54 protein-coding genes (2 of these 54 running past the window's edge) are annotated in these 57671 nt (G+C 66.3%); 26 read left to right on the top strand and 28 right to left on the bottom strand.

Going from position 1 to position 57671, the window contains the following annotated elements; genetic code table 11:
• The 11 genes from MU582_00510 to MU582_00560 all read right to left on the bottom strand — a co-directional run.
• Positions 1 to 571: the 5' portion of a ThuA domain-containing protein gene (locus tag MU582_00510; GenBank protein ID UPK75150.1), read on the bottom strand. Its footprint begins 3065 nt before the window's first position; only the first 571 of its 3636 coding nucleotides appear in the window; the start codon lies at positions 569 to 571; its stop codon lies off the left edge, out of view.
• A 220-nt stretch (positions 572 to 791) separates the two neighbouring features.
• Positions 792 to 1751, bottom strand: coding sequence for a sugar phosphate isomerase/epimerase (locus MU582_00515; protein ID UPK75151.1), 960 nt, complete (start codon positions 1749 to 1751; stop codon positions 792 to 794).
• Positions 1752 to 1794: 43 nt separating this feature from the next.
• Positions 1795 to 3174, bottom strand: coding sequence for an alkaline phosphatase family protein (locus MU582_00520; protein UPK75152.1), 1380 nt, complete (start codon positions 3172 to 3174; stop codon positions 1795 to 1797).
• Positions 3171 to 4337, bottom strand: a complete 1167-nt coding sequence (eboE, locus tag MU582_00525; GenBank protein ID UPK75153.1) for a metabolite traffic protein EboE — start codon at positions 4335 to 4337, stop codon at positions 3171 to 3173. Before eboE ends, MU582_00520 begins: the two co-directional genes overlap by 4 nt.
• 6 nt (positions 4338 to 4343) lie before the next feature.
• Positions 4344 to 5219 carry a TatD family hydrolase gene (locus tag MU582_00530; GenBank protein ID UPK75154.1) on the bottom strand — a complete coding sequence of 292 codons (876 nt, stop codon included), beginning with the start codon at positions 5217 to 5219 and terminating at the stop codon, positions 4344 to 4346.
• Positions 5220 to 5224: 5 nt separating this feature from the next.
• The gene (locus tag MU582_00535; GenBank protein ID UPK75155.1) at positions 5225 to 5953 is read right to left on the bottom strand and encodes an EboA domain-containing protein; all 729 of its coding nucleotides are present in this window, start codon (positions 5951 to 5953) and stop codon (positions 5225 to 5227) included.
• Entirely contained in the window at positions 5950 to 6822 is an 873-nt protein-coding gene (locus MU582_00540) for a sugar phosphate isomerase/epimerase (GenBank protein ID UPK75156.1), read from the bottom strand. The genes MU582_00535 and MU582_00540 overlap by 4 nt, the downstream gene beginning before the upstream one ends.
• Entirely contained in the window at positions 6819 to 7703 is an 885-nt protein-coding gene (locus MU582_00545) for a UbiA family prenyltransferase (protein UPK75157.1), read from the bottom strand. The genes MU582_00540 and MU582_00545 overlap by 4 nt, the downstream gene beginning before the upstream one ends.
• Complete coding sequence (locus MU582_00550) at positions 7700 to 8851, bottom strand: inositol-3-phosphate synthase (protein UPK75158.1); 1152 nt, start codon at positions 8849 to 8851, stop codon at positions 7700 to 7702. The genes MU582_00545 and MU582_00550 overlap by 4 nt, the downstream gene beginning before the upstream one ends.
• Before the next feature lie 612 nt (positions 8852 to 9463).
• Complete coding sequence (locus MU582_00555) at positions 9464 to 10420, bottom strand: M20/M25/M40 family metallo-hydrolase (protein ID UPK75159.1); 957 nt, start codon at positions 10418 to 10420, stop codon at positions 9464 to 9466.
• Between the two features lie 91 nt (positions 10421 to 10511).
• On the bottom strand, positions 10512 to 12122 hold the full coding sequence (locus tag MU582_00560; GenBank protein UPK75160.1) for a M4 family metallopeptidase: 1611 nt from the start codon (positions 12120 to 12122) through the stop codon (positions 10512 to 10514).
• A gap of 174 nt (positions 12123 to 12296) precedes the next feature.
• Between MU582_00560 and MU582_00565 the strand changes: the two genes are divergently transcribed.
• Entirely contained in the window at positions 12297 to 14477 is a 2181-nt protein-coding gene (locus MU582_00565) for an MMPL family transporter (protein ID UPK75161.1), read from the top strand.
• Here the strand turns inward: MU582_00565 and MU582_00570 are convergent.
• Together MU582_00570 and MU582_00575 are read right to left on the bottom strand one after the other, a co-directional pair.
• A complete protein-coding gene (locus MU582_00570; GenBank protein ID UPK75162.1) occupies positions 14474 to 15775 on the bottom strand; it encodes a chloride channel protein in 1302 nt (433 codons plus the stop codon). The genes MU582_00565 and MU582_00570 overlap by 4 nt on opposite strands.
• Entirely contained in the window at positions 15772 to 16992 is a 1221-nt protein-coding gene (locus MU582_00575; GenBank protein UPK75163.1) for a cation:proton antiporter, read from the bottom strand. The genes MU582_00570 and MU582_00575 overlap by 4 nt, the downstream gene beginning before the upstream one ends.
• Before the next feature lie 215 nt (positions 16993 to 17207).
• Here MU582_00575 and MU582_00580 point away from each other — a divergent pair, with 215 nt between their 5' ends.
• Together MU582_00580 and MU582_00585 are read left to right on the top strand one after the other, a co-directional pair.
• Entirely contained in the window at positions 17208 to 18023 is an 816-nt protein-coding gene (locus MU582_00580) for a type IV toxin-antitoxin system AbiEi family antitoxin (protein UPK75164.1), read from the top strand.
• A 118-nt stretch (positions 18024 to 18141) separates the two neighbouring features.
• Positions 18142 to 18900 carry a nucleotidyl transferase AbiEii/AbiGii toxin family protein gene (locus tag MU582_00585; GenBank protein ID UPK75165.1) on the top strand — a complete coding sequence of 253 codons (759 nt, stop codon included), beginning with the start codon at positions 18142 to 18144 and terminating at the stop codon, positions 18898 to 18900.
• 35 nt (positions 18901 to 18935) lie between these two features.
• Here the strand turns inward: MU582_00585 and MU582_00590 are convergent, their stop codons facing one another.
• Positions 18936 to 19877 carry a LysR family transcriptional regulator gene (locus MU582_00590; protein ID UPK75166.1) on the bottom strand — a complete coding sequence of 314 codons (942 nt, stop codon included), beginning with the start codon at positions 19875 to 19877 and terminating at the stop codon, positions 18936 to 18938.
• A 120-nt stretch (positions 19878 to 19997) separates the two neighbouring features.
• On the opposite strand from MU582_00590, the gene MU582_00595 reads away from it, so the two are divergent.
• From MU582_00595 to MU582_00605, 3 genes are all read left to right on the top strand, one after another.
• Entirely contained in the window at positions 19998 to 20576 is a 579-nt protein-coding gene (locus MU582_00595) for a TetR family transcriptional regulator (GenBank protein ID UPK75167.1), read from the top strand.
• Positions 20577 to 20645: 69 nt separating this feature from the next.
• Positions 20646 to 21875, top strand: coding sequence for an MFS transporter (locus MU582_00600; GenBank protein ID UPK75168.1), 1230 nt, complete (start codon positions 20646 to 20648; stop codon positions 21873 to 21875).
• Positions 21862 to 22602 carry an SDR family oxidoreductase gene (locus tag MU582_00605; protein UPK75169.1) on the top strand — a complete coding sequence of 247 codons (741 nt, stop codon included), beginning with the start codon at positions 21862 to 21864 and terminating at the stop codon, positions 22600 to 22602. The genes MU582_00600 and MU582_00605 overlap by 14 nt, the downstream gene beginning before the upstream one ends.
• 3 nt (positions 22603 to 22605) lie before the next feature.
• On the opposite strand, the gene MU582_00610 is transcribed toward MU582_00605, so the two are convergent.
• The 7 genes from MU582_00610 to argH form a co-directional block, all read right to left on the bottom strand.
• Positions 22606 to 23976 carry an FAD-binding oxidoreductase gene (locus MU582_00610; GenBank protein ID UPK75170.1) on the bottom strand — a complete coding sequence of 457 codons (1371 nt, stop codon included), beginning with the start codon at positions 23974 to 23976 and terminating at the stop codon, positions 22606 to 22608.
• A 134-nt stretch (positions 23977 to 24110) separates the two neighbouring features.
• Positions 24111 to 24308, bottom strand: coding sequence for a hypothetical protein (locus MU582_00615; protein UPK75171.1), 198 nt, complete (start codon positions 24306 to 24308; stop codon positions 24111 to 24113).
• Between the two features lie 85 nt (positions 24309 to 24393).
• Positions 24394 to 25611, bottom strand: a complete 1218-nt coding sequence (locus MU582_00620) for a M20/M25/M40 family metallo-hydrolase (GenBank protein ID UPK75172.1) — start codon at positions 25609 to 25611, stop codon at positions 24394 to 24396.
• Between the two features lie 3 nt (positions 25612 to 25614).
• Entirely contained in the window at positions 25615 to 26475 is an 861-nt protein-coding gene (locus MU582_00625) for an ABC transporter substrate-binding protein (GenBank protein UPK75173.1), read from the bottom strand.
• A 32-nt stretch (positions 26476 to 26507) separates the two neighbouring features.
• Positions 26508 to 27269 carry an amino acid ABC transporter ATP-binding protein gene (locus tag MU582_00630; GenBank protein ID UPK75174.1) on the bottom strand — a complete coding sequence of 254 codons (762 nt, stop codon included), beginning with the start codon at positions 27267 to 27269 and terminating at the stop codon, positions 26508 to 26510.
• Positions 27266 to 28165 (bottom strand): amino acid ABC transporter permease, encoded by a 900-nt coding sequence (locus MU582_00635; protein UPK75175.1) that lies wholly within the window; start codon positions 28163 to 28165, stop codon positions 27266 to 27268. Before MU582_00635 ends, MU582_00630 begins: the two co-directional genes overlap by 4 nt.
• A complete protein-coding gene (gene argH, locus MU582_00640) occupies positions 28162 to 29583 on the bottom strand; it encodes an argininosuccinate lyase (protein UPK75176.1) in 1422 nt (473 codons plus the stop codon). The genes MU582_00635 and argH overlap by 4 nt, the downstream gene beginning before the upstream one ends.
• Before the next feature lie 153 nt (positions 29584 to 29736).
• Here argH and MU582_00645 point away from each other — a divergent pair, with 153 nt between their 5' ends.
• Genes MU582_00645 through MU582_00655 form a run of 3 tightly spaced genes read left to right on the top strand, consistent with a single transcriptional unit; the run spans position 29737 to position 33003 of the window.
• The gene (locus MU582_00645) at positions 29737 to 30327 is read left to right on the top strand and encodes an XRE family transcriptional regulator (protein UPK75177.1); all 591 of its coding nucleotides are present in this window, start codon (positions 29737 to 29739) and stop codon (positions 30325 to 30327) included.
• Positions 30328 to 30355: 28 nt separating this feature from the next.
• Positions 30356 to 31351, top strand: coding sequence for an agmatinase (speB, locus tag MU582_00650; protein UPK75178.1), 996 nt, complete (start codon positions 30356 to 30358; stop codon positions 31349 to 31351).
• Positions 31351 to 33003, top strand: coding sequence for a thiamine pyrophosphate-binding protein (locus tag MU582_00655; GenBank protein ID UPK75179.1), 1653 nt, complete (start codon positions 31351 to 31353; stop codon positions 33001 to 33003). The genes speB and MU582_00655 overlap by 1 nt, the downstream gene beginning before the upstream one ends.
• A 31-nt stretch (positions 33004 to 33034) precedes the next feature.
• Here MU582_00655 and MU582_00660 read toward each other — a convergent pair whose 3' ends face one another.
• A complete protein-coding gene (locus tag MU582_00660; GenBank protein ID UPK75180.1) occupies positions 33035 to 33799 on the bottom strand; it encodes an IclR family transcriptional regulator in 765 nt (254 codons plus the stop codon).
• A gap of 164 nt (positions 33800 to 33963) precedes the next feature.
• On the opposite strand from MU582_00660, the gene MU582_00665 reads away from it, so the two are divergent.
• Genes MU582_00665 through MU582_00690 form a run of 6 tightly spaced genes read left to right on the top strand, consistent with a single transcriptional unit; the run spans position 33964 to position 42363 of the window.
• Positions 33964 to 34908, top strand: coding sequence for a dihydrodipicolinate synthase family protein (locus tag MU582_00665; protein UPK75181.1), 945 nt, complete (start codon positions 33964 to 33966; stop codon positions 34906 to 34908).
• A gap of 8 nt (positions 34909 to 34916) precedes the next feature.
• Complete coding sequence (locus MU582_00670) at positions 34917 to 36278, top strand: MFS transporter (protein ID UPK75182.1); 1362 nt, start codon at positions 34917 to 34919, stop codon at positions 36276 to 36278.
• Between the two features lie 4 nt (positions 36279 to 36282).
• Positions 36283 to 38343: a hydantoinase/oxoprolinase family protein gene (locus MU582_00675; GenBank protein UPK75183.1), complete on the top strand. Its 2061-nt coding sequence runs from the start codon at positions 36283 to 36285 to the stop codon at positions 38341 to 38343.
• Positions 38333 to 40291: a hydantoinase B/oxoprolinase family protein gene (locus tag MU582_00680; protein ID UPK75184.1), complete on the top strand. Its 1959-nt coding sequence runs from the start codon at positions 38333 to 38335 to the stop codon at positions 40289 to 40291. The genes MU582_00675 and MU582_00680 overlap by 11 nt, the downstream gene beginning before the upstream one ends.
• Positions 40272 to 41390, top strand: a complete 1119-nt coding sequence (locus MU582_00685) for an alpha-hydroxy-acid oxidizing protein (protein ID UPK75185.1) — start codon at positions 40272 to 40274, stop codon at positions 41388 to 41390. The genes MU582_00680 and MU582_00685 overlap by 20 nt, the downstream gene beginning before the upstream one ends.
• A 16-nt stretch (positions 41391 to 41406) precedes the next feature.
• Complete coding sequence (locus MU582_00690; protein UPK75186.1) at positions 41407 to 42363, top strand: zinc-binding dehydrogenase; 957 nt, start codon at positions 41407 to 41409, stop codon at positions 42361 to 42363.
• A gap of 45 nt (positions 42364 to 42408) precedes the next feature.
• Here the strand turns inward: MU582_00690 and MU582_00695 are convergent, their stop codons facing one another.
• The 4 genes from MU582_00695 to MU582_00710 form a co-directional block, all read right to left on the bottom strand.
• Entirely contained in the window at positions 42409 to 42903 is a 495-nt protein-coding gene (locus tag MU582_00695) for a hypothetical protein (protein ID UPK75187.1), read from the bottom strand.
• 116 nt (positions 42904 to 43019) lie between these two features.
• Positions 43020 to 43562 carry an N-acetyltransferase gene (locus MU582_00700; protein UPK75188.1) on the bottom strand — a complete coding sequence of 181 codons (543 nt, stop codon included), beginning with the start codon at positions 43560 to 43562 and terminating at the stop codon, positions 43020 to 43022.
• A 116-nt stretch (positions 43563 to 43678) separates the two neighbouring features.
• Positions 43679 to 44650: a hypothetical protein gene (locus tag MU582_00705; protein ID UPK75189.1), complete on the bottom strand. Its 972-nt coding sequence runs from the start codon at positions 44648 to 44650 to the stop codon at positions 43679 to 43681.
• Between the two features lie 94 nt (positions 44651 to 44744).
• Positions 44745 to 45539 (bottom strand): IclR family transcriptional regulator, encoded by a 795-nt coding sequence (locus tag MU582_00710; protein ID UPK75190.1) that lies wholly within the window; start codon positions 45537 to 45539, stop codon positions 44745 to 44747.
• 119 nt (positions 45540 to 45658) lie between these two features.
• Here MU582_00710 and MU582_00715 point away from each other — a divergent pair, with 119 nt between their 5' ends.
• The 8 genes from MU582_00715 to MU582_00750 are packed head-to-tail and all read left to right on the top strand — an operon-like array spanning position 45659 to position 54307.
• Positions 45659 to 47215, top strand: a complete 1557-nt coding sequence (locus tag MU582_00715; protein ID UPK75191.1) for an ABC transporter substrate-binding protein — start codon at positions 45659 to 45661, stop codon at positions 47213 to 47215.
• A gap of 10 nt (positions 47216 to 47225) precedes the next feature.
• Complete coding sequence (locus tag MU582_00720; GenBank protein ID UPK75192.1) at positions 47226 to 48251, top strand: ABC transporter permease; 1026 nt, start codon at positions 47226 to 47228, stop codon at positions 48249 to 48251.
• Positions 48248 to 49084, top strand: a complete 837-nt coding sequence (locus MU582_00725) for an ABC transporter permease (GenBank protein ID UPK75193.1) — start codon at positions 48248 to 48250, stop codon at positions 49082 to 49084. The genes MU582_00720 and MU582_00725 overlap by 4 nt, the downstream gene beginning before the upstream one ends.
• A complete protein-coding gene (locus MU582_00730; protein UPK75194.1) occupies positions 49081 to 50880 on the top strand; it encodes an ABC transporter ATP-binding protein in 1800 nt (599 codons plus the stop codon). Before MU582_00725 ends, MU582_00730 begins: the two co-directional genes overlap by 4 nt.
• Positions 50881 to 50888: 8 nt before the next feature.
• Entirely contained in the window at positions 50889 to 52013 is a 1125-nt protein-coding gene (locus MU582_00735; protein UPK75195.1) for a beta-lactamase family protein, read from the top strand.
• A gap of 26 nt (positions 52014 to 52039) precedes the next feature.
• Positions 52040 to 52927 (top strand): 3-keto-5-aminohexanoate cleavage protein, encoded by an 888-nt coding sequence (locus MU582_00740; protein ID UPK75196.1) that lies wholly within the window; start codon positions 52040 to 52042, stop codon positions 52925 to 52927.
• Between the two features lies 1 nt (position 52928).
• Complete coding sequence (locus MU582_00745) at positions 52929 to 53879, top strand: 3-hydroxyacyl-CoA dehydrogenase NAD-binding domain-containing protein (GenBank protein UPK75197.1); 951 nt, start codon at positions 52929 to 52931, stop codon at positions 53877 to 53879.
• Positions 53876 to 54307, top strand: a complete 432-nt coding sequence (locus MU582_00750) for a thioesterase family protein (GenBank protein ID UPK75198.1) — start codon at positions 53876 to 53878, stop codon at positions 54305 to 54307. The genes MU582_00745 and MU582_00750 overlap by 4 nt, the downstream gene beginning before the upstream one ends.
• A gap of 113 nt (positions 54308 to 54420) precedes the next feature.
• Here the strand turns inward: MU582_00750 and MU582_00755 are convergent, their stop codons facing one another.
• Complete coding sequence (locus MU582_00755; protein ID UPK75199.1) at positions 54421 to 55047, bottom strand: DUF2867 domain-containing protein; 627 nt, start codon at positions 55045 to 55047, stop codon at positions 54421 to 54423.
• A 136-nt stretch (positions 55048 to 55183) separates the two neighbouring features.
• Here MU582_00755 and MU582_00760 point away from each other — a divergent pair, with 136 nt between their 5' ends.
• The 3 genes from MU582_00760 (at position 55184) to MU582_00770 (ending at position 57585) form a co-directional block, all read left to right on the top strand.
• The gene (locus MU582_00760) at positions 55184 to 55867 is read left to right on the top strand and encodes a DUF1707 domain-containing protein (protein UPK75200.1); all 684 of its coding nucleotides are present in this window, start codon (positions 55184 to 55186) and stop codon (positions 55865 to 55867) included.
• 1 nt (position 55868) lies between these two features.
• Positions 55869 to 56675, top strand: coding sequence for a crotonase/enoyl-CoA hydratase family protein (locus tag MU582_00765; protein UPK75201.1), 807 nt, complete (start codon positions 55869 to 55871; stop codon positions 56673 to 56675).
• An 85-nt stretch (positions 56676 to 56760) separates the two neighbouring features.
• Positions 56761 to 57585, top strand: coding sequence for an endonuclease (locus MU582_00770; GenBank protein ID UPK75202.1), 825 nt, complete (start codon positions 56761 to 56763; stop codon positions 57583 to 57585).
• Positions 57586 to 57665: 80 nt separating this feature from the next.
• On the opposite strand, the gene MU582_00775 is transcribed toward MU582_00770, so the two are convergent.
• On the bottom strand, positions 57666 to 57671 hold the final stretch of the coding sequence (locus tag MU582_00775) for an MFS transporter (protein ID UPK75203.1). 1392 nt of this gene lie beyond the right edge of the window; the window shows 6 of its 1398 coding nt (coding positions 1393–1398); the start codon falls outside the window, past its right edge — the gene reads right to left on this strand; the stop codon is at positions 57666 to 57668.

Genomic DNA, 57671 nt, shown 5'->3' on the forward strand with positions numbered 1-57671 from the left:
GATGCTGCCGATCGAGAACGTCGACGGTCGCCGCCTGCGCCTTGAACGGGCTGTCTGCCTGACGGGCGCCGATCAGGCCGGTGAACCACTGGTTGTTCGGCTTGACCTTGGCGGCGTCATGGATGCCGAGGAACCCGCCGCCGTTCTTGATGTAGGTACGGAGGTTCTTCGTCTGCGCGGCATTGAGCTCCGAGCCCTCGCTCGACAAGAAGACGATCGAGCGGAACCGGCCGGGGTTGGCGAACACACCGGGGTCGATCGACTTCTCGACCTGGAAGCCGTTGTCGGCGCCCAGCTCGCGGATCGTCTTGGTCGCCCGCGCGACCGCATCCTCCTGTCGAGGCGCGGGGCCGTGGAAGACCAGCACCTTCGGCTTCGCAGCGGCCGCAGCGGCCGGAGCCGCCGGAGCGGCCACCTGCTGGACGTTGGCCGAAGGTGGCGGTGCGGCCGCCTCGGTCGGCGCCGTCAGTGCCATCGCAACGGTGGCGGCGGCGGCCGCCGAGGTCACGAGTGCCCGACGTACGCGCGAGAGTGTTGGGAACTGCGGGAAGTTCGTCGGATCGGTACGCACGATGTGTCGCCCTCCGGTCGGCTGGACAGTTTTGCCTCCGCTTCGCATGTAACTTAGATCACTTCAAACTGAAAAGGCAATACTAAGTTCTGTTCATCGTCATACTTCTGCCTACTTTCCGACAGAAACAACCGCCGAGGTACGGACTCGGTCCCGTGGCGGTGTGCGCACGGGAGGGAATCCGTACCTCGGCGGTTGGTACGCCGGGTGCGGCGGTCGGTCAGAAGCGGACGTTGCGCAAGTACTCGTACCCGACCTCAGTGGTCTGGCGGGGAGTCACATTCGGCTCGTCGTTCTCCATGATGTATTCCTCGACGCGGTGGTTGTCGAAGATCCTGGGGAAGTCGAGGTTGCCCGTGCCCAGGTCGCACATCTTGCCGGTCTCGGGGTTGCGGTCCTTGACGTGGTACTGGCGCACCTTCAGCGGTGCCGCGTTGATGTGCTCGTTGACGTAGCCCTCGATATCGTCGCCTGCATCGCCGCTCTCGACGCCGCCGGTCGCGATCCAGTACAGGTCGACCTCGAGGTGTACGAGTACCGGGTCGAGCTCGGCCATGAAGATGTCCCACGGCCGCTGACCGTTCTCCAACGGCAGGAACTCATGCGCGTGGTTGTGGTAGCCGTAGCGCAACCCCGCGCGCCGCGCGGCCGCCGCCTCGCTGTTCATATGCCACGCGAACTGCTTCCACTCGTCGGGGTTGTCGGAGCCGAGATACGGGACGACGACGTACCCCTGCCCCATGATGTTGGCGTTCTCGAGCTTGACCTCCAGCTCGTCGCGCGTTCCGGAAAGGCCGTCGTGGCTCGACGTCGTGTGTACGCCGATCCGCTTGTGGAAGCGACTGAGCTCCTTGGCCGTACGCCCGTAGTAGCCGGCTTGCTCGACCCTGCGGTAGCCGGCATCGGCCACGTAATGCAACGAGCTGTCGTAGTCCTTCTCCAGGTCGGCGCGGATCGAGTAAAGCTGGATGCTGATCTGGTTGCGCGGTATGCGGCGGTGGCCCTTGCCCCATCGCTGCGTCTCCTCGGGTCCGGCCGCAGCAGCCGGGCCGGCCGACATGGATCCGAGGGCACCGACCGCTGCCGTGCCGAGAGCGCCCGCGAGCAGCTTGCGCCTACCCATTCCGGATCGCTCTTTTGCCGCGTCGAGCGCGGCGTTGCCGTCGTAGCCGTAACACATGGTGGTGCCTCCAGAGGTGAGCTGATGATTCAGACGGGTTGTTTCATCGGGCCGGACTCGGTGTACCGGCGAGGTCGAGGAGTAGGTCGCGGACCTCGGTCGCAGCGATCCGCGTACGTGCGGACGCACCGTCGCTGCACAGCAGCATCGGGCCGTTCGCGTCGTCGGTGGGTAGGCGTCCGTGGGTTCCGCGTACCGGAGCGGGATCGAGCGGTACGACCTTCATCTGATACCGCAGGCCCGCCTTCTTTCGTGCCAAGGTGAGTGCGGCTTTCGCCTTCACCGCAGAGTCGTCGGGATCGAAGAACAGCTCGGCCGGGTCGTAGCCGGGCTTGCGGTGGATCTCGACGCTACGGGCGAAGTCGGGCGCGCGGGAGTCGTCGTACCAGTAGTAGTACGTGAACCAAGCGGTCGGCTCTGCGACGAGAACGAGGTCACCGGCGCGCTCATGGTCGATCTCGTACGACGCCTGTTGCGCCCGGTCGAGGACGAGGTCGACGCCGCCGAGCTCCGAGCACAGCTTCTGCACGCGCGGAAGATCCGCCGGATCGTTGACGTAAACATGCGCGACCTGGTGGTCGGACACAGCGAACGCACGCGAGGCCCACGGATCGAGGTACTCCATGCCGTCTTGGGTGTAGACCTCGAGCAGTCCCTCGCGGCGCAGCATCCGGTTGATGTCGACCGGGCGGTCGGCGTTGGTGATCCCGTACTCCGAGAGCACGACGGTCGTCGCCCCGAGCGTCTCGGCGTCGTCGAGCAGGGGCGTGATCGCCCGATCGACGTCACGTGCGGCGGCGCGGGCTTGCGGCGAGTCGGGGCCGTACCGCTGCAGATCGTAGTCGAGGTGCGGGATGTACGTGAGCGTCATATCGGCGCGGGGAAGCAGGCGTCGGGCCGCGCCGACGATCCACTCGCTGGACTGGATAGCGGCCGTCGGACCCCAGTACTGGAACAACGGGAACTCGCCGAGCGCACCGGTCAGCTCGTCGTGCAGCTCCGGCGGCCGCGTGTAGCAGTCGGGTTCCTTCTTCCCGTCCGCGTAGTAGATCGGCCGCGGGGTGATCGTCCAGTCGGTGCTCGCGCCCATCGCGTACCACCAGCACACATTGGCCACTCGATAGTCGGGTCGCTCTCGACGGATCGTCTCCCACACCTTCTCGCCCTGAACGAGTCGGTTGTGCTGTCGCCACAGGAAGATCTCGCCGAGATCGCGGAAGTACCAGCCGTTGCCGACTGCCCCGTGGTCGCGCGGCGGCGTACCGGTCAGGAGCGTCGACTGCACGGAGCAGGTGACGGCGGGGAGCACCGTCGACATCGGTGCCTGCCAACCGTCGTCGGCGATACGACGCAGCCGCGGCATGTGCTCGAGGAGTCGCGGCGTCAGCCCGACCAGGTCGATGACGAGCAGTTTGTCGTTCATGTGAGCTCCTTCAGGCCGAGCGAGATGAGCGCATCTCGTACGTGGTCGAGCTCGGCGGCGAGTCCGCGAGCGAGCGTGTCTTGGTCGGGTGCGCCCTCGGGAAGGACGGACCAGGTGTACGTCTCGACCTCGAGGTGGTCGACCCGTGCGCTCGTACCACCGAGCAGAGCGTCGAGCGAGCGGTACAGCTCATCGCGCGTACTCTGCAGTGGCGCGGCGGGATCAGCGTGCACGGGTACGTGGTAGTGAACCCGCCAGGGCGCGCGAGTCTGCAGCGGTCGCCGTCCGTCGAGGGCATCCGGGAGGTCGTCGCGAGCGGCCAGTCGGCTGCGCGCGGGCGAACGTACCTGATGCAGGAAGCGATCCTCCGAGTACTTCTGCAGCGCTTCCCGGGTCGACTCGTCGGCCGGGTCCTCGACGTGCAGCGCGGCGGCGGGCTGGGTCTTCACAACGGGTAGCCCGGCGTCGTCGAGGCGGGCGAGCGCCTCGACGACCTGCTCGAACCCGACCGCGAGGTGACAGAGGTCGAGGCAGACGCCGATGCGGTTCGTGTCGACCTCGGCGAGTCGTTCGACGGCGTCCTCGATTGTCTCGACCGCACAGCCGGGTTCGGGTTCGAGCCCGATGCGAATCGCGCGACCCGTCTCTGCCTCCAGCTTGTCCAGTGACTCGGCGAGCTCCTGCAAATGGGCCATCGCGGCCGTCTGGCGATCGGCGAGCCACGGCGCATGCCAGCCGAGCGGCAGGGAGGAGATGCTGCCGCGGGCGACGTCGTCGGGCAGTAAGCCGGCGAGCACGGTCGCCGCGGCGACGGTGTAGTCGAGTCGCGCGCGCTCGTTCCAGGCCGGGTGGTAGACGTTCTTCTTGACCACGGCGCCTTGGAAGTCGGCGTACGGGAAGGCGTTGAGCGTGACGATCTCGACGCCTGCCTCGGTGAGCCGGTCACGCAGCCGGGCAACCTCCGACGGCGACGCCGCCAGACGATGGGCCGCCTCAGCAGGAAGCCAGAGTCCGAGGCCGATCCGTGACACGCCGAGCAGTGAGCGCAGCTGCGCGCCGTACTGGGTCGACTGTGCCGCGAGGCCCTCTACGTCCTCGGCGGGCAGGACATTCGTGCCGTACGCGAGGTGGACCGTCGTGCCGTCGCTGTGCCGGAATCGCATGGCCGATCACGCCTCGGGACGCGCGCCGCGCAGGATGGAGTTGCCTTCGTAGGTCGACCCGAGATCTGTTCGTACCTCGTCGTTGTCGTCCGACAGCAGCAGACGTCCGCTCTGGCCGAAGAAGTCGACGGGGTTCTGCCAGAGAACGCGGTCGACGTCGGCGTCGGTGAAGCCCGATTCGAGCATGGCCGCACCCGTCTTCGCCGTCTTGAGCGGGTCGCTGCGCCCCCAGTCGGCGGCGGAGTTCACGAGTACGCGATCGAGACCGCGCTCCTCGAGGATGCGCACCATCCGATGCTCATCCATCTTGGTGTCGGGATAGATCGAGAAGCCCATCCAGCAACCGGTATCGGCAACGAGCCCGACGGTCACCTCGTTCAGATGGTCGACCAGAACTCGTTCGGCCGGCACCCCGGACGCCTCGACCAGTTCGAGCGTGCGCTGCGTACCGGCCTCCTTGTCACGGTGCGGCGTGTGCACGAGAACGGGTAGCTCGAACTCGACGGCGAGCTCGAGCTGTCGGGAGAAGGCCTTCTCTTCCGCGGAGCTCATCGAGTCGAATCCGACCTCGCCGACCGCGACCACGCCGTCCTTCGCGAGGTAGCGCGGCAGCAGGTCCAGGACTTCGGTGCAGCGCGGGTCGTTGGCCTCTTTGGGGTTCAGCGCGATCGTGCAGTGGTGCGCGATGCCGAACTGCGAGGCGCGAAAGCGCTCCCATCCGACGAGCCCGTCGAAGTAGTCGGTGAACGAGCCGACGGTCGTACGCGGCTGACCGAGCCAGAACGCCGGCTCCACCAGGGCACGTACGCCGGCGTCGTACATCGCCTCGTAGTCATTGGTCGTACGCGACGTCATGTGGATGTGCGGATCGAAGATGCGCATCGGGGTCAGTCCTCGCGGGTCGTCGGTCGGTCGGCAAGTAGCCGTTGGGCGGCGTCGCGTCGATCGGCATGCGGTGACGCCAGCTCGGCGTCGAGACCGATCTGCGCGATGCTCTCGGGAAAGCGGTCGAGTACGAGCCAGACATCCGTCGGCACATCGCGGCCGGCGGCCACCCGCTCATGGGCGTACCGCGCAACCATGTCGGCGAGCTCTCGGTCGGCGCGTGCGTCGAGGTCGGCGACGGCTGCCAGCCGGACCCCGACGAAAATGCACTTGAGTACGCCTTGCCGCCAGGTCTCGGTGTCGAGCTGCGCGGCGGGCCGGCCCATCGCGGCCGCGACCAGTCGGGTGTCGTTCGTACGAAGGGCATCTTCGAGTACGTCGCGTGCCGACACGTCATCGAGGAACGCCAGGCCGAGCAGTATCGCGCGCTTCTCGTCGCTGTCGCCGAACCGGTAGAGCGAGGCAACCTCCTGACCGCGTTTGTCGGCGGGCAGTGCTGCCACTGCGGTGCGCAACAGCGCTATGCGCACGGCGTCTTCGACGAACAGAACCTCACCGCGGTCGTCGCGGAGGCCGTGGTCGCCGCGCGTCGTACGCCGGGCCGCGGCGGGGAAGATCCGGTCGATCGTTTCGGGTGAGTCCGCGAGCTTGCTCAACATGTCGTCCAGCGCCGTGGACGCGTCTGCCGGCAACACTGCGCGAAGAGCGTCGGTCGTAGGCGGTGCGGTCACGGATGCTCCTCTCCGGTGCCCGAGACCTTCGCTATTCGTGCGATCGACGCATTCAGCGCGTCCATCGTGTCGCGCGCAGTCGCGGGCGCTGCATGCGAATGCCGCGGTAGTTCGACGGATGCCAGACCCGAGAAGCCGCTGGCGATCAGGGCGCTGAGTACTCCGTCGAGGTCGAGCTCACCGGTGCCCAGCTCGAGGTGCTCGTGTACGTCGCGGACCATGTCGTCGACCTGGACGTTTCCGATCAGCTCACCGGCCTTGGCGATCGTCTCCTCGGGCGTCGCCGGCTCGTTGCAGACGAGGTGGCCGAGGTCGAGCGTCAGCCGCAAGTGGTCGGGCGCGCCGAGCCGGTCTCGGAGTGCGAGTGCGTCGTCGACCGTTGCGACGAACATGCCCGGCTCGGGCTCGAAGCAGCAGGCCACGCCGAGGTCGGCGGCGTCGTCGAGAACCGGCCCGAGCCCGTCGGTCACCCGACGCCACGCCTCTTCGGAGGGCGTACCGGCCGGGAGCGTACCCGACCAGCACGACATCGCCTCTGCACCCAGCTCGTACGCGATTCGGACTGCGCGGCGCAGCAGGTCGACGCGGCGTTCTCGGCCGTCATCGCTCACGAGCGTCGGCTCGTGTTTGTGCCACGGATCGAGTACGTACCTCGATCCCGTCTCGATCACGCAGGCCAGCCCGTAGGCGTCGATGGTGCGCCGCGCATTGGCGACCTGTGCGGCGAGGTCGTCGGCGAACGGATCCAGATGGGGTTGGTCGAGGGTGAGCGCGATGCCCTGGTAGCCGAGACCCGAGATGACGGCACACGCATCGGCGAGCCGGTGGCCCGCGAAGCCGTTCGTCCCGTAACCGAAGCGCAGGCTCATGTGGTGCTCATCCGACGCGACGCGTACCTGACCAGCGGATTGCCGGCGACCACGGCCGCGGCGCTCGCGAGCCGACCACGTCGCGCGAGCCAGGATGCTTGCAGGATTGGGAATCCGGCGATACCTCGTCCGGTCGCGGACCGGACAGTCGACGCGGTTGGGTCGTTTGCTGCCTGCAGCTGGGCGTTGCCGACCACGCATCCGTACGCGACCGACAGAGCAGCGGCGGCGAGCCGGTCACGCATCCGGGCGCGGCGGTCGGTCAGCGCGCGTACGGTCGCCGTCGCGGAGATCGCACCGGTCGCGACGGCGACTGCCCCGGCGCGACGCGGCGTGCTTCCGTGCACCTCGTCGCGACTCAGGGTGGTGACTGCCACCGTATGCGCGGAGATCGACATCGCGGGCTCCCATGCACTCCCGGGCGAAGCACATGCGCCGAGAAGTACGTCGAGCCCGCGGTTCGAGGCCATCACGACGGGACCAGCCGCGCTGTCCTTGGCGAGCGCGTCGTAGGTCCAGACGAGGGCGGCGAGCGGCAGGCTCACCCGGAGCGCCGAACGGCCGCCGATCAGAGCCGACGCTGCGATGCCGGTCGCGCCGAGTGCCCCTGCGGTGGCGATCGCGGTACGCGGGGTGATCCGCCCGGACGGGATGGGTCGCTCCGGTCGCTCGACGGCGTCGAGGTCGCGGTCTGCCCAGTCGTTGAGAGCCATGCCCGCCCAATAGAGGCAGGCGGACGCCACTGGCATCGCCGCGCCGCGTCGAGTACCCGCGTACGCGGCGCCGGTCAGGCTGTCGCCCGGCACGGTGAGCGCTGCGGGCAGCCGAATCAACTCGGCCAGGGCGCGGCTCCGTACTCGCCCTCGATCGCGTGCGTTCACAACGCGGTCCGTTCCCCGCAGTCGGTCGCCCAGGTACGAAGGCTCTCCCACTGCTGTGGGAGTCGGTGTTCGTCCGAGGCGAGTGGGGCTTTGAAGAAGAAGCCGAGCTCGGGTACGGGGCCCGCGTCACCGAGTGCGTTCGCCCGGTCGATCAGGCGGACGAGGTCGAGCACCAGCGGGGCTGCGAGTGCCGAGTCGCATCCCTGCCAGGTGAACTGCAGAGTCATCTGGGCGCCGAGGAAACCGTCGAAGCGGATGTGGTCCCACGCCGTCTTCCAGTCACCCAGATCGGAGACGTAGTCGATGTGCATCGGGCCGTCGACGTGGTGGCCGACGATCGCGTCGAGGCCTTCCTGCTTCGTACCGGTCTTGCTGGCGGCCGCAGTCGGGTCGGCGAGGGTCTCACCGTCGCCGCCGCCGAGCAGGTTGACCGATGTCCAGGACCGGATCGGCAGCGCGCGGGAGGCGAACATCGGCGCCAACACCGACTTCACCAGGGTCTCGCCGGTCTTACCGTCGCGTCCCGCGTATGGCAGGCCGCGGTTCTCGGCGAGCTCGCGCAGGGCGGGTACCTCGATGCCCGGGCTCGGGGTGAAGCCCACGTACGCACAGTCGGCCAGCAGCGCCGCGCATGCGTACATCGAACTCGGTGCGAGCGGTGACCGGCCGGCGTCCCAGGCCGCTTCCAGGGCGGACCAGCTGGCGAGATCATCGTCGGGGTCGCGCGGCGGCTCGGTACTCGAGACATCGACGACGACCGTACGCGCAACTCCGGAGCGTTGCGCGAACTCGGTGATCTCGGCGGTGAGTCGTTCGATGGTCGCGCGCTGATCGGCGCCGTCACGTACGCCCGGGCGGATGCGGGCATCGGTTGAGGTCAGCTCCGAGCCGAGCGCGTCGACAAGTGTCTGCGGCACGACCCGGCCGGCGACGAGCTGCTCGGCGCGTTTGGCGAGCGGCAGCTCACTCACGTCGTGTCCGCCGATGACGAGGTTCTCGTAGCCGACGAGCCCGCGGTCGTCGACGAGTGTCGTCACACAGCCGGTCGGCTCGACCAGTCGACCGGCGAGCGCATACGCTCCGATTGCCGCGGTCGTGGCGAGCGACCCGCGCGCACCGATGAACCAGATACCGACCTGCTCGTCCATGTGGCACCCACCGATCGCGAGGTTGCGTTTGTTCCGTCGGATACGCGGGCAAGGTAACCCACGCCACAGTCGAGTTTCAACGGGTCGCAACGAACTTTTGTTGGTTGATCGCAAAAAGTGGTTGCGAACCGCACCGCTCTGGTGAGGTTCGCGGGGTCGTCGGTACGCCGACCACCCGCCGCTACACAGCGGCTCGCTGTCGGATTCGCCGATTCCTTCGGTGCGACTACCCACCACAACGGTTCTGTGCGCTGTCGGCGTGTGCGCTCCTGTGGTCCGACGACCCGTCTGCCCGACGGGGCTTCGTTGTCGGCTTCCCCGGCCCTTCGGCGGGCAAAAGACGCGGCGAAGCCGGAGCCGCAGCTACCTGGCTCGGGCCTACTGCCGGCTAACCCGATTCGGTTGGCTTTGCTGGTCGATGGATGGTGCTTTACCAAGTAGACATGGTGAAACTCCACTTTGCACGGCGCGTACGCCGTGCAAAGTGGAAGTTTGCCGTGCCTGCTGGTACGCGAGCGGCCGCCGAGTCTGGTGGGACGCGAAACGAAGGTTACCCCGAACCCATATCAAGGTGGCGCGCAGAGCGCCCGCGCCAGCTGCCTGCGATCGGCGCTACGCGGCGTCGTCGAGTGCTTCTGGTGCGGTCAGCGACCAGAGGGTGTACGACATGGCGTCAGTCATGTTGTCGAGCATCGTCGAGTCGATGTTCTCGGTCGTGTCACAGGCCGAGTGGTAGCAGCCGTCGTACGCCTCACCGGCCGTACCGCCCCACTGCTGCGCCTCTTCCTCGGTTTTGGTCTCCTCGGCGCCGCTGAACAGGCCGCCGATCGGTACGCCAGCCTGCTCGAAGGCGGCGTGGTCGCTGCGTCCGCCGACCGTTGACGGCGCGGTCGAGATATCGCGCGTACCGAAGAACTCGTTGAATGTCGTCTCGATTGCGTCGTCGCCGTCGTACACGAAGTAGCCGCCGTTCGGCGATCCGATCATGTCGAAGTTCAGGTACGCGTCGATGCGATCGAGCTCGGCCTGGTCGAGCGACTCGACGTAGTGCGACGAGCCGAGCAGGCCCTGCTCCTCCGCGCCCCACCACGCGAACCGGATGGTCACGCTCGGGTCGGGGTTGGCCTCGGCGAAGGCGAGCGCCGTCGCGAGTTCACCAGCGGAGCCGCTGCCGTTGTCGTTGATGCCCGGTCCCTCGTCTACGCTGTCGAGATGCCCGCCGAGCATCACGACATGCGACGGGTCGGCGCCCTCGAGTTCGGCGGTGAGGTTGTACGACTCGCCGCCGAAGGTGTCGAACGGTTGCTCGTTGACCGTGTAACCCGCTCCTTCCAGCTGTTCGGTGACGTAGTCGACCGACGCCCGGTACCCGTCGGAGCCGGTCGCACGGTTGCCGCCGTTGTCGTCGGCGATCTGCTGCAGTGCGTCGAGATGGCCCTGAACAGCAGCGACGTCGATATCCGGGGCCTCGAGCGCGCTCGGGTCGTCGGGTGCGGCGGCGGACGGTGCGGCTAGGCCGGCCATGGCGACGACCGTCGCCGTGGCGGTGATGGCGGTGCGGAGGTGCATCGTGCTGTCCTCTCGAATGGGATCGGCCGCGACCCGGGAGCAGTTCCCGAGCCGCGGCCGACGTCTGGTTGGTGCTGTTTGGTGCCTGGATTCAGTCGACGGCGACCGCGGTCCACGCGGCCTCGACGCCCTTGACCTCGGCGCTGCCCTCGCCGTACAGGTCGGTGGCGGCGGCAACGGTGTGCTCGCGTGCCTCCGCGTACGTCTCGGTGCTGGTCATGTACTCGCTCAGCGCCTTGAACCAGATCGCTGCGGCGGCCTCGTTACCGATGCCGGCCACCTCCGATCCGTCGCAGGTCGGGCTGTTGCCGTACTCGCTCTCCCCGCTGCCGTTGGCGAGCAGGTAGAAGAAGTGGTTGCCGACGCCCGACGAGTAGTGCGGATCGGAGTTCGGAACCTCTTCGCTCCAGCAGTCGTACGACGCGCCGTCCTTGCTCGGCTCGTCCATGTAGCGCAGCGGAGTGCCGTCGCCGTTGATGTCGATCATCTCGCCGATCTCGAAGTCCGGCGTGTCGTTGGCGTTGTCCGCGTAGAACTCGACCATCGTGCCGAAGATGTCGCTGGTGGCCTCGTTCAGGCCTCCCGCGTCACCCGAGTACTCCAGCCCGGCGGTGTTCTCGGTGACGCCGTGCGACATCTCGTGTCCGGCGACGTCGAGTTCGACGAGCGGAGCGGCGTTGCCTTCACCGTCGCCGTACGTCATCTGGCTGCCGTCCCAGAAGGCGTTGACGTAGTTGTCGCCGTAGTGCACGCGAGACGGTGCACCCGAACCGTCGCCGAAGATGCCGTCGCGGCCGTGCACCTCCTTGAAGTAGTCGAACGTCTTCGCGCCGCCGAACGAGGCATCCACGGCAGCCGATGCGCGGTCTTCGTTCGTACCGTCGCCCCAGGCGTTGTCATCGTCGACGAACGTGTCGCAGGAGACCTCGGTGTTGTTCATGTCGCAGGTCTCTGCGTTGCCGTGGGACGGGTCGATCATCTCGAACCCGCTGCCGCCGGACGTGGTGTCGACCTCGACCTCACCGACGAAGATTCCGTTACCCGTGCCGGCCTCAGCCGCCTGCTGACCCTTGGCGGAAGGCTTCGCCGCATTCGTGCGCTGGTCGATCGCGATCGGAGTCGTGATGGTCTCGTCGGCGCTGCGCACCTTGCCGGTACGCGCGTCGGTGACGACGAGCTGCTTGCTCGGCGTCTGACCGTCCGCCTGAACTCCGTGTACGACCGTCTGCCAGGCCAGCGCCGCCTTGCCGGAGCGGGCATCGACGACCAGCCGCGGCTCGCCGACCTTACGCACGGTGCTCGTGCTCGCTCCCTTGCGAGCCTGCGTACGCGCGGTGGCCTTCGCGACCGACGGTGACGTGTTCACCCGGATCGCGCGATCCTGGGCGACCGATACGTCGTGGGTACGGCCGTTCTTGGAGACCCGTACGACGAAGTCGCCGCCGAGCACGGGGAGACCACGGTAGGTCCGCTCGTACCGGATGGCGGCCCCGTCGTCAGACGCGACCTTGTCCACGGCCCGGTACGCGTCACCGCGGGAGCCGAGTATGTCTGTGGGGTTCTGCTTGACGAAGTGCCGGGCGACCGCGGCGGGGCTGTCGTCGTGCGCATTGCCAACAGCCACTGCCCCGTTCAGGGGTGTCATGGCACCCAGCCCTGCCGCGAGCATTGTCCCGCTCGCGACGGCGATGACCTTCCTCATGAGGATTCCTCTCGGTAGGAGTAGTCGCAGGATTCCCGGATGGCGGCTGGCTCATTCATGCCAACTGGTCATGCCTTCGGTGTCATGGCCCGCAACAGTCGCGATTCCACGTACGGGAGCAGCAGGCGAGACCTACCATCAAGACACCAGATCGGCCCTCACGAGGCTCGCCGAGTGACCGCCGCTTCTGCGGCCGTCGTACGCGCGTCGGCCCGGGAGGTGAGCGAGATGCATGCGTTCTTGCGTCGCATCGGCGCCGTGTGTGCGCGGCGATCGGTCGTCGTCATCGCGATCTGGGTGCTGATCCTGCTCGGCGCGCTGTGGGCCCGCAATGCGTACGGCGGTGACTTCGCCGACGACTTCACCGTCGGTGGCAGCGAGTCGTCGGAGGGCCTCGACGTCTTGGATGCAAAGTATCCGGCCAAGGGTGGGTACGCGGGCACCATCGTGTTCCACGCCGACAGCGGGAAGGTCTCCGCCGATGCGAGCGCGGTCTCGAAGTCGATGACCAACGTCGGAAAGCTCGAGCATGTCATCGCTGCATCGGATCCACTCTCGGACGGCAGCAAGACGGGTGTCTCGAAGGACGGGAGCATCGTCAACGCACCGGTTTCCTTCGACGTTTCTCCGTCCACGCTGGACGACTCGTACCTCGATGACCTCGATGGCGCCGTCGCGCCGGCGAGGTCGGCGGGACTCGACGTCGAGTACGGCGGCGGAACAGGCAAGATCGCGAACACCGTCGATGACAAGAGCTCCGAGCTGATCGGAATCACACTGGCCTTCGTACTGCTGCTGATCATGTTCCGATCGGTGGTGGCCGCAGTGCTGCCGCTGGTCGCCGCGGTCCTCGGGGTCGTGACCGGTCTGTGCGTGATCGCACTGATCGCAGCCACGACAACGCTCCCGACGATGGCGCCGACGGTCGCGACCCTGCTCGGCCTGGGCGTTGCGATCGACTACGCGCTCTTCCTGGTGGCGCGGCATCGCGAGCAGCTTCGTGACGGCATGACCCTGCGTGAGTCGGTCGCAGAATCGACTGCCACCTCGGGCGCGGCGATCGTCGTCGCCGGCGGCACCGTCGTCGTCGCCGTGCTGGGCCTCTACATCGCCGGTGTGTCGTTCGTCGGGGCGCTGGGCCTGTCGGCGGCGGTGGCCGTTGCCGTGGTGTTGATGTCATCGCTGACCTTCGTACCCTCGTTGCTCGGTCTGGCAAGGGGCACGATTCGTTCCAGGCAGGAGCGAATGGGCCGGGACGGCGTCGCCGAGGGGCCCGCTCACGAGCAGTCGGCGTTCGCACGATGGGGCCGGTACGTCAGCGGGCATCCGGTGCCGTGGGCGATCGGCGCGACCCTGTTGCTGCTCCTACTGGCGACTCCGCTGCTCGCGATGCGACTGGGCCAGATCGACGCGGGCACCGACCCGACCTCCGACAGCAGCCGGCGGGCGTACGACCTGATCGATCAAGGCTTCGGACCGGGTGCGAACGGTCCGCTCCTCGTGGTCGTCGAGCTGCCGCAGCAGTCCGCGAGCAAGAACCAGAGTCTGCTCGCCAATCTGCAGACACAGCTGAAGAAGACCGACGACGTTGCCTCGGTGTCCGGACCGTCTACGAACAAGGCTTCCACCGTGGCGACCTTCAACGTCATTCCTGCGTCATCGCCGCAGGCCGCAGCCACCCAGACGCTCGTCACGACACTTCGTTCGGATGTGCTCGACAAGCAGCACGAGAACACGTACGTCGTCGGCACGACGGCCGGCAACCTCGACTTCACCGATGTGGTGCGCGAACGGATGCCGTGGCTGATCGGTGCCGTCGTACTGCTCGGCCTCGTGCTGCTTACCGCAGCGTTCCGCTCGATCGTGATTGGGATGAAGGCGGCCGTCCTCAACCTCCTGTCGATCGGTGCGGCGTACGGCGTGATCGTCGCGGTTTTCCAATGGGGGTGGGGCTCCTCGGTGATCGGCATCGACGAGACGGTGCCGATCCCGGCGTACGTTCCGATGTTCGTCTTCGCGATCGTGTTCGGGTTGTCGATGGACTACGAGGTGTTCCTACTGTCGCGCGTACGTGACGAGTGGCAGGCAACCGGCGACGCCAGGCGTAGCGTTGCGATCGGCCTCGGTGCGACCGGGCGGGTGATCACGACGGCAGCCGCGGTGATGGTCGCGGTGTTCACCAGTTTCGTACTCGCCGACGACCCGTCGGTGAAGATGTTGGCGGTCGGCATGGCGGTCGCGGTGCTCATCGACGCCACCATCGTCCGGATGATGCTCGTACCCGCCATCATGGCCATGCTCGGTGCGCACGCCTGGTGGATGCCCCTGGCTCGACGCAAAGCCGACGCGCCTTAGCCGTCCGCTGCCGGCTCGGTCGCATGCGGACGGTCGATGACCTGTTCCGAGATGAACGCCACGACCACCGCGATCAGCACAATCGGGCTCATCGCCACGGCGTTCGGGCCGAGCAACAGGGTCACGAGCACAGCTGACGACACGGGCATCGGCAGGATCGCGGCCGTCGCGGCCGCCATTCCTGCCGCGAGCGCCGGGACTGCACCGTAGCCGGGGAGCTCTGCGCACAGCGTGCCCGCGGCCGCACCGAGGAACAATGCCGGGAAGATCGGCCCACCACGTAGCGCGCCCAACGAGACGCCGTACGCGATCGCCTTGAACGCGATCAAGGCGATCAACGCGCCTGTCGCCCATGAGCCTGGTTGTGCGGCGAGTTCGGGGAGTTCGTCCTGACCGGACATCACCAGTTCGGCCGGTGAGCGATCCGTGATGAGCGCGTACGCGCTGGCGCAGACGGCGACCGTGAGTGCTGCGCTGACGGCGGCGGTGAAGGGACGAGTCCGTGCGCGGTCGGCGACCCAGTGCCCGATCTGGTGAACCTCTCGTACTGCGACCGCAATGACGATGGCAAACGGAACGGTCCACAGGAGGTCGGCAAGATCGGGTCGCGCCGGGCCGGAGAGGTCGGGTAAACCCAGCGAGACGGTCTGCAGGCCGGTCCATCGCCCAAGGCCGGTGAATACGAGCGAGCCCGTGCCGGCCGCCAACATGCAAGGCGCGATGGCCCGTAGTGCCAATGCACCCTTGCTGCTGACCATCTCCAGCATCAGGACCAATGCGGCGAGGGGACTCCCGAAGATGGCCGCGACGGCAGCGGTCCCGCCCGCCAGCCCGACGACGCCACTTGCGCCGGTCTGCTGACGAAGGCCCATCGCGCGTGCGATGAGCAGCGCACTGCCGGTGCCGAGAGCGATGAGCGGCGCCTCCGGCCCGAGCACCGCACCGAGTGGTAGGCAGGCGAGTGCCGCGAGCAGGATCCCGGGAAGCTCGCGTGGGATCACGGGTTCGGCACCGAGGCCGTCGATCGGCACATGGCCGCCCTTGCCGGGTAGCGACCGGATCGCCGCACCGGCGAGTACGCCGCCGAGTGCCAGCCACGGGATGGGCCACCACCAGTCCGGATCCCCCATTCCGAGGTCGTCGGGGAGCTCGTGCCAGATGAGGTGACCCATCTTGTGCAGCAGAGCGAGGAACGCAAATGCCAACAACGACACGGGTATGCCGACGAGGCAGGAAAGCAGGAGTACCCGTAGCGAGTCTCGTCTGCTGGGTTCGTACGGTTGCGGGTCGGTGCTCATGACGACGCCTCCTCCGGAGGGGTACGGGATGTCGCCGTGTGCACCGGCTGGAGCTGACCGAGCAGGGTGCTGGCGAGGAGCGGACAGATCAGCACCGTTACAGCGCCCGCTGCCACCAGGATCGACGCGCTCTCGTTCGACATCTGGCCTGCGTGCACCGACACCGCCGTCACCGCGACGATGATCGGCAGTCCGGTCGAGGCGTACGACGCGACCGTGAGGCTGTCGCGCATGCCCAGTCGCGGGCGGTCACCCAGGAGTCGAGTCGCCAACAACACCGGCCCGCCGCGTACCAACAGGATCAGGACCACGACCGCAACGAAGGCAAGCGGCTCGTCCGCGATGGCGTCCGGGTCGATCGCCATGCCCGAGGTGACGAAGAAGATCGGGACCAGCAGGCCGAAGGCGATTCCCTCCACCCTGGCCTCGAGGTGCTCGTCACCGTCGGGCAGTGACAGTCTAAGGATCAACCCGGCGGCGAATGCGGCGAGCACGATGTCGAGCTTGAACTCCGAGGCGACCGCAACGAGCGTGGCGAGCAGCAGCATCGTCAGCCGGACGGGGATCTGTCCGGTCGTCTCGGCTCCCGCACGGATCAGCGCGAGAACCCGGGACGTCTCGCGTTTCAGATGCAGCGACGGAAGGGCGAGCAGCACTGCAACACCTGCGAAGGCGGCGAGCACGAGAAGTGACTCCAGCGGTCCGCGTACGCCGAGTAGGACCGCCATCGCGACGATGGGGCCGATCTCCCCGTACGCGCCGTGTCGCAGGACGTGATCGCCGATCGCCCCGCCCAAGAGTCCTCCGTCCTTCAGGATCGGCAACAGCGTGCCGAGCGAGGTGGAGGTGAGCGCGATCGCCACGGCGATCTCACCGTCGAAGATGTCGGTGACGCCGAGCAGGGCGATCAGGCCGAACGCGAGAAGTAGGCAGACGACCCAGGTCAGCAGCGCCTGTCGGCCGGCAACGCCGGTCAGTTCCTTCAGCTCGATCTCGTAGCCGGCAAGGAGGAACAGCATCGCGAGGCCGAAGTCGTGAAACATGTTGGTTGCGCCGTCGGTCGGTGCGAGGTCGAGTCCGAAGGGCCCGATGAGCATGCCCAGCCCGAGCAGAATGACCACTTCTGCAACGAGGCGTCGAGGTACGAGACCGGCGATGATCGGCGCGACCGCAGCAACGAGCGCGATCCAGAACAGCCACACTGGCGAAGCGTCCATGGCGCCCCTCGGTCGGGTCGACGGGCGGGCGTCCGTACGACCAGCGGTTGCCTCAGGCTAACCCAGCGCGGGCGTGTCCGCGTGGCGTTTTCGTCGGCGTTCGCGGGGTGCTGCGGGTGTAACTCGTACGGTCACCGGGACCGTCCTCACCGGGCCCGATTGTCGATCGAGCACCAAGTTGACTAATATGATGACAAGAAAGGCGGTAATCGACAATGGCGAGGACGATTCCGCGGTCGCTTGCGGGCGTTGTCGAGCACCTGGAGCTCGAGGGCGATCCGGTCGTCACGGTCGACTCGTTGCGGGTTGCGATTCACGCGGCGGGCCGCGAAGACCCCTCCGACGCGAAGGTACGGAGGACGGCGTACCGACTGCAGCAGGCAGGGTGGCTCGGCACGCTGAGGAGCAGGAATGCTTGGGAGTTCCTGCCCGGGTCACGTGCGGGCGCCCACAGCGGTGGTGACAGGTTTCTTGAGTTTCGCGCCTACGATGCGAATCATCGAGGGTGGCCTGGAACTCTTGCGATGGAGTCGGCTGCCGGACTGCACGGGCTCGCTCAGCGTTTTCCTGAGCGGGAGGTGCTTGCTTTGCCAAAGGGGATGCGGGCGCCGAAGTCGTTCGCAAGCGAATGGCGGACGATCACGTCGGCCGTTCCCGCGAGTGCGGCGGTGTTTGTGAACGGCCTCAGGACCTGGACCGTCGAAGCGCTTCTGGTCGGTATCGGTGAGCGGCCAACGAACTACCGGGACGTTGCGGGCCTGGCGCAGTGGTTGCCTGAGGCAGTTGCGCGTGCCGATCTAGAGGTGGTTATCGAGTTGCTGTCGGATATGTCGAATGCAACTGTGCAGCGCACCGCGTACCTCTTCGGTGCGGTCGACCTGGATGCTGCGCGCGACCGAGTCCTCGAGGGTTCACACCCGCTGGAGGTGGCGTGGTTCGGTCCCCGAGGAAGGGGCGGGCTATACGATCCGGCAACGGGTGTTCACGACACCACACTGCGTCCGCTCTTGTCGGCGGGGACCGGAGCATGAACCACCGCCTGACGGAGGCTACCTGACTCGGCACTACCAGGGTGCCAAGGGTGGCAGAGATGCGGCTCTCCTCGATATTGCACAGGATTTTGCGCTGTACTACCTCCACGAGCGTGGGTTGTTCGGGCAGGGGCTGGTGTTCAAGGGCGGGACTGCACTGCGGAAGTTTCGCGCTGGCAGTGCTGGCAGGTTTTCGACTGATCTCGACTTCAGCGCCCCGGACGAGAACGTCGCTCTGGATGCCCTGCAGGCACTTGACGACGTTGACGTTGATGGATTCCGGTTCTCTGTGACGACCGTGGGTGACGATGGCCGGCGTGGTGATCTTCGGGTGGTGACGCCGTTCGGTGTGCCGGACATCGGGGCGAAGGCGGAGCTCTCCCGTCATGGGTTGGCACTGCAGGCCGACGTGCTCGAGCCGGTCCCGCAGCCCATCCACACCAGATACGGGTTCGAACTGCCGGCGTTGCCGGTGGTGCGCGCGGAGGAGGCAATCGCGGAGAAGCTCGCGCGTTATCGGCGGGTGTCGCTTGCACGTGATCTGTACGATCTCGCCTGGTTCGCTGACGCGGGTGCGCTGGATGAACCGCTCGTACGCCGGCTGCGGGTGTTGAAGACCTACCGTGACGTGATTGTTGATGGCCGTGGAGGGCGACCGCTCGATCCCGAGGAGATTCTGGCTCCCCGAGCTGCGGCTGATTTCGACCGGGAGGACATCGGTTACCTCACGAAGCCCGTCGATGTGCCGAAGTGGATCAAGAAAGTGCAGTCGCGGTATGTGTTCCTCAGAGATCTGGCACTCGACGAGGTCCGCTGGTGTGCCTGCAACGCGCGTGACCGGTACGAGGTCGATCAGGCACTCGAAGCCATGGGCTGATCGTCGGCTCGGCCGCCCGGCGGAGCCGACGAACGTCAGTCGATACCGTGGCGCTGTTGCCAGGCCGTGTAGACGGGTTGGTTGGCAAGGGCGTCGGACAGTGCGTCGGCAACGAAGCGGGCCAACTTGGTGAGGCTGGTCGCCAATGGGTTGTGGCGCTCGACGATCAGTAGCTGACGTACCTGGATCGGGCAGCCGACGAGCGGCTTGAGAATGGCTCCGGAGCACCGGTTGGTCGGTACGCTCGGCGCGATCGCCTCTCCTGCCCGGATGAGTTCGATGCCGAGCCCGTCGTTCAAGTAGTGCACGATCTTCGGTGTGAAGCCCGCGTCGGCGCAGACCTCAGTCATACAGTCGGTTTCGCGGTCGACGTCGAGCGGCGACAGCAGCCACTGATCGTCGGCCAGCTCGGCGAGCTCGACCTCGGTCTCGCGGGCCAGGCGATGGGTTTCGGGCAGCATCACGAACGCCGGCGTGCAACAGATCTCGGCGGAGGTGATGCGCGAGTCGAGCGGTATCTCGTACCCCTTGAACTCGTGCACGACGGCCAGGTCGAGCCGCTTGGCGGCAACCAGATCGATCAGGCCACCGATGCGGAACTCGCTATTGGTGACGATCTCGGCATTGGGGACCGTCGCCCGCAAGCCGTTCATCAGGCCGAGCATCGCCTGGCCGTACCGCACTCCGATCCGGACCTGCGCGGGCGCGGTCGAGGTCGCCGCGGCGACCTCGGTCTGCAGTGAGTCGAGGACGGAGAGGACCGCGTTGGCTCGTCCGACGACGAGCCGGCCGAGCGTTGTGGGTTCGACGCCGTCGCGGGAGCGTACGAAGAGGTCGCCGCCGAGGCTCTCCTCGATGCGCCGCAGCTGCCGCGTCAGGGCAGGCTGCGTTGAGCCGAGGGCCGTTGCCGCGGACGTGATGCTCCCTGCGTCGGCGATCGACTTCACCAGTCGAAGATGCCTGGACTCGATGTCCACGTGTCGAGGGTAAGCGTTCAGGTGCCGTTTGGCGCCCGCTAACAATTCAGCATGGGCTCGGAGGAGCCGAATGCAGACAGTTCTGGACACAGCGGTACAGAACGTGTCAGGATGGTCCGCATGCCACGCCCACGCGAGTTCGACGAGCAGGCGGCGATCGACTCCGCTGTCGAGTCGTTCTGGACTCATTCGTACGCCGGGACGTCCACGGCGGTGCTGTGCGAGGCGACCGGGCTTTCGCGTAGCAGTCTCTACAACACCTTCACCGGCAAGTCGGAGCTCTACCAGAGCGCGTTGCGTCGTTACGACGAGGTGAAGAGCGCCCAGCGCGGCGCGTACCTCGATGGTGAGGGCACCGGGCGGGAGCGGCTGGAGAGTCTGCTCGAGGCTGTGCTGCGCGAGCAGTGGTCGAGCGATGAGCGGCGAATCTGCCTGGTGGTGAACGCCGCCGTCGAGGTCGGCAACTCCGAAGAGGCGGTGGCCGCGCTGGCGCGGCACAATCTCGAGGCGTTCCGTGACCTGCTCGCACAGCTCATCGGCGAGGGTCAGCGTGACGGCTCGATCACTGCAACTGCGCCGGCGCGTGAACTCGCCGCCGTCGTGCATGCTGCGCTGAACGGCGTGCAGGTCGCCGATCGGGTGGCGGTCGACGACGCCGACGGCCGCGCGACCGTACGAACACTGATGTCGATGCTCTGAGTCTGCCTCGATCCGAGGTGGACTCTGCCCTGCCCACATTTTGTACACAGCAGTCCAAAAAGGAGCCTGATGGGAACGCGAACCCAACGATTGCCGATTGCCGTCCACGCGCTCGCGCTCGGAATCTTCTGCCTCGGTACGTCGGAGTTCATGCTTGCGGGACTGTTACCGCAGGTGGCGAGCGGCCTCGACGTGAGTATCCCGGATGCGGGAATGCTGATCAGCGCGTTCGCGATCGGAATGCTGTTCGGTGCACCGCTGATGACTCTCGCGACGTTGCGGTTGCCGCAGCGCGCCACCTTGCTCGGAGCGGCGGCCGTGTTCGGTCTCGCGCACGTAGCGCCGTTCGCGGTCGACGGGTACGCCTCGCAGCTGGTCGGGCGAGTGGTGGCGGCCGTCGCCTGTGCGACGTACTGGGCCGTCGCCGCCGTCATCACGACCAAGCTGGCGGGGCCGGAGCGTACGGCGCGAGCGTTGGCCGTGCTCGTCGGCGGGCTCACGCTTGCGAACGTCGTCGGTGTGCCCGCAGGTACATGGATCGGAGGGACGCTCGGCTGGGAAGCGGCATTCGTGGCGGTCGCGGTCGCGTCGGTGGCCGTGGTGGTGCTGCTCCGAGCACTGGTGCCCGTACTGCCCGATGCGCGTACGGGGCTGCCGATGCGTGACCTAGTGCGCTCGGAGACGCGTGCGTTCCGCGACCGACGGCTCTGGCTGGCACTTGCGACGACTGCGACCTTCCAGGCTGCGGTGTTCTGCACGTTCTCCTACCTGGCACCGCTGTTGACCGACGTCGCCGGGCTGCCGGAGAAGTACGTTCCGCTCGTCCTGCTGTTGTTCGGCATCGGCACCTTCGTGGGCGTCACCATCGGCGGGCGCTACGCCGACCGAGACATGCTCGCCAATGTGGTGCTCAGCCTGGCTGCGATGGTTCTGGCGCTGCTGTTGTTGGCTGCAGTCGCCGGATCACGCATCGGAGTCGTGGCCGCGGTGTTCGTACTCGGTGCAGCGTCGTTCTCGATCGCCGCGGCGCTGAACGGCCGGGTGTTCGCCTTCGCCGGCGACGCGCCGACGCTCGCGGCGTCCGTCAACGTGTCTGCCTTCAACGTGGGCAACGCGCTGGGACCTTGGCTCGGCGGCGTCGTCATCGGAGCCGGTCTCGGGCTTCGTGCACCCGTCTGGATGGGTGCGCTCTTGGGCGTCGTCGCGCTCTGTTTCGCCGCGGGCTCGTGGCGGATCGAACGCGCGCGGCCGACTACTCCAGCCTTCGTACAAAGAGAGGATCAACATGTCGGAGAGTGAACGACGCGCCATCGTGGTCGGCGCAAGCAGCGGGATGGGGCGCGCAATCGCAGCCGATCTCATCGCCTCCGGGGCATCGGTCGCCCTGGTCGGTCGCAACGGGGACGCTTTGCGAGAAGTGGCAGGCGGCGACCCGCGCCATTTCGTGCTCGTCGGTGACCTACTCGATCAAGCCGCCGTCGATGGGATGTTCAAGCAGGTGTCCGAGGCGTACGGGAGCCTCGACGTCGCAGTCAACACTGCGGGGATCCTTCCACCATTGGCACCGGCCGCGGACATCGAGCGCGTCGACCTCGAGCGGGCGATGCTGACGAACGTCGTCGGCGTACACGCCGCCATGCGCCACGAGATCGCGCTGATGCGATCAGCCGGGGGTGCGATCGTCAATGTGTCATCCAACCTCGGTCCGCACGCGACCCTGGCCGGGTTCGGCGCGTACGGTGCGAGCAAGGCGGCGCTCAGCGCTCTCACCAAGACGGCGGCGCTCGACCACGCCGCGGAGGGCATCCGGATCAACGCGATCAGCCCCGGACCGTCGGACACGCAGATGTCGTACCGGCCCGGGGAGGGCGCATCGGATCGAGATGCGCGGATGAAAGACGCCAACCCGTCGGGGCGGGTGGCGCGTCTCGACGAGATCGTCGCCGCCGTTCGCTACCTGACGTCCGCCGAATCCGCTTACGTTGTCGGTGCCGACCTCGTCATCGACGGCGGCGCGTCGGTGTGATCCTCAGCGCGGCAGCGGCCGGGTCATCCGGAAGGCTCCTTCGGGGTCGCGCTCCTTCTTCAACGTTCGAAGGCGATCCAGCGTCGCGGCGTCGTACGCGCGCTCGGGCTCGCTGCGGCCGAGGAAGTTGTAGAGCGTGCGGTCCGTGGCCGCTTCGCCGAGCGCCTGCGGGACCCCACGGTGCACGGCATCCATGTCGGCAGGCGTGGCGTTCGGCCCGGGGCCGCCGATGGTGAACAGCTGGTACGGCTCGGCGACGGGTCCGGCCACTGCGGGGTCGGCCGGAGCCTCGGAGATGGCCCCGCCGAGGTGACGGATGTTGATGCCGAGGAGGGGCGTACCGCTGTCCGGGCCGGCAACCTCGAGCAGGTCGTCGATCGTTGACGAGTCGAACCTGCGAAGGAGGGTACCGAGGTCGAAGGACGGTGCCGGATCGACCGGGTCGTCTGCGATTACCCCTAGGTCTGCCATCGCTACGGGCTCGATCACGTTCTCGAGCGGACTCCCGGCCGCGACGACACCCGCCAGCAGCGCATTGCATTCGTCGAGCGTGCCGAGGTAGGCGGCGTTCACCGCGACGAACGACTGACCGCGGCGGGCCTCCGGGATGAACGGAAGGTCAGGCAGGTGGAGGAGCGTGACCGAGGCCGATAGCTCGGGTGGTGCAGAAGCCGTCAGCGTGGCGAATGCTTCGAGCACGGGTCGTGAGTCGGCGGACGGAAACAGCAGGCGTACGCCGACGACGCCCGGCGACGGATAGAGGTCGAACTCCATCGACGTGACGATCCCAAACTCGCCGCCATAGCCGCGAAGTGCCCAGAACAGGTCGGGGTCGCTCTTCGCGGTGACCGTGGTGAGGTCACCGGTCGCGGTCACCAGCTCGACGGAGCGAACACCGCTGGATGCGAGGCCGTACTTGCGGCCGAACCACGACAACCCGCCGCCGAGCGTGTAGCCGACAACGGAAATGTGCGGAGCCGAGCCGCCGAGACCGAGTAGTCCGGTGCCGTCGAGACGTTCGAGCACCGCCTTCCACATGGTGCCCCCGCCGACGCGCGCTACCGAGCGGTCGGCATCGATCTCGACGGAGTCGAGGGCGTGCATCCGGAGCAGGATCGCACCGGTGACGCCGTTCTCCGTTGCCGCGTGACCTGTCGATTGGGCAACGACAGGCATCCCGAGGCTGCGGGCGGCGCGTACGGCAGCGAGTACGTCGTCGGTGTCCGCTACTTCGACGACCGCCGCCGGGTGCTGGTCGACGGTGAGGTTCCACGCCTTGCGGGCGTCGTCCCAGGTCGGATCGCCGGGCACATGGACTGCACCGCGTACGGCGGTTTCCAGGGCATGTTTGGTCGGTACGGCATTGCTGGTCATTCTCGGATCCCCCTCAGGCTCGTTACGTGCTGAAGCCGCCCGAGCCGGCAACCGAAACAGTACCTCAGCGAGACAATGCGCCGCCGTAACTTTTAGATCGACGTACCACTACGCGCAGTGCGTTGCGCGGAGGCTCAGTTGCCCACGACGAGCCAGACGAGTACCAGCACGATGATCAAGGCCAGCACAGCACCGACGACGAGAGCTGTACGCGTACGCGGAGTGGCGGGCTCCTCGCTCTCGTGGCGCTCGACGAACGCCTGGAACATCTGCGTGCTTGCGCCCGGGTCGAGCTCGTTCTCGGGACCGGGGCGGGGGTTGTTCTCCGGCATGCAAATCTCCTACACAGTGGCTGGTGCCGCCACCCTATGGCCAGTCGTGTGTCGGTCGACCACTCGGCCGTCCGATGGCTACGGTTCAGCGTGCGCCGCAGAACCTGACGGCCGTGTCTGCGAGCACACGTGCGACGAGTTCCATCTCGGAGAGGTACGCGCAGTCGTCGGCATCGTCTGCGGTCCTCGCCGGGCCGGTCGGGCCGTACAGGACGCTCGGTATGCCGGCGTTCTGTAGGTGCGCGGAGTCGGCGCCGCAGTACGAGTGCGGTAGTACTGCGCCGATTCCGTCCACCGGGCTGCCGGCGAGCTCTCGATGGCTGTGCTCCAGGAGATCGACGATCTGTGCCCGCTCGGGGAGTTCGCTGGGTTCGAACACCACTTCGTTGAGCACGTACGGCGGTCGCGACTCGAAGGAGATCTCGTACTCGAGCTCAGGCCGCTCGCGTCGTACGTCTTCGATCGCGGCGCGCACATCGGCGATGACCGAATCGCTGGTTTGACCCGGCACGTATCGCACATCGACGGTGATCGTGCACGTGTCCGGCGTGTAGTTCGGCCCGCTCAGGTCGTACGCGGGTCCGCGACCGGCGACGATGCCGCCGACGACAAGACGCGGTAGGTCCGGCAGGTCCGGATGTGGCGCGTAGTTGAACTCGATGTCGTTGAGCGCGTTGATGATCGGGATCATTGCCGACAAGGCGTCGACCGCGTTCTCCTTGCGGCTGATGTGCTCTGAGAAGCCGAAGGTCGAGACCGCGAACTCGAGCACTCCGCAGGTCGTCGTCACCAGATTGTGGGCGCCGAACGGCTCCGGAACGATAGCGGCGTCGGCGTGCAGACCGTTGCGGAGGGCGTAGGTCGTACCGACGCCACCCTGTAGTTCGCCCGCGACGCAGGCGAGGACGAGATCTCCCTCGAGAGCGCCGTGTGTCTTTCTGATCGCCTCGGCCGCGATGATCATCGAGGTCAGCCCGGCCTTCATGTTTCGCGCGCCCGCACCGTAGAGCAGGCCGTCTTCGGCAACCGGCTGGAACGGATCTCGGCGCCAACCGGAGCGAAGCGGATCGATGTCGAGGTGGCCGTTGAACATCAACCGGGGTCCCGACCCACGACCGGGAAGCCGTGCGATCACCTGTCGCCGACCCTCGGCGACCTCCTGCAGGTCGACGTCATAGTTGCGACGCTCGAAGTAGTCGGCAAGCCAGCCGGCGAGCTTTGTCTCATCTCCCTTGAAGCTCGGTATCTGCAATACCTCGCTTCCGAGGTCGACGAGTGCGCCCTCGGTGATGTGCTCGAGCACGCGCTACTCCTCTACGGGCTTCAGGTTCACGGTCGGCGTCTCGATGGCCTGACCGTCAAGCCCCCACTTCTCGGTGATCTCGCCGTACGTGCCGTCCTCGATCAAGGTCTCGAGTGCTTCGCGTACATCGGTCTGCCGGGACTCGTCATCAGGTGCGAAGCCGATGCCGTAGTACTCGCTGTTGATCGGTTCGCCGAGCAGCGCGTACGTATCGGGCTCGACCTCCATCTGGTAGTGCACGGTCTCGGTGGTCTGCGCAACGGCGACCGCGCGGCCCTGCTCCAGCTGAAGTCGTGCTGCCGGCGAGCCGTCGGTGTCGAGCACCTTGATGGCGGGCTCGTTCTTGCCCGTGCAGTTCTCCTTGCTCCACTTGTCGATGTAGGTCGAGTAGTTGGAGTTCGCGCTCGCGGCAACGGTCTGTCCGCACAGGTCCGTCAGCTCCTTGATGCCGTGTTCCTTCTGCGCCGTGAGCGACGTGTAGAGCTGCGTGCCCGTCTCCAGGTAATCGACGAACGTCGCCTCGCTCTGGCGTTCGGCGGTGTCGCCCATACCGCCCATCACCATGTTCACTCGTGAGCTCTTCAGCGAGGTCAGGAACTGGTTGTAGTCCATCTGCTCCCAGCTCAACGACACGCCCATCTCGTCGGCGATCGCCTCACCGAGCTCGATGTCGAAACCGGTCAGCTTGTTCGAATCGGTGTCGATGTACTCCATTGGCGGGAACTGGCTGCCGGTCGCCACGACGAGGTCGTCGCCGCCGGAAGAAGCACCGCCGGACTCCTCGCCCGCGCATGCCGCGAGGAGTGCTGCCGGACAGAGTGCGGCGGCTGTCACGGCCAGGGTGCGCACGAAAGATCGATGCATGGTCTTATGCCCTTCGGTCAAACTGGATTGGGTCAGAGGACGGCGGAGAGGAACGCCTTCGTTCGCTCGTTGGTCGGACTCGTCAGTACCTGGTCGGCGGACCCCGTCTCGACCACCTTGCCGCCGTCCATGAACACGACTCGGTCGCAGACTTCGCGGGCGAAGCCGAGCTCATGCGTCACGACGATCATGGTCATGCCGGATTCGGCGAGATCTCGCATCACTGCCAGGACGTCGCCGACGAGCTCGGGGTCGAGGGCCGATGTCGGCTCGTCGAAGAGCATCAGTTTCGGCTGCATGGCAAGGGCTCTCGCGATCGCAACACGCTGCTGTTGCCCGCCCGAGAGTTCGTTCGGGTACGAACCTGACTTGTCGGCAAGGCCGACGCGTACGAGTAGGTCCTGAGCAGTCGTCTCGGCCTCGTGTCGCGACTGGCCGAGCACTTGGACGGGGCCTTCGACGATGTTGTCCAGAACGCTCATATGAGCAAAGAGGTTGAACCGCTGGAACACGATCCCGATTTCGCGTCGCTGGTGTGCGATCTCTCTGTCACTCAGTTCGCGAAGCGTATCGCCGACCCTGCGGTAGCCGACGAGTTCGCCGGACACCCACAGCGCACCGCCGTCGATCTTCTCGAGCTGGTTGACGCACCGCAGCATCGTGCTCTTGCCGGATCCCGAGGGACCAAGGATGCATACGACCTCGCCCTCGTTGACCTCGAGGTCAACGCCGCCGAGTGCTGCCACCTCACCGAAGTGCTTCTCGACCTGAACGGCCTTCACCAGAGTGCTCATGCCGTCGCCTCCCCGGACTGGATGGATGGTCGTCTCCGGCTCGAACGCGTGGGTCCATACCCGCGGGAGAAGCGCTTCTCGATGAAGTGCTGGGCGATGCTGAGGAGTGAGACGACGACGACGTACCAGAACGTCGCCACGAAGAGCAGCTCCATGACCTCACCGCTCACGAAGTAGATGTTCTGCGCGCTGTGCAGCATCTCGGTGTACTGGATCGCGCTCGCCAGCGAGGTCAGCTTGACCATGCTGATGAACTCGTTGCCGACCGGCGGGATGATGACCCGCATCGCTTGCGGCATGGTGATCCGGCGCATGATCAGCAGACGAGTCATCCCGATGCCCTGGGCAGCTTCGATCTGACCCTGGTCGACCGACAGGATCCCCGCGCGGATGACCTCAGAGGTGTACGCCCCTTGGCATAGGCCGAGGCCGAGTACGGTCGCGACCAGCGGGCTCATCACGTCGACGGTCTGTGTCTCGGCGATGCCGGGTATGCCGAGTGTCGGGAACACCAGCGCAAGGTTGTACCAGATGTAGAGCTGGAGCAGCTGCGGAATACCGCGGAAGAGCCATACGTACGCGAGGCTCACCGTGCGGAGGACCGGATTGGGCGAGAGCCGCATGATGGCCGAGATCGCGCCGATGGTGATTCCGACGAACATCGCGAGGAAGGTCATCGCGACGGTGTTGATGAGGCCGTCCAGGATGGTGCGGTCGGTGAGGTAGCTACCGACCGTCGACCAGTTGATCTCGCCGCGAGCGAAGGCGCTCACGATGAACCCGACGAGCAGGACCAGAATGGCCGCAGCGATCCATCGTCCGGTGTGGCGGCGGGGCACTCGGGTGAGTTTCGCCAGCTCTTCTGGCGTCATGCTTGCGGAGTCCGTCGTGCTCACGGGCATCGCGGCCCTCCGTACTCCTGTATCCATGCCTGTTGCTCAGAGGTGCGTTCGGCAAGGCGGTCCAGTTGCTCCTGCACGCGATCCGGTGCGGTGGCGCCGTATCCGGTTCGCGCTGCTAGTGCTGCCTCGACGGTCAGGTGTGCGCGTACCTGGCCGGTGAGTCGGGGATCGACCTTCGCGAGATCGTCGTCGGAGACCTCGTGGAGCTCGACTCCCTGGTCCTCGCACACCTGCACGAGGCGGCCGGTGATCTCGTGTGCTTCGCTGAACGGAACCCCACGGACCGACAGCCAGTCGGCCACCTCGGTTGCGAGGGTGAATCCCTGGGTTGCCTGACGTGCGAGCTGCTCGACGTCGACGACGAGCGTTCGGGTCATACCGGTCATCGCGGGAATGGTCAGCGCGAGAGCGTGGATCGTGTCGAGAACCGCGGCCTTGTCCTCGGCGAGGTCTCGGTTGTACGCGAGCGGCAGCGACTTCAAGGTCGCGAGCAGTCCACTCACGTTGCCGATCAGGCGTCCGGCCTTACCGCGCGTCAACTCGGCGATGTCGGCGTTCTTCTTCTGCGGCATGATCGAGCTGCCGGTTGCGAACGAGTCGTGCAGGGTCACCCAGCCGAACTGCCGTGAGGTCCAGAGACAGACCTCTTCGGATAGCCGCGAGAGGTTGACGCCGATCATCGACGCCGCGAACAAGAACTCGGCGACATGATCACGACTCGCAACGGCGTCGATGGAGTTCTCGCACGGCCCGTCGTAGCCCAGCTCCGCTGCAGTCAGCTCCGGGTTCACCGCAACCGCCGAGCCGGCGAGAGCGGCAGCACCGAGCGGTGACCTTGCCGTTCTGCGGTCCCAATCCTGCAGTCGCTCGATGTCACGCGCAAAGGCCTGGGCATGGGCGAGCAGTTGGTGTGCAAAGACGACCGGCTGCGCGGGCTGCAGGTGGGTGAAGCCTGGTGCGGGCGTACGTACGTGCTGCCGGGCCTGATCGAGAAGTGCCTTCTGCAGCTCGATCAGATTGGCGACGATCGATCGACAACTGTCTCGGAGCTGGAGGCGCAGGTCGTTCGTGGTCTGGTCATTGCGCGACCGTCCTGCGCGCAGCTTGCCACCGAGCTCGCCGAGACGCTCGACGAGTGCGCGTTCGAGAAACGTGTGCACATCCTCGTCGCTCGTCTCCGGGGTCGCTGCACCGGAGGCCACATCGCGTTCCAGCTCGTCGAGGCCCGACAGGAGCCGGTCCAGGTCGTCGGCGTCGAGGACTCCGAACCGATGAAGCTCACGTGCGTGTGAGCGTGAGCCGGCGAGGTCGTAGGGGGCCAACGAGAAATAGTCCTCGGGCGATCGCGACAGTCGAAGGAGTGCAGGATCCGCCGGCGAACGAAATCGCCCTCCCCAGAGTTTCTCGGCCATCGAGCTGCCTCTCGTGCTTTGGTGGTGTCTTCCGAACTTGATGTGCCCACGAGCAAAGCCCACGTACCGAACTCTTGTCAACACTTGTTTCCTAAATGAACTTGGTGTTTCATAGCGACGGTCCGAGACGGCATCCGACAGCGAGGGAGAGGGATGGAAACGCCACCGCAAGAGGGTCAGTCCGGTGATCCCGGAACTGAGATCGGTGGTCGAATCCGGCAAGCCCGGCTCGCTCATCGCCTCACGCTCGCGGACCTCGCCGACGCCAGCGGCCTGACCAAAGGGTTCATCTCGAAGCTGGAGCGCAACCAGGCCAACGTCTCGGTCGCGTCCCTGATCCGGATCTGCGACGCGCTCGACCTCCAGCCGGGCGAGCTGTTCGAGGCGCCGCCGGGTCAGGTCGTACGCCATGACGCCTATCCGCCGATCAACTTCGGCGGCAGCGAGATGACCGAGTACCTGCTCACGCCGCAAAGTGAGCACCGACTGCAGGCGATCCTCAGCGAGATCCGGCCTGGGGGCGGAAGCGGGCCGGAGCAGTACGAACTGCCGGCAGACGTGGAGTTCGTACTGGTCTTGGACGGCGAGCTCGAGGTGGAGCTCGGAGCCGACACCGTTTCCCTTGCCAAGGGCGATGCGATGACGTTCTCGGCGGAGACCAAGCACACCTTCCGAAACCCGAATGCCGACACCGGCGCACGGGTGCTGTGGGTGTTCTCGCCTGCCCTCCCCGTGTCCGAGTGAACTTTGCCGCTGCATTGATGGAGAACACATGACGAGCAATATCGACCACCCGGCCGCCGCGACTGTCGGACCTGTCGACGCGTCCGTCGTGCCGCGATTCGCCGGCATCGCGACGTTCGCCCGGTTGCCCCGGATCGAAGAGGTGCAAGCGTGTGACATCGCCGTCGTCGGCGCGCCGTTCGACTCGGGCGTTTCGTACCGTCCCGGTGCGCGGTTCGGGTCGGCTGCCGTCCGCGAAGCGAGTCGACTGCTTCGTCCGTACCACCCCGACCTCGACACCGAGCCGTTTGCGAACGCGCAGGTCGCCGACGCGGGAGACATCGCGTGCAATCCGTTCGACATCAGCGAGGCGGTCGCATCGGTGGAGGCGGGCGCCGATCGGCTACTCGATGCGGGTGCGCGCTTGGCGGTCATCGGTGGAGACCACACGATCGCACTGCCGATGCTTCGCTGCATGGCGCGGCGGCACGGACCGGTCGCCCTGCTCCACTTCGACGCACACCTTGACACCTGGGACACGTACTTCGGTGCGCCGTACACGCATGGGACGCCCTTCCGTCGCGCCTCCGAGGAGGGTCTATTGGATCCGACGGCACTGTGCCACGTCGGCACCCGCGGGCCCCTCTACGCGCGCAGCGACTTGGACGATGACGCACGGATGGGATTCGGGATCGTCACCTCGAACGACGTGATGAGGCGTGGTGTCGACTCGGTGATCGAGCAGCTCAGATCCCGGATCGGTGATCGCCCGCTCTACATCTCGGTCGACATCGACGTGCTCGACCCGTCGCATGCGCCCGGTACGGGCACGCCCGAGGCCGGCGGCCTCACCAGTCGAGAGCTGCTGTGCATCTTGCGCGGACTTGCCGGTCTGAAGGTCGTGTCGAGCGATGTCGTCGAGGTCTCGCCCGCGTACGACCACGCAGACGTGACTGCGGTCGCTGCATCCCATGTGACCTACGATCTGATCTCCCTGATGAGCATGGCGGGTGGGGATTCCGCGAAGGCCGAGAAGGCGACCTGATGACGTACGGGCAGAGTCGCATTGGCGGCGACCTCCTGGTGGAGTCGCTGGCTGCCGTAGGCACTGGTGTCGCGTTCGGCGTACCCGGGCAACATGCATTGGGTACGTTCGACGCGCTTCGCCGATCGGGCCTGCGATATGTCGGCAACCGTACGGAGCTCTGCGCGGCGTACGCCGCTGACGGGTATGCGAGGCGATCCGGTTTCCCGGGCGTCGTGCTCGTATCGACCGGCCCCGGTGCGCTCGGTACCCTGCCGGCGCTGCAGGAGTCGGCGGCCGCCTCGGTCCCTGTCGTGGTGATCGCGAGCCAGATCCCGCAGGCCGGCCTGGGCAAGCACCAGGGATACCTCCACGAACTCAGCGACCAGCGCGCCGCAGCTCGCGGCATCGTCAAGGACGCACAGTTGGTCCGAAACCACGGGAGCATCGCCGGCGCCGTCGTCCAGGCGTGGGAGGAAGCGTTGACGCCTCCGCATGGTCCGGTCTGGCTGGAGATTCCGCAGGACATCCTGTTGCAGCCCACGGACCTACCGCCCGTCGAGGCCCTGAACTTCGAACCAGGTGACAGATCTGCCCGATCAGAGCTCATCGGTCAAGCTGCGCGGCGCCTGAACGAGGCGCGACAGCCGGCCATCATCGCGGGCGGAGGCGTCGTCCGTGCCGGCGCAGAGGCTGCGCTCCTCGAACTGGCCGAGCGTGTACGAGCTCCGACCGTGACGACGTTCGGAGCGAACGCCGCCTTCCCGCGCAACCATCCCCTTGCCATGCAGTCATGGCTCGAAGACCAGTACACGACCGAGTTCCTGGAGGAAGCCGACGTCCTTGTCGTCGTCGGCAGCGGGCTCGGGGAGCTGACGTCCAACTACCACACACTTCGTCCGCGAGGCGCGATCATTCACATCGATGCGAGCCAGGACAAGCTCGGGGCGAACCATCCGTCGTTGAGCATTCACGCGGACGCCGAGGCAGCACTTGTCGACCTCGCCGCCAACGTGCAGCGAAGGCAGCCCGATGGCGTGGCCGAACGCCGAGTCGCGGACCTCCTCACCCGCATCCGCGCTCGTTTGCACGACCAACATCTCGAGCATGAAGAGGGGCTTCTGACGGCCGTTCGCAATGCGATCGACTCCGTGCAGCTCGCCGACATCCCGAGCTACTGGGACATGACCATGCTTGCGTACTGGGCTTGGTCTTCCTGGGACGGTAAGCGCTCGGGAGCCATGCAATCCGCACAAGGTAGCGGAGGGCTCGGGTACGCGTACCCCGCAGCGGTCGGTGCCGCCGCGGGCGGAGACGGGCCGGTTCTGGCGGTATCCGGTGACGGTGGCGCAGCGTACGGGCTCGCGGAGCTGGCAACCGCTCGCCAGCACGAACTCGATGTCACCTGGCTGATCGTCGACGACGGCGGTTACGGCATCCTGCGCGAGTACATGGTCGACGCGTTCGGCGAAGCGTACGCAACCGAGTTGACCCGACCGGACTTCGTGCAACTCGCCCAGTCGTTCGGCATTCCCGCCGTCGCGAGCAGCCCTTCGACGCTCGAGGCCGACCTCGCAGCCGCCCTTTCCGCAGCCGGTCCGAGCGTGGTCGTACTCGAGACCGAAATCCGCATGTTCGAGCCGACCCACCGCCGAGAGTCATCCGCGTCTTGAAGCGCCTATGAGTCAGGGTCGCGGGTCGAGCTCACCGTCCGACCCGCGACTCCAGGTCGGCGGCGTACTTGCGGATCGTCTCGCCGAGCTCGGCGACGGGATGCGAGCGGGGGTCGGTGGCGATTCCGGTCGTTGAGATCGCGCCGATGATCCGACCGTCTCCGCTTCTCACACCGGCAGCGACGCAGAAGATCCCGGCGAGGTCCTCTTCGTCGTCAACCGCATAGCCGTTGGCGCGTACCTTCTCGAGCTCGGAGAGCAACGTGTCGAGCTCGGTGATCGTATGCGCGGTTCGCCTCGGTAGACCTTCGACCTCCACGATGCTTCGGACCTGGTCCTCGGGGAGGTCAGCGAGGATGACCTTGCCTGCGGCGCTGGAGTGCGGCGCCTCTCTGCCGCCGAGTGGCGTGTCGAAGCGGACGATTCCGGGTCCGTCGACGCGGGCAACGAAGACCGGGTAACCGTGCTCTGCGATGGCGAGTCGGGTCGTCAGGCCCGACTCGCGGGCGAGGGTCGAGAGTACCGGCCGAGCCACCTCGGCGATCGGGACCTGTTTTGAGGCGATGTCGCCGAGCTTGATGAGACCGGTGCCGAGTACGAACCGTGGGCCGGGCACTTCGGCGACGAGGCCGTGTGCCTCGAGGGTGCGTAACAGCGCGTGAGCGGTACTACGTGCGACGCCGAGTTCGGCGGCGATAGCGCTGAGGCTGGCTCCGGCGGCATCGCCGGCGCCGAGGAACTCGAGGGCGAGCGCTGCCCGATCGACACTTTGGACGCGCGACTTTGGTTCGGTCATGCCGAAAAGATATCAGTGATTCCGAACCAACCCTTGACTTCATGATCGGCTGGGGTCAGGATCGTACGCCATAGCGCATAGCCGAATAGCGTTCGGTAATTCCGAACATCACGGAACGCGTGCGTCGTGCCCGTCGGCCCTCATGAGTCAGGAGAACCACCGAAATGGACCGCAATGACGTCGCTTGGCGCGGCTACTTCGCCGCTTCGCCGACGCCCTTCACCCGCGAAGGCGAACTCGACGAGACGACCCTCGCCGCGGTGCTACGCGATCTCGCCGACGACGGTGCGCATGGGGTTCTCGCCAACGGGAGTACGGGTGAGTGGCCGAGTCAGACGAAGGCAGAGCGCCATCGAGTAGCCGAGGTCGCGATCAAGGAGCTGCAGGGGCGAATCCCCGTTCTCATCGGCGTCTCGAGCATCAATGAAGCCGAGACCGTTGAGCTCGCCCAGCATGCAATCGAGTCAGGTGCCGACGGTGTGGTGTATTCGCCTCCGCCTGCCGGTCGGCTCACCCAGCGTGAGGTCGTCGCCTTCTACGAACGAACCGCGTCGCAGATCTCCGGTCCGATCATGGCGTACAACATTCCTTCGGACGTGGTCACGAACATCATGCCCGAAACGGCGAACGAGCTCGCAGCGATCGACAGCCTGGTTGCGTACAAGGAGAGCACGCCCGACGACCTTCAGTTCCACCGCGCGATCGGCGCTGTCGGGGACCGTTTGCGGGTTTTCGGCAATGCGCTCACCCCGGCCGGCCTGGGACTGATGGCCAGCGGTTACGGCGGAGACGGCCACTTCGGTGCAGGAATGCTGCTCGGACCGCGGACGGCCCAAGCCTTCGAACTTCTTTGGGCAGGTGAGGTCGAAGAGGCGCTCACGATCGCCGACGAGTTCGATCGGGTGCGAAGTGCGCTCAACGCCAGTGACGGCAACGGAGTTGCCGGCGGCGCGCAGGCTCAACTACAAGCCATCATGCGGCTGCAGGGTAAGCCGGCCGGCTACCCGCGACTGCCCCGCCTCGCGGTCGAGGACGACCCGAGTGCGATGACCCTGCTCCGCTCCCTGACTTCGTCCCTTGGGCTGGTTCCACAGCCTCCGCAAGACTGAGGTGAGACATGTCATCTACCGATTCCTCCGCAGCGCCTTCACGGGCCCGCGTCGTCGCGACCGCGTCGATCGGGAACCTCGTCGAGTGGTACGACTTCGCGCTCTATGCGTACTCCGCCAGTGCGATCTCGCACGCGTTCTTCCCCGACGACAACAAGACCGTCGCACTGCTGAGCACCCTTGCCGTGTTCGGCGTGAGCTTCCTGCTGCGTCCGCTCGGCGGTCTGGTCCTCGGCCGCTACGGCGACAAGTACGGCCGCAAGAACGTCTTGTCGATCTCCGTGCTCGGCATGGGAGTCTGCACCGTTCTGATGGGTCTCATCCCGACGTACGCGGCGATCGGACTGCTGGCGCCTGCGCTGCTCGTCATCACCCGACTCGGACAGGGCTTCTTCTCCGGCGGCGAGTACACCGGCGCGTCCACCTTCCTCGTGGAGCATGCCCCGGCCGATCGCCGCGGCATGTGGGCGGGCATCTCGGTCGCGACAGGGACCGTACCGTTCGCCTTCGCCGGCTTCATCGTCCTCGCCTTCACAACGATGCCTGATTCGACATACGACGCGATCGGCTGGCGGATCCCGTTCCTGATCGCCGGGCCGCTTGCACTGGTCGGCCTCTACCTCCGGCTGAAGGTGGCCGAGACTCCGCAGTTCCAGAATCTGGAGGAGAGTGGGAAGAAGGAGTCGGCCCCGCTGGGTACGGTCTTCGCCGAGCATCGACGTGCGGTGCTCCTCGTGATGGCGATCGCCGGCTTGAACTCGGTCGCGATGTACACGCTGACCAGCTACATGCCGACGTATCTCAAGGAGAACGTCGGGACGAGCGCCAGTACGGCATCGGCGACGAATGCCGCAGTTGTCGTGCTGGTGTGTGTGCTCATCCCGTTCTATGGGCGGCTGAGCGACTCCATCGGACGCAAGAAGATTCTGCTGACCGGCGCGGTCGGCGTCGCAGTTGTTGCAGTGCCCTCCTTCGTACTGATGTCGTCGGGTGCTCCGGGCGCCGCGTTGTACGGACAGATCTTGTATGTGCTTCCGTTCGGATGCGTCGCCGCGATCCTCTCGACCGTCATGTGCGAGCTCTTCCCGACCGCCGTGCGCTACTCGGGTGCATCGATCGGCTACAACATCGCGTACGCCGTCTTCGGCGGGACAGCGCCATTCGTCGCACAGCTGCTCGTCGACCAGACGGGAACCCTGCTGGCGCCGGGCTTCTACGTCGGTGCTCTCGCGGTCCTCGCGATTCCCGTTGCCGTGCTGCTACCCGAGACATATCGCCGGAGTCTCGGCGACGATTCCCCCGAGTGGCCGTCGGCCGGCGCCGACTCTGCCGCATCGGGATCACCATCCGCAACGACAGCAGGGAGTTAGTCTCGTGGCCTCACTACAGCTCGGGGTGGACATCGGTGGAACCTTCACGGACTTCACCATCGTGGACACCGATACGGGGAAACGGCACCACGCGAAACGCCCGACCACGCAAGGTCGTCCCGCGGACGCAGTCGTCGACGGTCTCGCTGAGATCGTCGCCGAGCTCGGCTATCGGCCGAGCGACGTCGATCGGTTCGTGCATGGGCAGACGATCGCGCTCAACACCGTCCTACAGCGGCGCGGTGAGGAACTCGGCCTCGTCGTCACACACGGTTTCCGCGACGTACTCGAGCTGCGGCGGCTCCACCTCGGCAAGCCGGTGGATCTGTTCGCCGTACGTCCCACACCGCTGATCCCCCGCTCGTGTGTCGTCGAGGTGCCTGAGCGGATGCTGGTCGACGGTCGCGAAGACACGCCGCTCGATGTCGATGAGCTGATCGCGCAGGTCGCCACACTTCGAGCGGACCACGGTCTGAACAACTTCGTCATCGCGTTCCTGCACGCTCACCTCTACCCCGAGCACGAACGCGCCGCCAAGGCCGCTCTACTCGAACGCTGGCCCGATCTGCAGGTCTCGTGCTCGCACGAGGTATGGCCCGAGATCCGCGAGTACGAGCGCACGATCGCGGCGGTCATCAACGCCTACGTGGCGCCCGCAGTCGAGGCGTACCTCTCCGACCTGAAGGGTCGGATGGAGGCGATGGGTATGACGGCCCACTGCCTGATCACCAAGTCGAACGGCGGTGTCACCGGCATCGACGACGCGTCCAACAACGCGATCCAGACCATGCTCTCGGGGCCGGCATCAGGGATCTCGGCCGTACGTGACGTGATGACCGAGCTCGGTCTCGAAACTGGGCTGACGCTCGACATGGGCGGTACGAGCACCGATATCGCAGTGATCCGTAACGGCGAGCCGGTGATGTCTCGTGACGGCGAGGTCGGTGACTTCCCGGTCGTACTACCGGCGATCGAGATCTTCTCGATCGGCGCGGGCGGTGGCTCGATCGCCAGAGTCGACGACACCGGTGTGCTCAAGGTAGGTCCGCAGAGCGCCGGTGCCGAGCCTGGTCCGGCGTGCTACGGCAAGGGTGGCACCCTGCCGACGCTCACAGACGCGTTCCTGGTTTGCGGCTTCATGGGCGCCGTCGGCATCGCCGCCGGAACCATGCAACTCGACGAGTCCGCAGCACGCGATGCGTTGCGACCACTCGCCGAGACGTTGGGTACTGACATCGAGACCATTGCGAAGCAGGTCGTCGAGGTCGCCACCTCCAACCTGTACCGCGGTTCCAGCTCGGTGCTCGCCCGGACCGGCGTCGAGCCGAAGCAGACCGCCCTCATTGCGTTCGGCGGCGCCGGCCCGGTGCAGGCCTGTTCGCTGGCTCAGGAGCTACGAATGCCGCGAGTCATCGTGCCGGCCTCTCCCGGCACGCTGTGTGCAACGGGCGCGATCATGGCCCGCCCGCGCGCCGACTTCATTCGTACGCTCAACGCCGATGTCGACGGCCTCGACCTGGCCACGTACACGGCGGCCGAGGCGGAGTTGAGGAGTCAGGCCGCCGTCTGGCTGGAGCGCAATGGCTTCAGCGACGCCGGCCCGTCGGTCTCCTTGCAGATCACCGGCGACATGCGCTACGCACGGCAGTCGTACGAGATCGAGGTTGCGCTGCCGGCCGAGCTCGGCAGTGCGCCGAGCATCGCGTTGCGCGAGGCGTTCGAGAAGACGTACGCCGAGCGGTACGGCATCACGAGCCCGGAGCAGGGCATCGAACTGGTGTCATTGCGGCTCTTCGCGATCGTCGAGTTGCCGGGTCGTGCCGGCGGCCATATCGCTGCCGCGGCCGGTACGGAGGTTGCGGACCTCGGCTCTCGGACGATCATGCACGGCGAGGCGCCGATCGAGGCACGGGTCGTGCCGCCGGAGCGGATGGCGACCGGTCAACCCGTGGAAGGGCCGGCGATCATCAGCCTGCCCGACAGCACAATCGTCGTTGTACCGGGATACACCGCGGCGATGGACGAGTACGGAAACGTGATTGCGGAGGCGAACAATGTCGACTGAGGTTCCGCTCGAGGTCTTGTACAACCGGTTCCAGGCAATCGTCGAGAACATGTCCCATGTCATCGAGCGAACTGCCTACGCCACCTTCATCAAGGAGACCGCCGACTTCTCCTGCGGCGTGGTCGCTACGACGGGGGAGTACGTCGCGTACCCGTGGAACCTCGGCGCTCCGGGGTACCTCGGCACCAACATGAAGGCACTGCTCGACTACTTCCCCGAGTACGAGCCGGGCGATGTGATCATCTGCAACGATCCGTACCTCATCGGGCAACCGTGTACGCACCTTCCCGATGTGCATGTGGTGCGCCCGATCTTCGTCGACGGGGAGTTGCTCGCCTGGGCGTACGCCTTCATCCACGCCTCCGACTTCGGTGGCGCCGTGCCGGCGAGTGTCTGGCCGACCGCCCGGGAGATCTATCAGGAGGGCGTACGACTGCGGCCGACCAAGCTGTACCGGGTCGGCGAAGTCAACACCGAGGTGCTCAACCTGATTCTCGACAACACCCGCATCCCGGAGACCAACAAGGGTGACCTGGAGGCGATGTGCGCCGGCCTGGAGGTTTGTGAGCGGCAGGTGCTCGAGGCCGTCGAGCGGTTCGGGAAGGACCAGGTGGCCAGCGGTATCGATCGGGTTCTCGACTACGGCGAGGCACGTGCTCGCCGACTCTTCGAGGAGATTCCGGACGGCTCGTACCACTTCGTCGACTACCTGGAGGACGACCTGTACTCCGAGGTGCCGGTGCGGATCGAGGTCGATCTGCAGGTGTCCGGCTCGGAGGTCGTCGTCGATTTCGACGGCACCGATCCGCAGGTGAGCTCGGCGCTCAACATGGCAGGTGTCGCGGGCACGAACTCGCTGCTCTGCCTGGCCCTCGTCGGCTACCTGACCAGCCGAGACGACGATCTGCCCAAATCCAGCAGCATTCTGCGACCGGTCACGTTGAAGACACCGCCGGGTACGCTCGTCGCCGCGAAGCATCCGGCCGCGATCGGAGTGCGGTACGCCACGGCGATCCGGGTCGGAGATGCGGTCTACGGCGCACTCGCGCAAGCCTTGCCCGGCAGGATCCCCGCGTGTTCATCCGGATCGATCTCGCCTGTGGTCGCCGCGGTGGGCCGACCGGAGACGGGTGAGCGCCTCGTCGAGGTGGTGCAACCGATCCTCGGGGGTGGCGGCGGCCGGCCGGACGCCGACGGCTTGGACGCTGCCGAGAGCGCGTACGGCGGGTTCATGCGGAACACCCCCGTTGAGTCGTGCGAGGCGGCACTACCGATCGTCGTGCGCAGGTACGGGCTGGTGCCGGACACCGGTGGCGCCGGCCGCTACCGTGGCGGGCTTGCCATGCGGCTCGACTTTCAGGCGACGCACATCGACACCGAGGTCACTGCCCGCGGACTCGAACGGTTCGACCTGGCCCCGTGGGGAGTCGACGGCGGCGACGCCGGAACCACCGGCCATTGCACGGTCACTCGCGGAGACGAGGTCACCGCGATCGGCAAGTTCGACCTGCTTCGAATGGCCCGTGGCGACACGGTGAGCATCGTTTCTGCGGCCGGAGCCGGCTACGGTGACCCGGTCGATCGTCCGGCCTCCGAGGTTCTCGAGGACGTCGAGCGGGGCTTGCTCACCGCGGAGTACGTCGCCGATGCCTACGGCGTCGTCATCACTGACGGGCAGGTGGACGAGCAGCAGACCGCCTCCACCCGCGCTCGGCTTCGCGTAGCGGGCAATGGCATCGCGTTCGGTAACGGCCGCGCCGAGCTCGAGGCACGCTGGCCGGAGGACGTGCAGGCCGAAGTCCGCGCACTGCTGCTCGACCTGCCGATCGGAGTTCGTGACTGGGCCAAGCACGAGGCGTACCGCGTCTACCAGGAACGCGGTCATGAGATGAACATCCGTGACCTCTGCGCCGAGCTGAGGCACAGCCTTGGCGCAGTACCCGGGTGACGCCGTGCTGCGAGTACCCGCTCGCCCGGAGCCACGTGACTACGTCCGGCCGGATCCGCTGACGCTCGGGGCCCTTCGTACGCAGGCGCATGAGCTGCTCGACCCGCTCACGGTCGGCTATCTCGAGAGCGGTGCCGCAGATCAGGTGACACTGTCGGCGAACGAAGGGGACTTCGGTCGGATCCGGCTGGCGCCGCACGTCCTACGCGACGTCACCGGTGTGACGACGACGACCCAACTCTTCGGCCGGGCGTACGAAAGTCCGGTGTTTGTTGCGCCGACCGGGTCTCACGGGCTGTTCCATCCCGAAGCCGAGCTGGCAACTGCCGCCGGAGCCGATATGGCGGCGTCGGGCATGGTTCTCAGCGCGTACTCGAACACGGGCATCGAGCACGTCGCCGCCCGAACGCGCAGCGGGCTCTGGATGCAGGTCAACCCGCCGCCGTCGCGGTCGTACCTCGAGAACCTGGTCGATCGGGTCGCCGAGTATGCCGAGGCGCTCGTCGTCACCGTCGACACTCCCGTCGTGGGTACGCGGGAGTCGCAACTGTGGGACGGGATCACGCTGCCCGATGGTCTCGGCTTCCCGATGTTGGACGGCCTCCACCTCGAAACCGAGTCCGGAGGCGGCATCTACCGTAGTGGGCTCGATGCCGCTTTCGATGCGTCGTCGCTGGAGTGGCTCGTTCGGCGATCGAGGCTTCCCGTCGTCGTCAAGGGCGTGCTGCGAGGCGACGATGCCAAGGTGGCAATCGGCGCCGGCGCGGCCGGGGTCATCATCTCCAACCACGGCGGGCGAAACCTCGACTCGGGGCGTTCTACGATGCGCGCATTGCCCGAGGTGGCCGATGCCGTTCAGGGTCAGGTGCCGGTGTTGCTCGACGGAGGCGTACGCCGCGGCACGGACGTGTTGAAGGCGGTAGCGCTCGGTGCGGACGCGGTGCTGGTCGGCCGTCCCGTACTTTGGGGCTTGACGGTCGGCGGCGCCGAAGGCGTGGCGGCAGTGCTAGAGCTGGTGCGACGCGAACTCGCAATGGCGATGGCGCTCTGCGGGGTCAACAGCGTCGAACACATCGGACCTGATCTGCTCGACTGGTGATAGAGAAAGGCAGTCAATGATGTGGCAGCTACGGCAGCCTCGGCCGGCGGCGTTCGAGCGCCTGGACGTTCCCGGGCCGACAGCGGATGACGTGGGCTCGGACCACGTTCTGATGCGGTTCCTTGCCGGATCGATCTGCGGCAGCGATATCCCGAAGTTCCTCGGCCACGTCGACCCCGACAATCCGTACACCGGGTTGCCGGGCGTACCACTGCACGAGTTCGTCGGTCACATCGAGACGAGCAGGTCCGAGCGGTTCGCGCCCGGCGATCGGGTCGTCGGAATCGTCGCAAGGTCGGCCGGACTGGCGGAGTACGTTGTCAATCCGGCGCACTATCTGCATCATGTCGATGACCGGCTGAGTGATCAGCAGGCGACCGTGGTGCAGCCCGTCTCAACGGTGCTGAGCGCCTACTCGAACGTCTCCGACGTAGCCGGCAAGACTGTTGCAGTACTCGGTCTGGGGCCACTCGGCATCCTATTTGCTCAAGTGGCGAAGGCGTATGGCGCAGCGCATGTGATCGGAGTGGACAGGGTCGATCGCTCCGACGTCGGTGCGGAGTTCGGCATCGACGAGCTGGTGACCTCGGAGGTACGCACCTGGGCCAACGGCCTTGGCGACGGCGCGCGCCCAGAACTCGTGATCGATGCGATCGGCCACCGCCAGGAGATCGTCGTGGACGCCGTCGAAGCCGCTGCGTTCGGTGGGGAGCTACTCGTCTTCGGGCTTCCCGAGGATCATTACGTCTTTCCCATGCGCGCGTACTTCCGGAAGAACCTCACCATGTGGGCCGGTGCCACGCAGGACTGGGTCCGCTTCCTGGGGGAGGCGCAGGAACATGTCCTCAAACACGACGTGCTCACGGCCGCGTACGTCACGCATACGATGCCGGTGTTGGACGCGCAGGACGCGTACGAGCTCTACGCGAGACCCGCGCCCGGGCGGCTGAAGGTCGTGCTGACTCCGCCGTAGTAGGACCGGTTGACGAGCGCACGAAACTCGATGGTCGGCACCGCGTCAGGCGCGTTTGACCCTGACCTTGGGTCCGGAGACCGTTCCGGGCGCGGCGATCAGCGTACGAGCCTCGGAGGACGCCATCGTCACCTGGTTTGACGATTCGAAGCCGGCATCGGTCCACGCCCGATTGAAGCGGCTGATCATCAGACCCTGCACCGCTCCGGTTGCGATCAGCAGTACGACCAACAGGAGTATCGCCGGCAGGGTGATCGCTGCGCCCGCGTCGACACCGGCAAGGCTGAGGACCAGGCCGATGGCAAGTGCAGCCACGTCGATCGCCGCGACAACGAGTAAGACGGCCGCAACGACATTGAACGTACGACGGGTCCGTTCAATGCGGGTATCGAGAGCCTCGAGGTCGGCCATCTCCAGAGTCCTGGTCGTGGCGTGGGTTCCGTACAACTGTTGATGGGACTCCTCGCCCTTCGAACGCTGCCTGATGACGGTGCCGTCCGCAGCGATGTGCCACTGGACCGTCCACGGCTTGTCTCGCATCGACACTCGTTTGCCTCCCGCGAAGTGTGACTCGTACGGACACTGTGGCGCACCAGTATCGCGTGGTCGAGGGAGCACAGCCGCGGCGGTCGGGTTCCGGGTCTCGGTCGCTTCGACTACTGAGGCGATAGTCGGTCGAACGGTGCGGCGTAGCGGAAGAGCCCGGTTTGGCCGTCGTACCGAGTCAGGGTGCGAACCTGGAAGTAGTCGCCCCAGGCCTTGTCCGGAGCGGTCACTCTTTCCGATGCGGCCGGGACGAATCCGAATCGACGGTAGTACGCAGGATCGCCGAGCAGCGCCACGAGGGGTTCGTCCAGTGCGTCGGCCGCGCCGAGTACGGCGTGCATCAGAGCCGAGCCGATGCCCGTCTTCTGCCCCTCCGGGTGCACACTCACCGGCCCGAGGCCGAGGGACGGATGCTCGTCGACGTGCGCTCGCGTACAGACCACATGGCCAACCACCACACCGTCGTCGACTGCGACCAGGGACAGCTCCGGGATCCAACCGACGTCGTCTCGCAGCCACGACACCAAGGTTGCTTCACCCGGCTCACCGCCGGGTTCGACAGGCGGAGCACTGTGGGGCGCACTGCGGAAGGCTGCGGCGGTGACGTCGCGGACCATGTCGATGTCGCCAGGGCGTTCGCGTCTGATCAGCACCTCGGAACCGTTTCACCGGCGCCCGGCTGACACAACGGGTTTTCGGCGGGCGGGTACGGCCTGGGCTCTGAGATCTATGCGGCCACCGAGGCAGTGGTGCTGCTGCGGAATTGCGCTCAGGCCATTGCTCCGTACTTGGTGGCCACGGCATGGAACGCTTCCTTGGGCCGCCAGGTACTGGCGTCGTCCGGATGCACCGCGACCAACCCGAATCCGGCGAGGTCGAGATCGTGTGCAGGGTCGTCGGGGCGATGCGGGAAATCGGCCATACAGAACGTGAAAGCGAAACAGCCCTCGACACCTTCGGTGGCATACACGTCGATCAGCTCGGCGAGGTACGTCGCCTGGACCGATTCGTCTCGGGCGTTTCCGTTCTTGATCTTCGGCGGGTCGGCGAACCAGTTGACGACCTGGAAGGACCCCGGCCCACGACGATCGCCGCCGGTCTGGGCGCCGCAGCCGAACTCGGTGATGACGACTGGCTTTCCCGCAGACGCAACCAATTCGCGTACGCGTCGGCGATAGCTCACCGCGTCGGTGCCGATTCGGTAGAGGTTGACTCCGACGAAGTCGAACGGTGCGTGGTCCACGTCCTCCCACAGTGCTGCCCCGTAGCCCAACTGGCCGGCGAAGTGTTCGCGCGCCACTGACACGGCGTCGGTCAGGAGTCGGTCGAGCCCCCGTGCGATGCGGCCGCGCAGCAGCCGCCCCGCGCGCAGGATCAAAGCCAGCCGTAACATCTGGTGCGGGCCGGGGACGATGCCGCGGGCTGTCAGGGAGAACTCGGTGCCAATGAGCAGAGACACCGTGCGTTCCGGCGTGACGGTCCGGAGTTCCTCTGCGGCGCGAGCCATCCGCTGCAAGTGCCCGAGCAGCTCGCTCGCCCGAGCGTCCGGCAGCTGTGGGCGGACCACGATGTCGAGGCCCTCGTCTATTGCGATCCGAGCAGCCTCGACGAGCGTCTCGACTTCACTGTCGATGAGCATGACACTCGTGCAGAACAGATCTCGGCGGATGACGCGCATGATCCGTCGTACCTCGTCGACCGGGTGGACGCCAGAGGTGTACGAGACGCCGCGAGTACGCATGCCCCATCATCGCAAGGCATCGATCTGCACGTGGGTGGACGTTGGGTGACAGTGCGGAATTGCCGCTGCAGATCTCCCAGGCCGGACTCTCGGGTCAGCCGCGGCGGCCGGGGCTGCTGATCTCGGTCGCGGCTTCGCGGGCGATCTCGCCCAGCGGATCGAACCGGGCTTCGGTGAGGCGTCCGCGCGGGCCCCAGATGCTGAGGATGGCGAGCGGGCGGCCACCTGAGTCGAGGACCGGCGCCGACACTCCCCACGCCGACTCTTCGTACTCGCCGCGGCAGACGCCGTAACCGCGGCGACGTGTCGCGGACAGTTCGGTGAGCAGCGCCTTGCTGTCGGTGATCGTGGTGTCGGTGTGTCGTACGAGGGGTTCGGCCAGTACGCGATGCAGCAGCTCGTCGGAGGCGTACGCGAGCAGCGCCTTACCGGTCGAGGTCGCGTGGAGTGCGACGGTGCGGCCGCGCCAGGTAGCCGAGACCACGGCCGGCGGTGCGACTTCATCGACGTACGTCAAGCCCGCATCGCGTACGACGGCCAGCGACGCCGTCTCGCCGGTGAGCAGAGAAACGCGTTCGAGCACCTTGTGCGCCGACCGGACGAGCACACCGACGCCCGCGGCGCCCGCGAGCTCGACGACACCGAAACCGATCGAGTAGCGCCCGGTCGGCCGATCGAGTACGACCATCTCCTGCGCTTCGAGAGTCGACAGGATTCGCCACGCCGTCGCCCGGTTGAGGCCCGAGTCCGCCGCCAGGGCAGCGACGTTCGCGCGGTCGTCCGTTGCCGCGGCGACGGCACGCAGCAGCGCGATCGCGCGGTCGACCGACTGCACGCGACCCGAGCGTGACGGGTGATCCGGATCGACCTGGTCAGACGCTGCCGACATCGCGCACCTCTCTTGACGGCTTCCCAGATACTCACTATGTTCGCATTGCTCGAAGGTTGCTCGCATTACGAACAGTAGTCACAGCACGACGAGGACAACGCAGGGACGTGGATCGGCCGATGAACGGACTCTCCCGCCGCGACGTGCTCCGACTCGGAGCGTACGCCGCGGCAGGGGCCACCGGGCTCGGCTCGCTGACGGCGTGCGGGGCCGTGCCACCGAAGCCCGACCCGACTGCGCCGCAGAAGCGCGGCGGCGTCCTCAGCCACGGCGCGACCGGCGGCGGCCTCAAGGACACGCTCGATCCGCACTCGCCGGTCACAAACCCCGACATCGCGCGATGCTGCAACCTGTACGAGCCGTTGCTGCAGTGGGATGAGAAGTACAAGATCCAGCCGGGGCTCGCGAAAGCGGCAACGCCCAACAAGGACGCCACCGTCTGGACGGTCGAGCTGCGCGACGACGTGATCTTCCACAACGGGAAGACCATGACCGCCGACGATGTGCTGTTCACCCTCAGCCGCGTCGCCGATCCGAAGGAGCCGACCTCTGGCGGCGTCGAGCTGTCCGGCATTCTCGATCTGAAGAACGCGCGTACGCGCGATCCGTACACCATCGAGCTGCCGCTGAAGTCGCCGTATGCGGTGCTCGACCAGCTACTCGCCGAGTACACCGTCGGCATCATCCCGACCGACTTCGACATCAAGAACCCCGTCGGCACGGGTCCGTTCAAGTACGACACCTTCCAACCAGGCTTGCAGAGCAGCTTCCTCCGCCACGACGACTACTGGGGCGATCCAGCATGGGTCGACGAGCTGCTCATCTATGACTTCGCCGACGACGCGGCCAAGGTCAATGCGCTACTCGCCGGGCAGGTGCAAAGCGTCGACAACCTCCCGTCGTACCTCGTCGACTCCATCGGCGACCAGGGATCGTCGGCGCTGATCTCCGAGACCGGCGCCTGGGTGCCGTTCACAATCCGCGTCGATGTCGCGCCGTTCAAGGACAACCGCGTACGCCAGGCGCTGCGGCTGATCGCCGACCGCCAGCAGATGATCGACCAAGCGCTCAACGGTTACGGCTTCCTCGGCAACGACCTCTACTCGCCGTTCGACCCCGCGTACGCGAAAGACCTGCCGCAGCGCGAACAGGACATCGACCAGGCCAAGTCGCTGCTCAAGCAAGCCGGGCAGGAGGGCATGCAGATCGAGCTGGTCACGTCGACCGCCGTCGGTGCGGGCGGCGTCGAGTCGGCGAACCTGTTCGTCGACCACGCTCGCCTGGCGGGAGTCGACGTACGACTGACGAAGGCCGACCCCAACACGTTTTACGGCGATCGCTACCTGTCATGGGAGTTCGCGCAGGACTTCTGGAACACCCGCAACTACATCCCGCAGGTCGCGGTCTGCGCCCAGAAGGGCGCAACGTACAACGAGACGCACTTCAACGATCCGAAGTTCGACGCGCTCATTGCCCAGGCCCGCAAGGAGACCAACGAGCAGAAGCGCAATCAGATCCTGCAAGACGCGCAGGAGATCGAGTACGAGACCGGTGGCTACATCATCTGGGGATTCAAGCGCCAGGTAGACGGCTACTCCAACCTCGTACAGGGTTTCGTGCCGCACCGTTACATGCCGTGCACGTCGTTCCAGTTCCGGCGGGTGTCGTTCGTATGAGGGATCAGCGATGAGCGACGCCGCGACCGCAGACCCGAACGAGCTCGCCCCTCGCGTACGCTCCGCTCCGGCCGCGTGGACGATGTGGCTGATCCGGCGGATCGGCCTTGCCGTGCTGACGCTGTGGCTCACGTCGGTGCTCGTCTTCGTCGCGACGACCTCATTGGGCGATCCGGTGAAGGCGATCCTCGGCAAGAGCGCGGCGACGAGCCCCGAACGCGCCGAGCAGATTCGCCAACAGCTGCACCTCGACGACAACATCGTCGAGCGGTACGTCCAGTGGCTGGGCGATCTACTCACGGGTGACCTCGGCACCTCCGTCGCCAACCAGCAGCCCGTGTCGGAGCTACTGGGCGACCGAGTCATCAACAGCGGCGTACTCGTGTTGATCGCCGCCGTCGTGATGATCCCCATTGCATTCGGCATCGCGCTGATCTGTGCGAATGCGCGCGGTCGGCGTACCGACCAGGTGATCCAGATCGTGCTCCTCGGGCTCGCCGGCCTACCGGAGTTCGTCATCGGCATCATCCTGGTGGCCGTCTTCTCGACCACTCTGCTGCATGTCTTGCCGGCCGTCACGATAAGTGCCGGTGGAGAGGGCCCGTGGCAAAATCCCGCGTCGATGATTCTGCCGGTCGCGACGCTGGTGCTCGCGGTCGCGCCGTACATCATCCGCATCGTGCGCTCGACGCTGCTCGAGGTGCTGGACAGTGACTACGTCGAGCTCGCCCGGCTCAAGGGGATACCGGAGAAGGTCGTACTCCGCAAACACGCGCTGCTCAACGCGATCGTGCCTGGCATTCAAGTCATTGCGCTGCAGCTCGCCTGGCTGGCCGGCGGCATCGTGATCGTCGAGTACCTCTTCTCCTATCCAGGCATCGGTGCGAGCCTCGTCGACTCGGTACGCAACAGCGATATCCCAATGGTGCAAGCGCTGTCGATGATCATCGCGGCTGTCTACGTTGTGGTGAATCTCGTCGCCGACGTGCTGTCGATCCTGTTCACTCCGCGAGCGAGGACGGCGATCTCGTCATGAGTGTCTTCACCGCCGCAAGCATCAAGCGCGTCACTGGCCAGCACCGTCTGGTCGTCGGCCTCGTCATCACCCTGGTGGTGATCGTGCTGGCGATCGTCGGCCCGTGGATCGCTCCACACGGCGAGAACGCCATCGTCGGCGACCCCTTCAGCGACGAGAAGGGTTGGCTCGGTACCGACTATCTCGGCCAGGATGTGTGGAGCCGGGTGCTCGCCGGTGGGCGCTCGATTCTGCTGATCTCCTTCCTGGCAACGCTGTTGGGCATGGTGCTCGGCATCCTGATCGGCGTCGTTGCGGCGTACGCGGGCGGCTGGATCGACGAAGGTCTGATGCGGCTCAACGACGTCGCCCTCGCCTTCCCGCAGATCCTGCTCGCGCTCCTCGTACTCGCCGCCGTCGAGCAGCCCAAATGGTGGATGATCGTCATCCTGGTGGGCGTCTCGCACGCACCAAGGGTTGCGAGAGTTGCTCGTGGCGTAGCGCTCGGACTCGTTTCACGTGACTTCGTTGCCTCGGCCGAAGCGATGGGTGAGAGTCGCATCCGGGTCATCCTGGCCGAGGTCCTGCCGAACATGAATGCCCCGCTGCTGGCCGAAGCCGGTCTGCGGCTCACGTACTCGATCGGAATGGTCGCGGGCATCGGGTTCCTGGGCTTCTCCACTGATCCCGGCGCCGCCGACTGGGGCCAGATGATCAACGAGAACAGGCTCGCTCTGCTCGTTCAGCCGTGGGGTGTCCTCGCACCGGTCATCATGATCGGCATCTTCACCATCGGTACGAACCTGATGGCCGACGGCATCACCCAGCTTGCCGCGAAGGGGGACGAGTCGTGACCACCAAGACGACCCAGGACACCGCCACTGCGGCCAGCGCCTGCACGGTCAGCGGCCTGCGCGTCGAACTGTCCGGCAGCGGGATCGACGTTGTCGAAGACATCGACCTCGTACTCGCTCCCGGCGAGGTCGTCGGCCTCGTAGGCGAGTCCGGCTCGGGCAAGACGACGGTAGGCACTGCGCTACTCGGGTACGCCCGCGAGGGCGCGGCCATCGACGCTGGCAGCGTCCTGCTCGGCGACAACGATGTGCTCGCCATGTCGTGGAAGGACGTACGCCAGCTGCGCGGCGAGGAGATCGCGTACGTGCCGCAGGATCCCGCTTCCGCGCTGAACCCGAGTATCCGGATCGGCCGACAGATCGTCGAGCTGCTCGAGCTGCGCAACGTCGGCAGCGCGGACGAGCGGATGGAGCGTGCGCGCGACGGCCTCGCTGAGGTCGGGTTGCCGAACGACGACGAGTTCCTGCAGCGGTTCCCGCATCAGCTCTCCGGCGGGCAGGTGCAGCGCGTCGCGTTGGCGATGGCATTCCTGCCGCGTCCGAAGGTGCTCGTACTCGATGAGCCGACGACCGGGCTCGACGTCACCACTCAGGGCATGGTGCTCGACACCATGAACCAGCTGTGCCGCAGTCACCAGGTCGCCGCACTGTATGTCACTCACGATCTCGCCGTCATCGGCAACATCGCCGACCGGGTCGCGGTCATGTACGCGGGCCAGATCGTGGAGCTCGGCTCTCGACGCGACATCTTCGACCACCCGTCGCATCCGTACACGCGGGCACTGCTCGACGCCATCCCGCACCTGTCCCGGGCGCGGGCACTCGGCGGGATTCCAGGTCGTACGCCGGGGCCCGGCCGCCGGCCCGAGGGATGCCGATTCCACGACCGATGCCCGAGCGCGGTCGACGCATGCGCGACGACCGAGCCCGCCCCCGTCGCGATCGCGCCGGGACACGCGGCACGATGCATCCGTACGACCGAGATCGGCAGCTGGGACATCAACCTCGGTACCGTTCCCGACTCGGACCCGCTCGCCGAGCGCGATCTCATGCTGTCCGTCGACGGTCTCGACGTCTTCTACGGGCGCAAGCATGTCGTCTTCGACGTGTCGTTCGACCTGGCCCGCTCCGAGTGCGTGGCCCTCGTCGGCGAGTCAGGCAGCGGCAAGACCACGATCTCGCGCTGTGTCGGCGGGCTCCACAAGAACTGGTCCGGGTCGATCCGATTCGATGAACACGACCTGGCGAAGGGGGCAAGGGCCAGGCCTGCGGCCGACCGCAAGCGGGTCCAGTACATCTTCCAGAACCCATACCTGTCGCTGAATCCGCGCCTGACGATCGAGCAGATCGTACGCCGGCCGATGGAGCTGTTCGGTCTCGCGAAAGGACGCAAGGCACGTGACCGCGTCGTGGAGTTGCTCGATGCGGTGGCACTCGGGCCGACAGTCCTGAAGCTGCAGACCAACCGACTCTCGGGTGGTGAGCGCCAACGTGTGGCGATCGCGCGCGCTCTCGCTGCGGAGCCCGACGTGCTCGTATGCGACGAGATCACGTCCGCTCTCGACGTGTCGGTTCAGGGCTCGATCGTCTCGCTGCTCGAGGATCTTCGCAAACAGCGCGGGATCAGCATGCTGTTCGTGACGCATAACCTCGCGCTCGTGAGGTCGATCGCGGCACGTATCCAGATCCTCAACGCAGGCAGGGTTGTGGAGTCCGGATCCGTTGTCGAGGTCATGGACGACCCGCAGGAGGAGTACACCCGCAACCTGCTCGCGAACAGTCCGCGGATCGACTGACACGGCCCATGAAGTCCCGCACCAACGGGTCGCAGCTCTCAGAGCTACGGCTGGTCGATCCGCACCTCTCCTCCGCCGAGGGGTACGAAAAGCTGGCCGCGCGCTCGGCGAGACCGCTGCCGACGGACCTCATCTCGTTCGACACGGTCGTCGCCGGTGGGGGCCGCATGCGCACGCTGCACGAGTGGATCGCCGATACGTACGGCACATCGCTGCTCGTGGTCGACCGCGGAACACTGGTGTACGAGTGGTACGCGGACGAGCTGGGCCCAGACACCCTCTTCCTCGGTGCGTCGATGACGAAGTCGGCCCTCGCACACCTCGTCGGACGTGCTGTGACGAATGGAGTGTTGGGTCTCGACGACCTCGCGGCGTCTTACGTACCCGAACTCGAGCACACCGGGTACCAAGACGTAACCGTGCGATCGCTGCTGACGATGACGTCCGGAGTCGATTGGGTCGAGGATCATCGTGACTCGGGCACGCTCGCGTCACGACTCGTCGGATGTTTCGGAGATCCCCCGGGCGACTCGCGGGCGCTACTTCGGCTCATCAATGCGCGTACGCGCCCCGGCACGCAGTACGAATACTGCACCGCCGACTCCCAGGTGCTCGACTGGGTACGCGAACGCGCGACCGACCTGACCTATGTCGAGGATCTCGCACGTCTGTGGGACACGCTCGGATGCGAGCGCGACGCTGTCGTCGGAATCGACGCGCTGCGGGTACCGCTCGCGGGGGGCGGGCTTGCCGCGTGTGCTCGCGACTGGGCACGTATCGGGATGCTTGCGGTCGACGGAACCTCCGGAGGCGCTGGAGTCCTCGACGAGGAGTGGATTGACGCGGCGGTACGGCCGCCCTTTCGGTTCCTCGAACCCGGGCGTCTCCCAAGCGGCATCAGTACCCACGTCGGCTTTGCGTACCACTGGTGGCCGCTGGACCTCCACGGTCGGCGCATTGCCGCCGACGGCAGCCGCGGACAGTTCACCTACGTGGACCGCGCCGCCGACGTCGTGATCGTGAAGACATCGCAGTGGCCGTACGACGACTGGCTCGCCGATCGGCAGTTCCGCGATCTGAGCTATCTCGGCCTCGCCGCGATCGGCGATGCGGTCGTGGGCTCACGCACATAGGGCAGAACCAACTAGAGGAGGTCACCGTGAATCGCAACGTCATCATTACGTGCGCCCTCACCGGCGCTGGAGACACAGTCGGCAGGTCGGAGCACGTTCCGGTGACCCCGGAGCAGATTGCGGAGTCGGGGATCGCTGCTGCGCGAGCGGGGGCAGCGATCGTGCATGTTCACGTACGTGATCCGCAATCAGGACAGGGATCTCGTGACGTTGCGCTTTACCGGGAAGCGGTGGAGCGCATCCGCGACAGCGGAGTCGACGTCGTCATCAACACGACAGCGGGTATGGGCGGCGATCTGATGGTCGACCCGGAGCAGCCGACGAACTTTGTCGAGGGCACGGACCTCGTGAACGGCGTCGAGCGTCTCGCGCACGTCGAGGAGTTGCTGCCGGACATCTGCACCCTCGACTGCGGCAGTCTGAACTTCGGCGAAGGCAGCCTCGTGTACGTCAGCACACCCGACATCCTCCGGGCGGGTGCGAAGAAGATCCAGGAGCTGGGCGTGCGCGTGGAGATGGAGATCTTCGACACCGGTCACCTGTGGTTCGCCCGCAGACTGGTCGAGGAAGGTTTGATCGACTCCCCTGCGATGTTCCAACTCTGCATGGACATTCCGTACGGTGCGCCGGCCGATCCGAGCCTGCTCGCGACGATGGTCAACCAGCTTCCGGAGGGAGCAGTATGGGCATCGTTCGCGCTCGGCCGGATGCAGATGCCCTGGGTCGCACAGTCGGTGTTGCTCGGAGGGCACGTACGCGTGGGTCTCGAGGACAACCTCTATCTGAGCAAGGGCGTCAAGGCGACGAACGCTCAGTTGGTCGAGCGAGCGCGCACCATTGTCGAGTCGATGGGCGCAGCTGTTGCGACGCCGGACGAGGCGCGCGAAATCCTCAACCTGAAGCCGAGGGCCTGAGATGAGCGGGGGACAACGAGTCGCACCAGCAGAGGTACGTACTGTCGCCTGCGTGGGCGCCGGAGTCATCGGCGGAGGCTGGGTCGCGTACTTTCTCGCTCGCGGTTACCGAGTTGTTGCATGGGATCCGGCGCCAGATGCCGAGCAGCGACTACGTCATCTGGTGGAGAGTGCCTGGCCGGCGCTCACCGAGCTGGGACTGGCGGCGGGCGCAAGCATCGAGAACCTCACGTACGAAAGCGATCTGGCGACAGCTGTCTCGCAGGCTGACGTCGTACAGGAGAGCGCGCCAGAGCAGCTCAACCTCAAGCGGAAGCTGCTTGCCGACATCGATGCCGTGGCGCCGCCCGAGGTGGTGATCGCATCGTCGACTTCGGGTTTTCCGATGACCGATATGCAGACCGCGTGCGCGTACCCGCAGCGTACGGTCGTCGCGCACCCGTTCAATCCGCCGTACCTGATCCCGTTGGTCGAGGTCGTCGGCGGCGAGGAGACCGATCCTGACGTCGTCGCATGGACCTCGGACTTCCTCCGGCACGCAGGTAAGTCGGTGATCACGATGGACCGTGAGGTGCCGGGATTCATCGCGAATCGGTTGCAGGAGGCATTGTGGCGGGAGGCGTTGCACATGGTCGCCGCCGGAGAGGCGACCGTCGAGCAGATCGACCAGTCGATCACCGATGGACCCGGCCTTCGCTGGCCGGTCCAAGGCCCATGCCTGACCTTCCATCTCGCCGGTGGACAAGGCGGGATGGCCCATATGCTCGACCACTTCGGGCCGTCGCTCGAGGCGCCGTGGACCCGACTCGAGTCGACCGAGCTCACCCCCGCGCTACGCGACGCGATGGTCGACGGGTGTGAGCGTGAGGCCGACGGTCGCAGCATCGACGACCTCGTCGGCGAACGCGACCGAGGTGTCATCGCCATGCTCCGGGCGTTGGGGCGCGCATGATCGTCTGGCGCGAGCGGGTACGTCCGGACTGGGTCGACTACAACGGGCACCTGAACGACGGCTACTACGCGGTGATCTTCGGGCACGCCACCGATGAGGTGCTCGATCGAGTCGGCCTCGACGCGGCGTACCGAGAAGCCAACGACTCATCTCTGTACACCGTCGAGCAACACCTTCGCTATCTCGCGGAGGTTCCGCCGGACGCGGAGGTCGAGGTGCGGTCAACGGTGATCGGCGGGTCCGTGAAGCTGCTCCGGCTCTGGCACGAGCTCTGGTTCGACGACACGTTGCGGGCGACCGCCGAGGCTCTCGGTGTGCACGTGACCGGCCGCCGGTCGGCACCGTTCCCCGACGAGATCGTGCAGCGGATCGCGAGTGTGCGGGTCGATGCGCCCGCCGAGGCAGGTGGGAGTATCCGCGCGATCTGAACGGATTGGGAGTTCGGTGCGCAGTCGTTGATCCCGGCGGCGTACACCAACGACTACGCGCCGAACTCTCGTACGCCCGGCCCGTCCGCCGCTCCTCAGGAGCTCGGCAGGTCTTACGGCTGCTCGTCCTGGAGTCGCTGCCAGTCCTTTGCCATTTGCCGCATGAAAGCGGGATAGACCAGCCACGCGCGGAATGGCTTGATAGCTGCCAGGTAGAGCTTGCCGAGCCAGCCGTTCGGTTTGACCAGGATCGCCATCTGACCGCGGTAGCTGCCGTCTGGCATGACCACCCAGCTGTGGTGGCTAAGCAGGTGGACGGTCTTGTTGGCGTACTCGTCGACGAACTCGTTGTGGGTGAGATACACGGGGCTGAACGGTGCATTCGGGGTCTCAGGACCGCGTGGGCCGTTCGACAGGTCCTCGGGAAGTCGATCCCGCAACGACCGTACGCGTTTTCCGACCCCGTCGCCTGCACCGTCCCAACCGAAGATCGCCCCGAGCTTCCAGCGGATCTGAAACAGCGACTGCACGATGAAGGACGGATTCTCGTGGGAGTCGAATCCGGCGTTCAACTTCACCAGCCTCGCGAAGTCGTCGGGGCCGCCGGGGGTCGGGAGTGCCCACACATCCTCGACGGTGAAGTCGGGGGCAATGGCGTGAATGCGCCAGGGCTGCTCGAAATGGGCAGACGTCGGAAGGAGGTGGCTGGAGGCAGTTCGAGCGGTGACCATGGTGACCATGCTGCGAGCGTTGGACGGGGTCGGCATCCCCCTGTGGAGCGACCGCCTCCCTGGCTAGAGGGAGCCGGGGCGTGCTGGGTGCGTGAACCGTGGCAGGTGAGACCTGCCCGTTACCGGTCGCCGCTACGGTAGTGCCGTGAGCGAACCGTCCGACTCGATCGAGCCCGCCGAGCCGAAGCCCGTCCCGGAGCCGAGCCCCGGGCATGAGCTGCGAGTCTCCGACGCCGACCGCGACGCCGTCGTCAACCAGCTGGCTGAGCACGCGACCGCAGGCCGGCTCACGCTCGCCGAGCACGAGGAGCGGATGGAGCGTGCGATGGAGGCGAAGACCCGCGGTCAGCTGGACGAGCTGCTCACGGACCTTCCCGACGTCGCCACGGCGAAGCCGGAGCGTCGCCGCAAGGTCAGCCGTTGGATTCTTTCGGTGATGGGCGGTACCGACCGTAAGGGCCGCTGGCGGGTCGCCGAGGACCTGCAGATCATCACCGTCATGGGCGGGTGCGAGATCGACCTGCGCAACGCCGAGCTCGACGGCGACGAGGTCGTGATCACCGCGTTCACGGTCATGGGCGGCATCGAGATCTACGTACCGGACACGATCGACCTCGAGGTCACCGGCTTCTCCCTGATGGGCGGTCGGGGTGAGAGCGGGTCGCACCGCCCGCCGCGTCCGGGTGCACCGCGGGTACGCATTCGCTCGTTCAACCTGATGGGCGGGTGTGACATCTACCGGCTTCCCGACGAGACGAACGACCTCTCCGGCCCTAAGGCCAAGCGGCAGCTCAAGCGCGAGCGACGCCAACGAAGGTATGGGCACTGAGATGAGCGAGCCGCAGCCACGCCGAGTCGAGGTCGACGTACGTGACGCCGTTGCGTACGTACGCCTGACCCGCCCCGACAAGCTCAACGGCCTCGATCTGCCTATGCTCGAGCAGCTTGTCGCCGCCGCGAGAAGGCTCCGCAACGACCGCACGCTACGGGCCGTGATCCTGGTGGGTGACGGTCCGGCGTTCTCGTCGGGTCTCGACTTCGCGAGTGTGCTGAAGAAGCCTTCCAATGTCGTACGCGCGTTCATCCGCTGGCCGTGGCGCACGACGAACCTGTTCCAGCAGGTGTGTTGGGAGTGGCGTACGTTGCCGATCCCGGTTGTCGCGGTACTCCACGGACACTGCTACGGCGGGGCGATGCAGCTCGCGCTCGCCGCCGACTTCCGGTTCGCAACTCCCGACTGCTCACTTGCGATCCTGGAGGCTCGATGGGGGCTGATCCCGGATATGACCGGCTCTGTCACGCTGCGCGAGCTGATCGGCGCCGACACCGCGAAGCGACTGGTGATGACCGGTGAGATGTTCGACGGCACGTACGCCGGGGAGATCGGGCTCGTGACCGGCGTTGCGGCCGACCCTCTCGAAGCTGCGGAGCAGCTCGTCGCGCAGATCGCCGAACGCTCGCCCGATTCGGTTGCTGCCGCGAAGTCGCTCATCAACCGCACTCGCAGCGCTCCCGTACGCGCCGCACTGCGTGCCGAGCGATCACTTCAGCTCGGCCTGCTCCGAGGTGCCAACAGCAAGATCGCACGTGCCGCGGCGATGAAGGGCAAACCGGCGGAGTATCGGCCGCGCCGTTGAACTGTTAGATCGGCGTTCATGTTTCTGCGCATGAACCGCCGGGTACGACCGCTCTCGACGATGTCCATTGCGATTGGGAGCCCCCATGCGTACCAAGTCGATGTCCACCGCCCTGCTGGCGCTCGGCCTCGTTGCCGGTGTTTCGCAGGTCCCGGCCGCGGCAGTGGAGACCCCACAGCCGACGGCACAGGTTGGCGTAGCAGATGTAGCCGACGTACCCGACGGCTACTACGACGATGCAGAAGGCAAGACCGGCGAGGAGCTTCGCTCGTCCCTCCACACGATCATCTCGACCGACGTCACGCAGCTGTCCTACGACGAGGTCTGGGATGCGCTCAAGATGACCGACGAGGACCCCGCGAACCCGGCGAACGTCATCCTGCTCTACAGCGGGGAGTCTCGCAGCGAGGACCAGAACGGCGGTGACTCCGACGACTGGAACCGCGAACACGTCTGGGCCAAGTCGCACGGCGACTTCGGCACCGCCACCGGTCCGGGCACCGACGTGCACCACCTGCGCCCGACCGACGTCACCGTCAACTCGACCCGCGGCAACCTCGACTTCGACGAGGGCGGCGAAGAGGTCGAGGACGCGCCCGGCAACTTCGTCGACGGCGACTCCTGGGAGCCGCGCGATGAGGTCAAGGGCGACGTGGCTCGGATGATCATGTACATGGACGTCCGCTACGACGGCGAGGACGGGTTCGCCGATCTCGAGGTCAACGACGAGGTCGACAACGGTTCCAACCCGAACATCGGCAAGATCTCCATGTTGCTGCAGTGGAACGAGCAGGATCCGCCGGACGAGTTCGAGCAGAACCGCAACGACGTGATCTACGACGAGATCCAGCACAACCGCAACCCGTTCATCGACCACCCGGAGTGGGCGGACGCCATCTGGGCGGGCTGAGCAGACCAGCGACCGGCCGGCGTTGACCTGGTTCGATCGAGCCTACGTACCTGCGTGCGACAGAGCAGATCTGAACCCGGTCACGC

This window comes from Nocardioidaceae bacterium SCSIO 66511, assembly GCA_023100825.1.
Classification (GTDB): domain Bacteria; phylum Actinomycetota; class Actinomycetes; order Propionibacteriales; family Nocardioidaceae; genus Solicola.

Excerpts from the sequence above, each read along its gene's own strand:
- MU582_00710 (UPK75190.1), bottom strand. The coding sequence starts at position 45,539 with ATGTCGGCAGCGTCTGACCAGGTCGATCCGGATCACCCGTCACGCTCG.
- MU582_00680 (UPK75184.1), top strand. The coding sequence starts at position 38,333 with ATGTCGACTGAGGTTCCGCTCGAGGTCTTGTACAACCGGTTCCAGGCA.
- MU582_00580 (UPK75164.1), top strand. The coding sequence starts at position 17,208 with ATGGCGAGGACGATTCCGCGGTCGCTTGCGGGCGTTGTCGAGCACCTG.
- MU582_00655 (UPK75179.1), top strand. The coding sequence starts at position 31,351 with ATGACGTACGGGCAGAGTCGCATTGGCGGCGACCTCCTGGTGGAGTCG.
- MU582_00540 (UPK75156.1), bottom strand. The coding sequence starts at position 6,822 with ATGAGCCTGCGCTTCGGTTACGGGACGAACGGCTTCGCGGGCCACCGG.
- eboE (UPK75153.1), bottom strand. The coding sequence starts at position 4,337 with ATGCGATTCCGGCACAGCGACGGCACGACGGTCCACCTCGCGTACGGC.
- MU582_00550 (UPK75158.1), bottom strand. The coding sequence starts at position 8,851 with ATGGACGAGCAGGTCGGTATCTGGTTCATCGGTGCGCGCGGGTCGCTC.
- MU582_00695 (UPK75187.1), bottom strand. The coding sequence starts at position 42,903 with ATGCGAGACAAGCCGTGGACGGTCCAGTGGCACATCGCTGCGGACGGC.
- MU582_00770 (UPK75202.1), top strand. The coding sequence starts at position 56,761 with ATGCGTACCAAGTCGATGTCCACCGCCCTGCTGGCGCTCGGCCTCGTT.
- MU582_00520 (UPK75152.1), bottom strand. The coding sequence starts at position 3,174 with ATGAACGACAAACTGCTCGTCATCGACCTGGTCGGGCTGACGCCGCGA.
- speB (UPK75178.1), top strand. The coding sequence starts at position 30,356 with ATGACGAGCAATATCGACCACCCGGCCGCCGCGACTGTCGGACCTGTC.
- MU582_00715 (UPK75191.1), top strand. The coding sequence starts at position 45,659 with ATGAACGGACTCTCCCGCCGCGACGTGCTCCGACTCGGAGCGTACGCC.
- MU582_00570 (UPK75162.1), bottom strand. The coding sequence starts at position 15,775 with ATGAGCACCGACCCGCAACCGTACGAACCCAGCAGACGAGACTCGCTA.
- MU582_00720 (UPK75192.1), top strand. The coding sequence starts at position 47,226 with ATGAGCGACGCCGCGACCGCAGACCCGAACGAGCTCGCCCCTCGCGTA.
- MU582_00630 (UPK75174.1), bottom strand. The coding sequence starts at position 27,269 with ATGAGCACTCTGGTGAAGGCCGTTCAGGTCGAGAAGCACTTCGGTGAG.
- MU582_00560 (UPK75160.1), bottom strand. The coding sequence starts at position 12,122 with ATGAGGAAGGTCATCGCCGTCGCGAGCGGGACAATGCTCGCGGCAGGG.
- MU582_00575 (UPK75163.1), bottom strand. The coding sequence starts at position 16,992 with ATGGACGCTTCGCCAGTGTGGCTGTTCTGGATCGCGCTCGTTGCTGCG.
- MU582_00555 (UPK75159.1), bottom strand. The coding sequence starts at position 10,420 with ATGCACCTCCGCACCGCCATCACCGCCACGGCGACGGTCGTCGCCATG.
- MU582_00725 (UPK75193.1), top strand. The coding sequence starts at position 48,248 with ATGAGTGTCTTCACCGCCGCAAGCATCAAGCGCGTCACTGGCCAGCAC.
- argH (UPK75176.1), bottom strand. The coding sequence starts at position 29,583 with ATGGCCGAGAAACTCTGGGGAGGGCGATTTCGTTCGCCGGCGGATCCT.
- MU582_00705 (UPK75189.1), bottom strand. The coding sequence starts at position 44,650 with ATGCGTACTCGCGGCGTCTCGTACACCTCTGGCGTCCACCCGGTCGAC.
- MU582_00765 (UPK75201.1), top strand. The coding sequence starts at position 55,869 with ATGAGCGAGCCGCAGCCACGCCGAGTCGAGGTCGACGTACGTGACGCC.
- MU582_00735 (UPK75195.1), top strand. The coding sequence starts at position 50,889 with ATGAAGTCCCGCACCAACGGGTCGCAGCTCTCAGAGCTACGGCTGGTC.
- MU582_00665 (UPK75181.1), top strand. The coding sequence starts at position 33,964 with ATGGACCGCAATGACGTCGCTTGGCGCGGCTACTTCGCCGCTTCGCCG.
- MU582_00605 (UPK75169.1), top strand. The coding sequence starts at position 21,862 with ATGTCGGAGAGTGAACGACGCGCCATCGTGGTCGGCGCAAGCAGCGGG.
- MU582_00625 (UPK75173.1), bottom strand. The coding sequence starts at position 26,475 with ATGCATCGATCTTTCGTGCGCACCCTGGCCGTGACAGCCGCCGCACTC.
- MU582_00530 (UPK75154.1), bottom strand. The coding sequence starts at position 5,219 with ATGCGCATCTTCGATCCGCACATCCACATGACGTCGCGTACGACCAAT.
- MU582_00600 (UPK75168.1), top strand. The coding sequence starts at position 20,646 with ATGGGAACGCGAACCCAACGATTGCCGATTGCCGTCCACGCGCTCGCG.
- MU582_00610 (UPK75170.1), bottom strand. The coding sequence starts at position 23,976 with ATGACCAGCAATGCCGTACCGACCAAACATGCCCTGGAAACCGCCGTA.
- MU582_00750 (UPK75198.1), top strand. The coding sequence starts at position 53,876 with ATGATCGTCTGGCGCGAGCGGGTACGTCCGGACTGGGTCGACTACAAC.
- MU582_00745 (UPK75197.1), top strand. The coding sequence starts at position 52,929 with ATGAGCGGGGGACAACGAGTCGCACCAGCAGAGGTACGTACTGTCGCC.
- MU582_00690 (UPK75186.1), top strand. The coding sequence starts at position 41,407 with ATGATGTGGCAGCTACGGCAGCCTCGGCCGGCGGCGTTCGAGCGCCTG.
- MU582_00645 (UPK75177.1), top strand. The coding sequence starts at position 29,737 with ATGGAAACGCCACCGCAAGAGGGTCAGTCCGGTGATCCCGGAACTGAG.
- MU582_00755 (UPK75199.1), bottom strand. The coding sequence starts at position 55,047 with ATGGTCACCATGGTCACCGCTCGAACTGCCTCCAGCCACCTCCTTCCG.
- MU582_00515 (UPK75151.1), bottom strand. The coding sequence starts at position 1,751 with ATGTGTTACGGCTACGACGGCAACGCCGCGCTCGACGCGGCAAAAGAG.
- MU582_00670 (UPK75182.1), top strand. The coding sequence starts at position 34,917 with ATGTCATCTACCGATTCCTCCGCAGCGCCTTCACGGGCCCGCGTCGTC.
- MU582_00595 (UPK75167.1), top strand. The coding sequence starts at position 19,998 with ATGCCACGCCCACGCGAGTTCGACGAGCAGGCGGCGATCGACTCCGCT.
- MU582_00660 (UPK75180.1), bottom strand. The coding sequence starts at position 33,799 with ATGACCGAACCAAAGTCGCGCGTCCAAAGTGTCGATCGGGCAGCGCTC.
- MU582_00615 (UPK75171.1), bottom strand. The coding sequence starts at position 24,308 with ATGCCGGAGAACAACCCCCGCCCCGGTCCCGAGAACGAGCTCGACCCG.